Annotated in this window: 58 protein-coding genes and 1 pseudogene (2 of these 59 cut by a window edge); 24 read left to right on the top strand and 35 right to left on the bottom strand. The window is 71.5% G+C overall.

Features of this window, described 5'->3' with window-relative positions:
- The 5 genes from ACWGDB_RS32365 to ACWGDB_RS32345 form a co-directional block, all read right to left on the bottom strand.
- Positions 1–2,776, bottom strand: partial view of an AAA family ATPase gene (locus tag ACWGDB_RS32365; RefSeq protein ID WP_453825697.1) — the 5' portion only. 221 nt of this gene lie to the left of the window's left edge; the window shows 2,776 of its 2,997 coding nt (coding positions 1–2,776); it begins with the start codon at positions 2,774–2,776; the stop codon falls past the left edge of the window.
- A complete protein-coding gene (locus tag ACWGDB_RS32360; protein WP_453825696.1) occupies positions 2,773–3,936 on the bottom strand; it encodes an exonuclease SbcCD subunit D in 1,164 nt (387 codons plus the stop codon). Before ACWGDB_RS32360 ends, ACWGDB_RS32365 begins: the two co-directional genes overlap by 4 nt.
- Positions 3,937–4,073: 137 nt before the next feature.
- On the bottom strand, positions 4,074–4,700 hold the full coding sequence (locus ACWGDB_RS32355) for a YigZ family protein (protein WP_453825695.1): 627 nt from the start codon (positions 4,698–4,700) through the stop codon (positions 4,074–4,076).
- An 81-nt stretch (positions 4,701–4,781) separates the two neighbouring features.
- Positions 4,782–5,324 (bottom strand): SixA phosphatase family protein, encoded by a 543-nt coding sequence (locus ACWGDB_RS32350; RefSeq protein ID WP_453825694.1) that lies wholly within the window; start codon positions 5,322–5,324, stop codon positions 4,782–4,784.
- The gene (locus tag ACWGDB_RS32345; protein WP_453825693.1) at positions 5,321–6,046 is read right to left on the bottom strand and encodes a hypothetical protein; all 726 of its coding nucleotides are present in this window, start codon (positions 6,044–6,046) and stop codon (positions 5,321–5,323) included. The genes ACWGDB_RS32350 and ACWGDB_RS32345 overlap by 4 nt, the downstream gene beginning before the upstream one ends.
- Positions 6,047–6,392: 346 nt before the next feature.
- On the opposite strand from ACWGDB_RS32345, the gene ACWGDB_RS32340 reads away from it, so the two are divergent.
- Both ACWGDB_RS32340 and ACWGDB_RS32335 read left to right on the top strand, forming a co-directional pair.
- The gene (locus ACWGDB_RS32340) at positions 6,393–6,812 is read left to right on the top strand and encodes a CoA-binding protein (RefSeq protein ID WP_453825692.1); all 420 of its coding nucleotides are present in this window, start codon (positions 6,393–6,395) and stop codon (positions 6,810–6,812) included.
- Between the two features lie 68 nt (positions 6,813–6,880).
- Positions 6,881–8,104 carry a 4-hydroxybenzoate 3-monooxygenase gene (locus tag ACWGDB_RS32335; protein WP_453825691.1) on the top strand — a complete coding sequence of 408 codons (1,224 nt, stop codon included), beginning with the start codon at positions 6,881–6,883 and terminating at the stop codon, positions 8,102–8,104.
- 1 nt (position 8,105) lies between these two features.
- Here the strand turns inward: ACWGDB_RS32335 and ACWGDB_RS32330 are convergent, their stop codons facing one another.
- Both ACWGDB_RS32330 and ACWGDB_RS32325 read right to left on the bottom strand, forming a co-directional pair.
- Positions 8,106–9,476 carry an SMI1/KNR4 family protein gene (locus ACWGDB_RS32330; protein WP_453825690.1) on the bottom strand — a complete coding sequence of 457 codons (1,371 nt, stop codon included), beginning with the start codon at positions 9,474–9,476 and terminating at the stop codon, positions 8,106–8,108.
- A gap of 85 nt (positions 9,477–9,561) precedes the next feature.
- Complete coding sequence (locus ACWGDB_RS32325; RefSeq protein WP_328429162.1) at positions 9,562–9,921, bottom strand: ArsR/SmtB family transcription factor; 360 nt, start codon at positions 9,919–9,921, stop codon at positions 9,562–9,564.
- 82 nt (positions 9,922–10,003) lie between these two features.
- Between ACWGDB_RS32325 and ACWGDB_RS32320 the strand changes: the two genes are divergently transcribed.
- Positions 10,004–11,101, top strand: coding sequence for a cation diffusion facilitator family transporter (locus ACWGDB_RS32320; protein WP_453825705.1), 1,098 nt, complete (start codon positions 10,004–10,006; stop codon positions 11,099–11,101).
- A gap of 10 nt (positions 11,102–11,111) precedes the next feature.
- Here the strand turns inward: ACWGDB_RS32320 and ACWGDB_RS32315 are convergent.
- Both ACWGDB_RS32315 and ACWGDB_RS32310 read right to left on the bottom strand, forming a co-directional pair.
- Positions 11,112–11,668 (bottom strand): annotated as a pseudogene (locus ACWGDB_RS32315) (YbaK/EbsC family protein).
- A gap of 64 nt (positions 11,669–11,732) precedes the next feature.
- Positions 11,733–12,305, bottom strand: a complete 573-nt coding sequence (locus tag ACWGDB_RS32310; RefSeq protein ID WP_453825689.1) for a helix-turn-helix domain-containing protein — start codon at positions 12,303–12,305, stop codon at positions 11,733–11,735.
- A gap of 107 nt (positions 12,306–12,412) precedes the next feature.
- Here ACWGDB_RS32310 and ACWGDB_RS32305 point away from each other — a divergent pair, with 107 nt between their 5' ends.
- Positions 12,413–13,270: an EamA family transporter gene (locus ACWGDB_RS32305; RefSeq protein WP_453825688.1), complete on the top strand. Its 858-nt coding sequence runs from the start codon at positions 12,413–12,415 to the stop codon at positions 13,268–13,270.
- A gap of 1 nt (position 13,271) precedes the next feature.
- Here the strand turns inward: ACWGDB_RS32305 and ACWGDB_RS32300 are convergent, their stop codons facing one another.
- A complete protein-coding gene (locus ACWGDB_RS32300) occupies positions 13,272–14,126 on the bottom strand; it encodes a DapH/DapD/GlmU-related protein (protein ID WP_453825687.1) in 855 nt (284 codons plus the stop codon).
- A gap of 115 nt (positions 14,127–14,241) precedes the next feature.
- Between ACWGDB_RS32300 and ACWGDB_RS32295 the strand changes: the two genes are divergently transcribed.
- Positions 14,242–14,772, top strand: coding sequence for a gamma carbonic anhydrase family protein (locus tag ACWGDB_RS32295; RefSeq protein ID WP_453825686.1), 531 nt, complete (start codon positions 14,242–14,244; stop codon positions 14,770–14,772).
- A 69-nt stretch (positions 14,773–14,841) separates the two neighbouring features.
- Here ACWGDB_RS32295 and ACWGDB_RS32290 read toward each other — a convergent pair whose 3' ends face one another.
- The 4 genes from ACWGDB_RS32290 to ACWGDB_RS32275 form a co-directional block, all read right to left on the bottom strand.
- Positions 14,842–15,486 (bottom strand): DedA family protein, encoded by a 645-nt coding sequence (locus ACWGDB_RS32290; RefSeq protein WP_453825685.1) that lies wholly within the window; start codon positions 15,484–15,486, stop codon positions 14,842–14,844.
- 72 nt (positions 15,487–15,558) lie between these two features.
- Positions 15,559–17,106 carry a carboxylesterase/lipase family protein gene (locus ACWGDB_RS32285; protein ID WP_453825684.1) on the bottom strand — a complete coding sequence of 516 codons (1,548 nt, stop codon included), beginning with the start codon at positions 17,104–17,106 and terminating at the stop codon, positions 15,559–15,561.
- Between the two features lie 186 nt (positions 17,107–17,292).
- Positions 17,293–19,161, bottom strand: a complete 1,869-nt coding sequence (locus tag ACWGDB_RS32280; RefSeq protein ID WP_453825683.1) for a ricin-type beta-trefoil lectin domain protein — start codon at positions 19,159–19,161, stop codon at positions 17,293–17,295.
- 389 nt (positions 19,162–19,550) lie between these two features.
- Positions 19,551–19,988: a DUF4442 domain-containing protein gene (locus ACWGDB_RS32275; protein WP_453825704.1), complete on the bottom strand. Its 438-nt coding sequence runs from the start codon at positions 19,986–19,988 to the stop codon at positions 19,551–19,553.
- A gap of 199 nt (positions 19,989–20,187) precedes the next feature.
- On the opposite strand from ACWGDB_RS32275, the gene ACWGDB_RS32270 reads away from it, so the two are divergent.
- Positions 20,188–21,486, top strand: a complete 1,299-nt coding sequence (locus ACWGDB_RS32270) for an MFS transporter (RefSeq protein ID WP_453825682.1) — start codon at positions 20,188–20,190, stop codon at positions 21,484–21,486.
- On the opposite strand, the gene ACWGDB_RS32265 is transcribed toward ACWGDB_RS32270, so the two are convergent.
- From ACWGDB_RS32265 to ACWGDB_RS32255, 3 genes are all read right to left on the bottom strand, one after another.
- Positions 21,448–22,293, bottom strand: coding sequence for a spermidine synthase (locus ACWGDB_RS32265; RefSeq protein ID WP_383599515.1), 846 nt, complete (start codon positions 22,291–22,293; stop codon positions 21,448–21,450). The two genes, ACWGDB_RS32270 and ACWGDB_RS32265, sit on opposite strands and share 39 nt — an antisense overlap.
- Positions 22,294–22,409: 116 nt before the next feature.
- Positions 22,410–23,579 carry an elongation factor Tu gene (tuf, locus tag ACWGDB_RS32260; RefSeq protein ID WP_427842097.1) on the bottom strand — a complete coding sequence of 390 codons (1,170 nt, stop codon included), beginning with the start codon at positions 23,577–23,579 and terminating at the stop codon, positions 22,410–22,412.
- A gap of 287 nt (positions 23,580–23,866) precedes the next feature.
- The gene (locus ACWGDB_RS32255; RefSeq protein WP_453825681.1) at positions 23,867–24,589 is read right to left on the bottom strand and encodes a DNA alkylation repair protein; all 723 of its coding nucleotides are present in this window, start codon (positions 24,587–24,589) and stop codon (positions 23,867–23,869) included.
- Between the two features lie 49 nt (positions 24,590–24,638).
- Between ACWGDB_RS32255 and ACWGDB_RS32250 the strand changes: the two genes are divergently transcribed.
- Positions 24,639–25,433, top strand: coding sequence for a TVP38/TMEM64 family protein (locus tag ACWGDB_RS32250; RefSeq protein ID WP_453825680.1), 795 nt, complete (start codon positions 24,639–24,641; stop codon positions 25,431–25,433).
- Positions 25,434–25,458: 25 nt separating this feature from the next.
- Here the strand turns inward: ACWGDB_RS32250 and ACWGDB_RS32245 are convergent, their stop codons facing one another.
- A complete protein-coding gene (locus ACWGDB_RS32245) occupies positions 25,459–26,628 on the bottom strand; it encodes a thiolase family protein (protein ID WP_453825679.1) in 1,170 nt (389 codons plus the stop codon).
- Between the two features lie 140 nt (positions 26,629–26,768).
- Between ACWGDB_RS32245 and ACWGDB_RS32240 the strand changes: the two genes are divergently transcribed.
- The 4 genes from ACWGDB_RS32240 to ACWGDB_RS32225 all read left to right on the top strand — a co-directional run bounded on the left by ACWGDB_RS32240 (position 26,769) and on the right by ACWGDB_RS32225 (position 29,113).
- On the top strand, positions 26,769–27,239 hold the full coding sequence (locus ACWGDB_RS32240) for a winged helix-turn-helix transcriptional regulator (RefSeq protein WP_453825678.1): 471 nt from the start codon (positions 26,769–26,771) through the stop codon (positions 27,237–27,239).
- A 150-nt stretch (positions 27,240–27,389) separates the two neighbouring features.
- Positions 27,390–28,265, top strand: coding sequence for an undecaprenyl-diphosphate phosphatase (locus tag ACWGDB_RS32235; RefSeq protein ID WP_453825677.1), 876 nt, complete (start codon positions 27,390–27,392; stop codon positions 28,263–28,265).
- Positions 28,266–28,279: 14 nt separating this feature from the next.
- A complete protein-coding gene (locus ACWGDB_RS32230) occupies positions 28,280–28,798 on the top strand; it encodes a DUF1877 family protein (RefSeq protein WP_453825676.1) in 519 nt (172 codons plus the stop codon).
- Between the two features lie 135 nt (positions 28,799–28,933).
- Entirely contained in the window at positions 28,934–29,113 is a 180-nt protein-coding gene (locus tag ACWGDB_RS32225; protein WP_453825675.1) for a hypothetical protein, read from the top strand.
- A 46-nt stretch (positions 29,114–29,159) separates the two neighbouring features.
- Here the strand turns inward: ACWGDB_RS32225 and ACWGDB_RS32220 are convergent, their stop codons facing one another.
- Positions 29,160–29,780: a DUF4291 domain-containing protein gene (locus ACWGDB_RS32220; RefSeq protein ID WP_453825674.1), complete on the bottom strand. Its 621-nt coding sequence runs from the start codon at positions 29,778–29,780 to the stop codon at positions 29,160–29,162.
- A 92-nt stretch (positions 29,781–29,872) separates the two neighbouring features.
- Between ACWGDB_RS32220 and ACWGDB_RS32215 the strand changes: the two genes are divergently transcribed.
- Together ACWGDB_RS32215 and lnt are read left to right on the top strand one after the other, a co-directional pair.
- Positions 29,873–30,358, top strand: coding sequence for a nuclear transport factor 2 family protein (locus ACWGDB_RS32215; RefSeq protein WP_453825673.1), 486 nt, complete (start codon positions 29,873–29,875; stop codon positions 30,356–30,358).
- Between the two features lie 172 nt (positions 30,359–30,530).
- A complete protein-coding gene (gene lnt, locus ACWGDB_RS32210; protein WP_453825672.1) occupies positions 30,531–32,111 on the top strand; it encodes an apolipoprotein N-acyltransferase in 1,581 nt (526 codons plus the stop codon).
- Here lnt and ACWGDB_RS32205 read toward each other — a convergent pair.
- A complete protein-coding gene (locus ACWGDB_RS32205; protein WP_453825671.1) occupies positions 32,035–32,940 on the bottom strand; it encodes a Gfo/Idh/MocA family protein in 906 nt (301 codons plus the stop codon). The two genes, lnt and ACWGDB_RS32205, sit on opposite strands and share 77 nt — an antisense overlap.
- Positions 32,912–34,138 carry an FAD-dependent monooxygenase gene (locus ACWGDB_RS32200; protein WP_453825670.1) on the bottom strand — a complete coding sequence of 409 codons (1,227 nt, stop codon included), beginning with the start codon at positions 34,136–34,138 and terminating at the stop codon, positions 32,912–32,914. The genes ACWGDB_RS32205 and ACWGDB_RS32200 overlap by 29 nt, the downstream gene beginning before the upstream one ends.
- A 103-nt stretch (positions 34,139–34,241) precedes the next feature.
- On the opposite strand from ACWGDB_RS32200, the gene ACWGDB_RS32195 reads away from it, so the two are divergent.
- The 3 genes from ACWGDB_RS32195 to ACWGDB_RS32185 all read left to right on the top strand — a co-directional run bounded on the left by ACWGDB_RS32195 (position 34,242) and on the right by ACWGDB_RS32185 (position 36,012).
- Positions 34,242–34,832, top strand: a complete 591-nt coding sequence (locus tag ACWGDB_RS32195; RefSeq protein ID WP_453825669.1) for a TetR/AcrR family transcriptional regulator — start codon at positions 34,242–34,244, stop codon at positions 34,830–34,832.
- A gap of 57 nt (positions 34,833–34,889) precedes the next feature.
- A complete protein-coding gene (locus ACWGDB_RS32190; protein WP_453825668.1) occupies positions 34,890–35,399 on the top strand; it encodes a DinB family protein in 510 nt (169 codons plus the stop codon).
- A gap of 112 nt (positions 35,400–35,511) precedes the next feature.
- The gene (locus ACWGDB_RS32185) at positions 35,512–36,012 is read left to right on the top strand and encodes a hypothetical protein (protein WP_453825667.1); all 501 of its coding nucleotides are present in this window, start codon (positions 35,512–35,514) and stop codon (positions 36,010–36,012) included.
- A 115-nt stretch (positions 36,013–36,127) separates the two neighbouring features.
- On the opposite strand, the gene ACWGDB_RS32180 is transcribed toward ACWGDB_RS32185, so the two are convergent.
- The 5 genes from ACWGDB_RS32180 to fabG form a co-directional block, all read right to left on the bottom strand.
- The gene (locus tag ACWGDB_RS32180; protein WP_453825666.1) at positions 36,128–36,598 is read right to left on the bottom strand and encodes a hypothetical protein; all 471 of its coding nucleotides are present in this window, start codon (positions 36,596–36,598) and stop codon (positions 36,128–36,130) included.
- Between the two features lie 120 nt (positions 36,599–36,718).
- On the bottom strand, positions 36,719–37,402 hold the full coding sequence (ung, locus tag ACWGDB_RS32175) for a uracil-DNA glycosylase (RefSeq protein ID WP_453825665.1): 684 nt from the start codon (positions 37,400–37,402) through the stop codon (positions 36,719–36,721).
- A 120-nt stretch (positions 37,403–37,522) separates the two neighbouring features.
- A complete protein-coding gene (locus ACWGDB_RS32170; RefSeq protein WP_453825664.1) occupies positions 37,523–39,103 on the bottom strand; it encodes an ABC transporter substrate-binding protein in 1,581 nt (526 codons plus the stop codon).
- Between the two features lie 202 nt (positions 39,104–39,305).
- Positions 39,306–40,067 carry an SDR family oxidoreductase gene (locus ACWGDB_RS32165; RefSeq protein ID WP_453825663.1) on the bottom strand — a complete coding sequence of 254 codons (762 nt, stop codon included), beginning with the start codon at positions 40,065–40,067 and terminating at the stop codon, positions 39,306–39,308.
- Positions 40,068–40,086: 19 nt separating this feature from the next.
- The gene (gene fabG / locus ACWGDB_RS32160) at positions 40,087–40,848 is read right to left on the bottom strand and encodes a 3-oxoacyl-ACP reductase FabG (RefSeq protein WP_453825662.1); all 762 of its coding nucleotides are present in this window, start codon (positions 40,846–40,848) and stop codon (positions 40,087–40,089) included.
- Between the two features lie 297 nt (positions 40,849–41,145).
- Here fabG and ACWGDB_RS32155 point away from each other — a divergent pair, with 297 nt between their 5' ends.
- Positions 41,146–41,736, top strand: a complete 591-nt coding sequence (locus tag ACWGDB_RS32155; protein WP_453825661.1) for an excalibur calcium-binding protein — start codon at positions 41,146–41,148, stop codon at positions 41,734–41,736.
- A gap of 35 nt (positions 41,737–41,771) precedes the next feature.
- On the opposite strand, the gene ACWGDB_RS32150 is transcribed toward ACWGDB_RS32155, so the two are convergent.
- Complete coding sequence (locus tag ACWGDB_RS32150; protein ID WP_453825660.1) at positions 41,772–42,188, bottom strand: DUF3037 domain-containing protein; 417 nt, start codon at positions 42,186–42,188, stop codon at positions 41,772–41,774.
- Positions 42,185–42,949, bottom strand: a complete 765-nt coding sequence (locus ACWGDB_RS32145) for a HipA family kinase (RefSeq protein WP_453825659.1) — start codon at positions 42,947–42,949, stop codon at positions 42,185–42,187. Before ACWGDB_RS32145 ends, ACWGDB_RS32150 begins: the two co-directional genes overlap by 4 nt.
- A gap of 220 nt (positions 42,950–43,169) precedes the next feature.
- Here ACWGDB_RS32145 and ACWGDB_RS32140 point away from each other — a divergent pair, with 220 nt between their 5' ends.
- Positions 43,170–43,655: a Rieske (2Fe-2S) protein gene (locus tag ACWGDB_RS32140; protein ID WP_453825658.1), complete on the top strand. Its 486-nt coding sequence runs from the start codon at positions 43,170–43,172 to the stop codon at positions 43,653–43,655.
- On the opposite strand, the gene ACWGDB_RS32135 is transcribed toward ACWGDB_RS32140, so the two are convergent.
- On the bottom strand, positions 43,642–44,292 hold the full coding sequence (locus tag ACWGDB_RS32135; protein ID WP_453825657.1) for a cysteine hydrolase: 651 nt from the start codon (positions 44,290–44,292) through the stop codon (positions 43,642–43,644). The genes ACWGDB_RS32140 and ACWGDB_RS32135 overlap by 14 nt on opposite strands.
- Before the next feature lie 140 nt (positions 44,293–44,432).
- Between ACWGDB_RS32135 and ACWGDB_RS32130 the strand changes: the two genes are divergently transcribed.
- Positions 44,433–44,894: a pyridoxamine 5'-phosphate oxidase family protein gene (locus tag ACWGDB_RS32130; protein ID WP_453825656.1), complete on the top strand. Its 462-nt coding sequence runs from the start codon at positions 44,433–44,435 to the stop codon at positions 44,892–44,894.
- Between the two features lie 11 nt (positions 44,895–44,905).
- Here ACWGDB_RS32130 and ACWGDB_RS32125 read toward each other — a convergent pair whose 3' ends face one another.
- Positions 44,906–45,814 carry a LysR family transcriptional regulator gene (locus ACWGDB_RS32125; RefSeq protein ID WP_453825655.1) on the bottom strand — a complete coding sequence of 303 codons (909 nt, stop codon included), beginning with the start codon at positions 45,812–45,814 and terminating at the stop codon, positions 44,906–44,908.
- 38 nt (positions 45,815–45,852) lie between these two features.
- Between ACWGDB_RS32125 and ACWGDB_RS32120 the strand changes: the two genes are divergently transcribed.
- Positions 45,853–46,893: a DMT family transporter gene (locus ACWGDB_RS32120; RefSeq protein ID WP_453825654.1), complete on the top strand. Its 1,041-nt coding sequence runs from the start codon at positions 45,853–45,855 to the stop codon at positions 46,891–46,893.
- 25 nt (positions 46,894–46,918) lie between these two features.
- Here ACWGDB_RS32120 and ACWGDB_RS32115 read toward each other — a convergent pair whose 3' ends face one another.
- On the bottom strand, positions 46,919–48,250 hold the full coding sequence (locus ACWGDB_RS32115; RefSeq protein ID WP_453825653.1) for an aminotransferase class I/II-fold pyridoxal phosphate-dependent enzyme: 1,332 nt from the start codon (positions 48,248–48,250) through the stop codon (positions 46,919–46,921).
- Positions 48,251–48,309: 59 nt separating this feature from the next.
- Here ACWGDB_RS32115 and ACWGDB_RS32110 point away from each other — a divergent pair, with 59 nt between their 5' ends.
- Together ACWGDB_RS32110 and ACWGDB_RS32105 are read left to right on the top strand one after the other, a co-directional pair.
- A complete protein-coding gene (locus ACWGDB_RS32110) occupies positions 48,310–48,993 on the top strand; it encodes a pyridoxamine 5'-phosphate oxidase family protein (protein WP_453825652.1) in 684 nt (227 codons plus the stop codon).
- The gene (locus ACWGDB_RS32105; protein ID WP_453825651.1) at positions 48,993–49,625 is read left to right on the top strand and encodes an FMN-binding negative transcriptional regulator; all 633 of its coding nucleotides are present in this window, start codon (positions 48,993–48,995) and stop codon (positions 49,623–49,625) included. The genes ACWGDB_RS32110 and ACWGDB_RS32105 overlap by 1 nt, the downstream gene beginning before the upstream one ends.
- Positions 49,626–49,696: 71 nt before the next feature.
- Here ACWGDB_RS32105 and ACWGDB_RS32100 read toward each other — a convergent pair whose 3' ends face one another.
- The 3 genes from ACWGDB_RS32100 to ACWGDB_RS32090 form a co-directional block, all read right to left on the bottom strand.
- Positions 49,697–50,653: a DMT family transporter gene (locus ACWGDB_RS32100; RefSeq protein ID WP_453825650.1), complete on the bottom strand. Its 957-nt coding sequence runs from the start codon at positions 50,651–50,653 to the stop codon at positions 49,697–49,699.
- 176 nt (positions 50,654–50,829) lie between these two features.
- Positions 50,830–51,822 (bottom strand): EamA family transporter, encoded by a 993-nt coding sequence (locus ACWGDB_RS32095; RefSeq protein ID WP_453825649.1) that lies wholly within the window; start codon positions 51,820–51,822, stop codon positions 50,830–50,832.
- Between the two features lie 111 nt (positions 51,823–51,933).
- Positions 51,934–52,494: a Clp protease N-terminal domain-containing protein gene (locus ACWGDB_RS32090; protein ID WP_453825648.1), complete on the bottom strand. Its 561-nt coding sequence runs from the start codon at positions 52,492–52,494 to the stop codon at positions 51,934–51,936.
- Between the two features lie 269 nt (positions 52,495–52,763).
- On the opposite strand from ACWGDB_RS32090, the gene ACWGDB_RS32085 reads away from it, so the two are divergent.
- A complete protein-coding gene (locus ACWGDB_RS32085; RefSeq protein ID WP_453825647.1) occupies positions 52,764–53,195 on the top strand; it encodes a type II toxin-antitoxin system Rv0910 family toxin in 432 nt (143 codons plus the stop codon).
- Between the two features lie 106 nt (positions 53,196–53,301).
- Here the strand turns inward: ACWGDB_RS32085 and ACWGDB_RS32080 are convergent, their stop codons facing one another.
- Positions 53,302–53,928: a PadR family transcriptional regulator gene (locus ACWGDB_RS32080; protein WP_453825646.1), complete on the bottom strand. Its 627-nt coding sequence runs from the start codon at positions 53,926–53,928 to the stop codon at positions 53,302–53,304.
- Between the two features lie 209 nt (positions 53,929–54,137).
- Here ACWGDB_RS32080 and ACWGDB_RS32075 point away from each other — a divergent pair, with 209 nt between their 5' ends.
- Positions 54,138–54,281, top strand: partial view of a PhzF family phenazine biosynthesis protein gene (locus tag ACWGDB_RS32075; protein WP_453825645.1) — the beginning only. It continues 666 nt past the right edge of the window; only the first 144 of its 810 coding nucleotides appear in the window; it begins with the start codon at positions 54,138–54,140; its stop codon lies off the right edge, out of view.

The following is a 54,281-nucleotide window of genomic DNA, read 5'->3' as shown; positions in this document are numbered from 1 at the left end:
CGGCCTCGTCGGTCACGACGTCCGCGAGGCCGAGAGCGAGGGCCAGAGAGGCGAAGAACGTCTCGCCGCCCGACAGCGTCGCCGTGTCCCGCTCCCGCCCGGTCCAGGCGTCGACGACATGCAGCCCGAGCCCGCTGCGGCCACGACCGGCCCGGTCGTCGGAGTGGACGAGGGTGTAGCGGCCGGACGACATGCGTTGCAGCCGTACGGTCGCCGCGGCGGCGACCTGTTCGAGACGGGCCGCCAGGACGTAGGACTCCAGGCGCATCTTGCGCTCGTTGTCCGACGAGGTTCCGGCGGTGAGCGTGGCGAGGCGGGCCACGCGGTCGTACTCCCGGCGCAGCGGGGCCAGTTGGCGCACGGCGGCGGTCGCGCGCGTGGACAGCCGGTCGAGCTCGGTACAGCGCCGGGCGGCGGCGTCACGCGCGGACGCGGCGTCGCGGGCCCGCTGGGCCGCCGCTGAAGCTGCCCGCTCCGTGGATGCCACCTCGGCCGGCGCCTGCTGGGCGGCGGCTGAGGTGTCGGCCTCGGCGAGGACGGCGCGTACTGCGGACTCTTCGGACTGCCAGGCGTCCAGCCGTCGTTGCAGGTCGCGGTGGGCGGCGTCGTCGAGGAGCGAGTCGGCAGCGGCCTGCGGGGTGTCGAAGCCCGCGCGGAAGGCGGCGTCGGCCAGGCGGGCGTCGGCGTCCTTGAGCCGTTGGGCGATGTCCTCCTCGGCGCGCGCGGTGTCGGCGGCGTCGGTGAGCAGCTCGGCCTGCCGCGCCAGTTGGGCGGCTCGCGCGGACACGCTGGCGGCGGTGCCGCGGGCCTGGGTCAACTCCCCCTCCAAAGTGGCCCGTTCCCGGTCCAGCCGCTCGCGGTGGCCCACCCGGGACGCGACTCTGACCGCCGCCCGCTGCCGGTCGGCGGTCCGCTGTTCGTACTCCGCCTCGGCCCGGCGCAGCTCCTCGTGCGCCGGGTGCAGCGCGGACGCATCCCGGCGGGCCTGCGCCCACAGACGCTCCAGCTCCTCGCAGTGCGAGGCGAGTTGGTCGGTCGGCGAGTCGCCGGCCTCGGCCGTGGCGGCGGCCAGCGCCTCGCGTACGACGCCCAGGTGCCGCTCCTTTTCGCTGTGCCGTTCCTCCGCCTGCTGGTAGGCGGCCAGCGCGCGCTCCTCCGCCTCCCGGTCCACGTGCCCGGCGTCCTTGCGGGCGGGAGCGGGGTGGTCGATGGCCCCGCAGACCGCGCAGGGTTCACCATCCTGCAACTGGGCGGCCAGCTCGGCGGCGATGCCCTCCAGCCGCTGTTCCTTGACGTCGAGCCAGTGCGCCTTGGCCTCGAGCACCTGTTCCTGGGCGAGTCGGGCCTGTTCGGCGGCAGCGTCCGTGTCACCGGCGAGCTGGTCACGCATCCGCGCGGCACCGAGCCGCTGCTGCGCGGGCTCACGCTGTACGGCGAGCTGCTCGGCCCGGGTCGCGGCGTCCTGGGCGGTGTCGATACGGGCCTGGAGTGCGGCGCGGTTCTCCTCCCACCCGGCGAGCCAGTCCTCGGCGTCCTGCAGCAGGCCCTCGTCGGCCCGTTCCTGACGGTCGAGTTCGTCACGCTCGTCGACGAGGTCGGCCAGTCGCTGTTCACCGCGACGCGCGGACTCCAGTCCGCCCAGTTCCTCGGCGGCCCGGCGCGCGGCGACCGCGAGCCCGGCGGCGCCTGCCCCCGCGAAGGTCTCCGGCAACAGTCCACGCGCGTGTGCCTCGGCCGCCGCCGCGCGCCGGTGCTCCGCCTCGGCGGCGTCACGCAGCTCCAGCGCGGGCGCCACGGCCTCCGCCTTGCGGGAGCGCTCCATCCTGGCCTGCGCCTGCCGGTAGCCGTCGGCGCGTGCGTCCAGCAGCGCGGCCCGCTCCCGGGCCTCGGTGAACCGCCGCTGCAGCCGGGCCACTTCGCGTAGGTCGGCCAGGGCGCGCTCGGCGGCCGCCTGGGCGGACTCGGCGGCCAGGAGGCGGCAGTGGGCGACGGTCAGCTGCTCGCGGGCGGTGCTGCGGGCGATGGCGGCAGCACCGAGGATGGCCTCGGCGAGGCCCGGCTCGCCCGGTGCGAGGTCGGGCGGCAACTGCATGGCGTTACCCGCCGCCTGCTGCATCCGGTGGGCGTCGGCCAGCAACGCGGCGTCGCCGTCCCGCACCTGGGCCTCGGCCGCCCGCCGGCGCTCGGCGAGGCGCTTCTCGACCTCGGCGAAGCGGTGCGTGTCGAAGAGGCGGCCCAGCAGCTTGCCGCGAGCCTCGGCGTCGGCGCGCAGGAAGCGTGCGAAGTCGCCCTGGGGCAACAGCACCACCTGGCAGAACTGCTCACGGCTCATGCCGAGCAGCTGGGTGATCTCCTCGCCGATCTCCTGGTGCGAACGGCTGAGGTCCTTCCAGGTCCCGGCCTGCGCGTCGTACGCACGCAGCCAGGTCTGGGCCTTGTCGAGCGTCGTGCCCGAGCCGCGCTTCTTGGGGCGCTCCCAGGGCGGCTGCCGGGTGACCTCCAACCGGCGTCCGGCGACGGTGAGTTCGAGCCGGACCTCCGTGCGCGTGCCGGCCGCGGCGTGATCGCTGCGCAGGGCCATGCCCTGGCCGCTCTGGCGGGCACCCGGCACGGAGCCGTAGAGCGCATAGCAGACGGCGTCCAGGACGGAGGTCTTGCCGGCGCCGGTCGGTCCGTGCAGCAGGAACAGGCCGGCCAGGGAGAGCGCGTCGAAGTCCACGGTCTGCGAACCGCCGAAGGGCCCGAAGGCCGTCACGTCGAGGCGATGGAGCCTCACCGCGCCACCTCCCGCACAATCTCGTCGGCCCGCACCGCGTCGAACGCGTCCCTCAGCACACCCTGTTCGTGCTCGTCCGGCCCGGCCCCGCGCACATGCGCCACGAAGTCCTCCGCGATCTCCTGGTCGCTCCTGCCCGCGAGCCGCTGCGCATAGGACACCTCGGGATCGTCGGGCGCCCGCTCGGGGTCGAAGACGAGACTGAGCGTGTGCGGGAAGCGCTCGACGAGGCGGGCCATGGGGTCGGCCGGGCGCACCGCGTCCGTGAGCGTCGCCTCGGTCCAGGCCTCCTCGCACCGCGTGAGCGCGGGGTCGGCGAGCAGGTCCTCCAGCGTCCCCCTGATCCTGGCCAGCGCACGCGGCACCGGGCAGTCGACCCGCTCGGCGGTGACCCCTCCGTCGGCGTCCAGGTCGACGAGCCACATGCTCTTGCGGTGATCGGCCTCGGAGAAGGAGTACGGCAGTGGCGAGCCCGAGTAGCGGACGCGCTCGGTGATGGTCTGGCAGCCGTGGAGGTGACCCAGCGCCACGTAGTCGACGCCGTCGAAGACTCCCGCGGGGACCGCGGCCACCCCACCGACGGTGATGTCCCGCTCGCTGTCGCTGGCCTCGCCCCCGGTGACGAAGGCATGCGCGAGAACGACCGACCGCGTGCCATGCGCGCGTGCGGCGAGGTCCGCGCGCACCCGGTCCATGGCGGCGGCCAGCACGGCCTCGTGTCCGGGCTTGTCGACGGCGAACTCGTCCTTCACCAGGGCGGGTTCGAGATACGGCAGCCCGTAGAAGGCCACGTCGCCGAAGTCGTCCCGCAGCACGACCGGCGTCCCGCATGCCGACGGCTCGGTCCGTAGATGGACACCCGCGCGGCCGATCAGCCCCGCTCCCACACCGAGCCGACGGGCCGAGTCATGATTCCCCGAGATCATCACTGTCGGGACGCCGAGGTCGGCTAGCCGGTGCAGCGCGTCGTCGAACAGCTCGACCGCGGCGAGCGGCGGCACCGCCCGGTCGTACACGTCTCCCGACACGACCACCGCGCCCACACCGCGCTCACGCACGGTCGTGACGAGGTGACCGATGAACTCGGCCTGGGCCCCGAGCATGTTCACCCGGTGGAACGCCCTGCCGAGATGCCAGTCGGAAGTGTGCAGCAGTCTCATGATCCCCGAGACTAACGGCCGGGTCTGACAGCACGGGCGGTTACTCCCGTATCGCCCCGTCATGACAGGGACTCCATACGCGCGTTACGGACATTTCACCCAGCATGTCCATCCCGGGCTGCCGCCCGGCCAGCCCCTCACGCGTCCCCGTACGCCTCTCCCCCGAGCTCGAACCCCGCCGCCCCTGCCGTCGCGTCCGCCAGCCACGCCCGGAACGCCTCCACGTCGGCGTCCGGCAGACCGATCTCGATCGTGACCGCCTCGCCGTACCGCACGTCCCGGACCTCCCGCCCGGTCGACCTGAGGTCGTTCTCCACCTTGCCCGCGCGCTGGTGGTCGACGGTCACCGTGGCCAGCCGGAAGCGGCGGCGGGTGAGCGTGCCGAGCTCGTCCATCGCCTCCCCCACGGCACCGCCGTAGGCCCGGATGAGCCCGCCCGCGCCGAGCTTCACGCCGCCGTAGTAGCGGGTGACGACGGCAACTACGTACCGCATGTCGCGGCGCAGCAGCATCTGGAGCATGGGGACGCCGGCCGTGCCGCCCGGTTCGCCGTCGTCGCTGGCCTTCTGGATCGCGGCGTCGGCGCCGATGACGTAGGCCCAGCAGTTGTGGGTGGCGTCCGCGTGCTCCTTGCGGATGCCGGCGATGAAGTCCTGGGCCTCCTGTTCGGTGGCCGCCGGGGCGAGCGCACAGATGAAGCGTGAGCGGTTGACCTCGGTCTCGTGCACGCCCGCGCGGGCGACTGTGCGGTACTCGTCCTGCATCCGGCCAGCCTATGCCGACCTTCCGCGGACCCTCGTCCCGAGGCCCGAGCTCCAGGCCCGGCGCCACAGCCGTTCATCGGTTCACGTCTTCTTGCCCCGCGCCACCATCACCCCCGTCAGCAGCGCCGTGCCCGGCGTGAGAGCCCGCCATGTGGTGCCGTGCCAGGCCAGTACGGCGATCGCCGACGTCGGGAACTTCACGCGGACCTCGTCGAGCGCATCGTCGAGGTCGTCGCCCGCGAGGTCGAGGACGAGGTCCTCCAGGCCCGGGTTGTGCCCGACCAGCAGCAGCGTCTCGACCTCGGCGGGCACCTCCTGCACGACCGCCAGCAGGTCGGGCACGTCGGCCGCGTAGAGCCGCGGGTCGTGACGCACCGGTGGCGGCGTGCCCCACTGGGAGGCCGCCAGTTCCCAGGTCCCACGCGCGCGTGCGGCGGTCGAGCACAGGGCGAGGTCCGGCAGGCAGTCGGCCTCGGCGAGCATCCGGCCCGCGACCGAGGCGTCGCGGAGACCGCGTGGGGCGAGCGGGCGTTCGTGGTCGGCGACGCCGTCCGGCCAGGCGGACTTGGCGTGCCGCAGGACGACCAGGCGGCGCAGCGGACCCGCGCCCATCCGCGCGGTCATGCCGGGCTTCCCAGGTCGCGCGCGAGGTCGAGGCCGAGGAGCCGGTCGGCATAGGCGTACGTCTCGAAGCGGGCGCCGTCCGACAGGTCCGGGGCGGTCTCCACCCAGCGCAGGACCCCGAGCACGCCGGGTACGTCGAGGTCGTCCTCCCAGGCGGTACGCAGTTCGGTGCGCACCTCGTCGGGGATGGGCCGTGACGGCCGCTGCGCCCAGCCCCCGACGGCCCGGCGCCAGCGGACGAGCGTGTCGTGGGCCTCGGCCAGCGCGGCCACGTCGAGGCGTACGGGCACGCTTCTGCGCCGGGAGAGCAGTGCGAGACGCAGGGCGGCGGGGTCGCCCTCCTCGGGGGGTGCCTCCGAGTGCACGGGCGCGACGGCGACCCGTACCCCGTCGGGTTCCGCGTCACCGCCTTCGCGCACGACGTGGATCACCTGCGCCTCGCCCAGGCCGCCCGAGGCCGCGTCCCGGCCGTCCTCGAAGGGCCGGATGCCGAGCGCCGCGGCGCCCGCCCGCAGCTCCGCCTGCTGCCGCTCCTCGTCGAGCAGTGACCAGACCGGCGTACCGCCGAGCTCCAGGGCGCGGACGAGGAGGTCGGCGACGAGCAGCACCCGCAGGGCGGTGACGTCGAAGCCCTCCGTATGCGCCTCGATGCGGGTCAGGCCGCGGCGGGCGGGCGCGGCGTCGACGGGCTTGCCGGTTCGGGCGTCGATGATGCGCAGCACGGAGCGAGCGTAGGCGCCCGCACGGCCGTCCGCAGCCATCCGGCCCGCTTTCCGGTCAGCGTGGCGGGCCTCGGGTCTGCCGGGACTTGGCTGGTCATCCATGGTCGTACGGCCCATTCACGCGCGCGAGGCGTCTGTCGTACCCGGGCATCGCCACCCCCTGCCGTGCGGACTGCCCGAACGGTACTGCGCACGGGCTCGCCCGGACAGGAGTTCGGACCAGGGTTCCGAGGTTCCTCGGCGTGTCGGGGAATCCTCGCGAGTCGTCGGCCGTTGTGGGTCATGAGAGCAGCTGGACGGCAGTTGTACGAGACACGGGTACGGACGAGGCACAGGGAGGCCGACGGTGTACGGCGACGAGGCAGCGGTCCGCAGGATCCTCACCGAACTGGGCGACACCTGGGCCGTCGTGGGCCTGTCGTCGAACGAGCGGCGGGCTGCCTACGGGGTCGCCGAGGTACTGCAGCACTACGGCAAGCGCATCGTTCCGGTCCACCCCAAGGCGGAGACCGTCCATGGCGAGCGTGGCTATGCCTCCTTGGCGGACATCCCCTTCGACGTGGACGTGGTCGACGTCTTCGTGAACAGCGACCTCGCCGGCCCTATCGCCGACGACGCGGTCGCCAAGGGCGCCAAGGCGGTCTGGTTCCAGCTGGGCGTCATCGACGAGGCGGCGTACGAGCGCACACGCGCGGCGGGACTGGAGATGGTCATGGACCGCTGCCCTGCAATCGAGATACCGCGCCTCGGCCGGTCCCACCACTGAGTCGCGGCTGCCCCGAGCCGCCCCCCGGAACCCTCCCCTCCCTACGACGGCCACCCCATAATGCTCGGGTGACTTCCACCTCCCCCCACCCCAACTCCAGAGCCTCGCAACGCTTTCCGGTCGTCATCGTCGGCGCCGGCCCGGCCGGTCTCACCCTCGGGAACATCCTGCGGGCGGCGTCCGTCGACTGTCTGGTCCTGGAGATCGAGACACGCCAGTTCATCGAGCAGCGGCCGCGGGCCGGCGTCATCGAGGAGTGGGCCGTACGCGGACTCGAGCAACGAGGCCTCGCGGACACCCTGCTGGAGCGGGCACAGCGGCACACCGAGTGTGAGTTCCGGTTCGCCGGGGAGCGCTACCGGTTCGAGTACGCACAGCTGACGGGTGCTCATCACTGGGTCTATCCCCAGCAGTTCCTGGTGACGGACCTGGTGCGTGAGTACGCGGACGTGCGCGGCGGCGCCATACGCTTCGGCGTGCGGGACGTGCAGCTGCACGACCTCGACACCGACCGCCCCTCGGTCTCGTACACCTGCCCGGAGACGGGGCAACGGGAGGTCGTGCACTGCGACTTCGTGGCCGGCTGCGACGGTGCGCGCGGGGTGACGCGAGCCGCGCTGCCGGCCGACCGCGCCCACATCTCCCGCAGCGACTACGGCATCGGGTGGCTGGCGCTGCTCGCCGAGGCGCCGCCGTCCTCCGACTGCGTCCTGTTCGGCATGCATCCCAGCGGGTTCGCCGGGCACATGCCGCGCAGCGCCGAGGTGACCCGCTACTACCTCGAGTGCCCGCCCGGCGACGACCCGGAGAACTGGTCGCACGACCGGGTCTGGACGGAGCTGCAGCAACGACTCGGGGCGAACGGCGTGCCGCCGCTGACGGAGGGGCGTCTCATCGAGAAGCGCGTCCTCGACATGCACAACTACGTGGTCGAGCCCATGGTGTTCGGCCGCCTCTTCCTGGCCGGCGATGCCGCCCACCTGACCGCACCCATCGCCGCCAAGGGCATGAATCTCGCCCTGCACGACGCCTTCCTGCTCGGCGACGGGCTCGTCTCCCACCTGACGAAGGGCGACAGCACCGGCCTGGACGGCTACTCGCAGGCCTGCCTGAACCGGGTGTGGGACTACCAGGAGTTCTCCCACTGGCTCTCCGAGGTCTATCACGGCACGTCCTCGGGCGACCCGTACCGCGCGGGCACCACCCTCGCCCGCCTCCGCCGCATCTTCGGCTCCCCGACCGCGGCCATGGCGTTCGCGGAGCAGTACCTGGGCAGGCACGCGGACGTCTGACCTACGCCACGCCGGGACCGAGGTCGCCTTCGAGGACGGTCCGGGTGATCGGAGGGCGGTCCCACAGGGCGAGGTCCACGATCGGGAGCGGGTGCGGGGCCCCGTCCACCTTGATGGCGGCGGCCGACAGACTGCGCGGGACGGCCCCGGCGGCGAGCAGGACGCGCCATTCCTGCGGGCCGAGCGCCAGGAACTCCAGCCCGGTCAGCTTGGCGATCTCCTGCGGATGGGCGAGCGTGCCGGGGTATGCGGTGAGGGTGCGCAGGCGGGGCAGGCCGATGAGGGGCGCGAGGCTGAACGGCTCACCGTCCCACACGCCGATGCTCAGCGCTTCAAGCTCGGGGTGGGCGGCGGCCCGGATGCTGGTCGGGCTGCTGCTGTTGACCCGCACCACGGCCGACGGCCGGTCCCCGCGTGAGTCGCCGCCCGCTTCCCCGCTCTCCCCGTTCAGCACCAGATCGGTGAGCGAGTCGGCGAGCAGTTCGGCGCCGATGTTCCACTCGTGGCTGAGCATGACGATCTGCCCGAGGTGCCCGCGCGGACCGGGTGTCAGGTCGACCGCGATGCGGTCGCCGCCGCCGTTGCCGCCGAAGACGATCCAGCCGGGTGAGCCGACCAGGTGCTGCACCGCGGCGTCGGGCGGGGCGACGACCGCCTCCATCGCCGCGAACTCCCAGCGGCACGGGCGGGAGGAGGCATCGGCGACGAACAGGTCCTCCAGCGCGAGGAGTTCACAGCCGACGGCGTCGTGGACGGCTTCCGCCGTCTCGTAGTCGCCCCAGTCCGACCACCGCGCCCGCGTCACCCGGTAGAGCGCCTTGAGTTCGTCGGGCAGCGTGACGCCGAGGCGTGCTTCAGCGGCGGCGATCTCCGCCTCGGTGGCGCCGATGGCGTCGGGGAGCCGCTCGCGCAGGGTCCGTCCCAGCTGCGCCGGGTCCGCCGACGCCGCCGGTACCGCGCCGGGCATCGCATCGGGCAGGCGGCGCCACGGCTCGGCCACGGCGTCCTCCACCAGGAGGAGCGAGCCCGGGTACGGACCGGCGATACCGGGATCCGCGGCGGGACCACAACTGATCAGCTGGAGCACGGTCCGACCCGCCGGCGAGATCTCTGCCACGAAGGCGATGTCGTCGGTGCCGGCCTCCAGGAGAGCGTTGCGCACCACCTCGACCGCGACCCACTCGTCCTGCATGTCCTCGACCTGGGCGGCCCGTCCCGGCTCCGGTGACCGGCGCCGCACGGGCACGCTCCACCCGTACAAGCCGATCTGGCCGGTCACATAGCCGCCCGGAGCGGCCAAGCGCTCCTCGTTGCTCGCCCGAAGGACCCTCAGGATGGGTTCCCAGGTCGCGAAGTCATGTATCGACGGCAAGGGTGGCCTCCGGTCGTTCCGTCGTCGTGACGGAGCCGATTATCGCCGGGATCGGACGGTCAACCGCCGGGCGGGGCGACCGGGTTCAGTCGTGCAGCGGCCGGTCGCTGAGCCGATGGTCCGCGACGTTCAACGCCTCGTCGACGAGGCGGCGCAGATGGCCGTCGCGCAGCGAGTAGATCACCCGCCTGCCCTCCTTGCGCGTGTTCACCAGACCGGCGAGACGCAGCCGAGCCAGATGCTGGCTGACGGCGGGCCGGGCCGCGCCGCAGGCCTCGGTGAGGGTCGTGACATCGGCCTCGCCGGCCGTCAGGGCGTGCAGCAGCGTGAGGCGGGTGCGGTCGCCCAGCAGGGCGAGGAGTTCGGCGGCGAGCGCGAACTGTTCCTCGCCCGGGGTGCGCGGGTGCGCATCGTGCGCAGTTGATAGGTGCATGCGTGCGCTCATACGCACATAATGGCCGCGTGGACGGCCCGCGTCCACACCCGCGCAAGGGACCTCCATACTCATGCGACGGAAGGGGAACTCCGTGGGCGACCGGCACGAGCACGAGCACCACCATGGGCACGGTCACGGCCGGGGCTCAGCGAGCGAGCACGACCACGCGCACGACCATCCCCACCCGCACGACCACTCCCCCACCGGCCTCCGCCAACGCCTCGCCCACCTCCTCACCCCGCACTCCCACGAGACGGCCGACAAGCTCGACTCCGCCCTGGAGTCCTCGGCCCGTGGCATGCGCGCCCTGTGGGTCTCGTTGGCGGTCCTCGGTCTGACGGCACTCGCCCAGGCGGTCGTGGTGGTCGCGTCCGGGTCGGTGGCGCTGCTCGGCGACACGGTGCACAACACCGCGGACGCGCTGACCGCCGTACCGCTCGGCATCGCGTTCGTCCTGGGCCGGCGCGCGGCCACTCGCCGCTTCACCTACGGCTACGGACGGGCCGAGGATCTCGCCGGTATCGCCATCGTGCTGACGATCGCCGCGTCCGCGGCCTTCGCGGCATGGACGGCCGTCGACCGCCTCCTCGACCCGCGCCCCATGCAGCAGATCCCGGCCGTGGCCGTGGCGGCGCTCGTCGGATTCGCGGGCAACGAGTGGGTGGCCCGCTACCGGATCCGGGTCGGCCGGGCGATCGGCTCGGCCGCGCTGGTGGCGGACGGACTGCACGCGCGTACGGACGGATTCACCTCACTGGCCGTCCTGTTGAGCGCGGGCGGCGCGGCGTTCGGGTGGCAACTCGCCGACCCGATCGTGGGATTGGCGATCACGGCCGCGATCACGCTGGTGCTGCGGGACGCGGCGCGCGAGGTGTTCCGGCGGGTCATGGACGCCGTGGACCCGGCTCTGGTGGACCGGGCCGAGCGGGCGCTGCGGGAGGTCGAGGGCGTGCGCGGGGTAGGCGAGTTGCGGTTGCGCTGGATCGGGCACCGGCTGCGCGCCGAGGTGGCAGTCGTGGTGGACGGGGAGGCGACCGTACGGCAGGCGCACTCCATCGCCGTCGACGCCGAACACGCGCTGCTGCACGCCGTACCCCGGCTCACGGCGGCCCTGGTGCACGCCGACCCGGCACCGGTGCCGGGCGAGGCGGATCCGCACCACGCCCTCGCCCACCACACCGCGGCCTGAACCCGCGTACTCAGGCGACGCCGAGCCCCTCCAGTACGACCGCCCCCGGCAGTTCGGCGAACGCTTTCCCCGGCACCAGCAGCTTGCCGCGCCGCCGGCCGCTGCCGACCAGGACGTACGGCAGGTCGAGCACGGCCGAGTCCACCAGCACCGGCCAGCCGTCGGGCAGCCCGATCGGGGTGATGCCGCCGTACTCCATGCCGGTCTCGCCGGTCGCCGTGTCCATCGAGGCGAACGACGCCTTGCGGGCGCCCAGTTGACGGCGCACCACGCCGTTGACGTCGACCCGGGTGGTGGACAGCACGAGGCACGCGGCCAGTGTCGTCCCGCCGCCGCGCTTGCCCGCGACGACGACGCAGTTCGCCGACTGTTCGAGGAGCTCCTGTCCGTAGTGCTCCACGAACACGGCGGTGTCGGCCCACTGCGGATCGGTCTCGACGTAGACGATCTGCTCGGCGGGGACGCTGCCGCGCCACTGGCGCACGGCATCGGCGACCGGTCGAATGAGCTCGTCGAGGCAGTCCGGGGCGGGGCGGCGGTGTCGAAGCGTCCGATGGGTGCGTCCATGAGCGCACGCTAACAGGACCGCGGAGGCTTCCGGCCGGGCGTCTCGGTGCACCAGCGGGTCCGATCAGTGCACCAGGGGGACCGAGACCGTCAGCGTCATCCGCATCGGGACGTCGCCCTGGTTGGCGTAGCCGTGCGGGGCGTTGGCGTCGAAGGTGACACTGGAGCCGGCCGTGACGAGGTACTCCACCCCCTCGACGGTCAGGGTCAGTTCGCCCGTCGTGACATGGGCGATCTCGACCGTGCCGGCGGGATGCGGGTCCGATCCGCTGTTCTCGCCCGGCATCAGCTTCCAGTCCCACATCTCCAGCGGACCGGGCGCCTCCGTGCCGGCGAGGAGCCTGCTGTAACTACCGGCTTCCGTGTGCCACAGCCGGACCACCTGCTCGGGCGGGACGACGCGCACCTTCGGGCCCTGCTCGTAGTCGAGGAGGGTCGTGATGCTGATCCCGAGCGCGTCGCCGATCTTGGCCACGGTGCCGAGGCTCGGGTTCGTGCGGGCCTGTTCGATCTGGATGAGCATGCCTCGGCTGACCCCCGCGCGCGTGGCGAGGGTGTCCAGGGTGAAGCCGCGCTCGGTACGCCAGCGCTTGACGTTGCGCGCCAGGGACTGGGTCAGCAGGTCGAGGTCCGACACATTCCGTCCAACGTTGCGGAGTCAAATATTCTGGATGACAGGGTTTATCCGACTGTACTACGGTGGGCTGCACCCCATCGTGCACCGAACTGTACTGCGAGGCACTCGTGACAGCACTCTTCGCCCTGGCCACCAGCCTGCTGTGGGGGCTGGCGGACTTCGGCGGCGGACTGCTGACGCGACGTACCCCGGCCCTGACGGTGGTCGTCGTCTCGCAGGGGATCGCGGCGGCCGTGCTCGGCGTGATCGTGGTCGCCACCGGCGCCTGGAGCGAGGCAGGTGACCAGCTCTGGTTCGCGGTCGCCGCCGGAGTGGTGGGCCCGGTCGCCCTGCTCTGCTTCTACAAGGCGCTCGCGCTGGGCCCCATGGGCGTGGTCTCCCCGCTCGGCACCATAGGCGTGGCCGTCCCGGTCGGGGTCGGCCTCTTCCTCGGCGAGCGGCCAGGACTGATGCAGATCGCGGGGATCGCCGTCGCCGTAATCGGTGTGGTGCTCGCGGGCGGACCGCAACTGCGGGGCGCACCCGTGCAGCGGCAGGCCATCCTGCTCACGCTGGTCGCGGCTTTCGGCTTCGGCACGGTGTTCGCGCTGATCGCGGAGGCGTCGACCACCATCACGGGCCTGTTCCTCGCCCTCTTCGTCCAGCGCGTGGTCAACGTGGCGGCGGGCGGCCTCGCCCTGTACGCCTCCGTGCGGCGGGGCGCCGCCGCGCTCCCGGACGGCACTTTCCCCTGGCGGGCCCTGCCGGCGCTCGCCTTCGTCGGCCTCGCCGATGTGGCGGCGAACGGCACCTATGTCGTCGCCGCCCACCACGGCCCGGTCACCGTGGCCGCCGTGCTCGCCTCGCTCTACCCGGTGGTGACGGCGGTGGCCGCGCGCGGCTTCCTCAGGGAGCGGTTGCGGGGAGTGCAGGCGGCGGGTGCCGGGCTCGCACTGGTGGGCACGCTGCTGCTGGCGACCGGCTGACTCAGGACTCCGCGTCCAGATCGGCGAGTTCGGCAACCGTCGGCTCGGCCGACTTCGCAGCCGCCCTCTCGTCCGGCCCGTCCCGCTGCGCCGCCGCCTTCTCGTCGAGTTCCGCCAGCTTCGCCACCGTCTCGTCGTCCAGCTCGGCCAGCGCCTGCAACTGATCCGGGGTGATCCCGTCGGGTATCGGCACGGGCGCCGGGGTCCGAAGCGGCGGCTGCCAGCCGTCGTCGGGTGTCCAGCGTCGTACGACACGGGCGGGCGCTCCCGCGACGACCGCGTGGTCGGGCACCACACCCCGGACCACCGCGCCGGCCGCGACCACGACGTTCCGCCCGATCCGCGCCCCCGGCAGGATCACGGCCCCGGTACCGATCCAGCACCCCGGGCCGATCTCGACCGGCTCCATCCGCGGCCACTGTCTGCCGATGGGCTCGTGCGGATCGTCGTACGAGTGGTTCGTGGACGTGACGTACACGTACGGCCCGAAGTAGCAGTCGCTGCCGATGGTGACCGTCGTGTCGGCGATGACATGGCTGCCGCGGCCGAGCACGACGCCGTCCCCGATCCGCAGGATCGGCTCCGGGCCGAGATCGAGGTCGGGCATCAGACCGGCCGTCAGCGTCACCTGCTCGCCGACGATGCAGTGGGAGCCGAGGTGGATCCAGGGTTCGCCGAAGACCGTGCCGAGCGGGAAGGCCAGCCGGGTGGCCTCGCCGATCGAGCCGAAGTGGAAGCGGCCGGGGTTCTCGGACGTCACCGAACCCGTGCGCTGCACCCAGGCCCAGCCCGCGTGGACGGCGCGCTGGGTGAGGCTGCGCCGCCAGGACGAGAACGTGTTCTTGCGCTTGGGCACCCGCTTACCGTACTGAGCGTGCCGGGCCCTTATGAGGTCGAGGGCCTGTGATCTTCGCCCTACCGGGTGGCGTACCGTGCGCAGTGTCTACGACGTTTGCGGTGAGGAGAGGGCGATGACGCGGAAGGCGCTGGTCATGGGCATCGGGGGCCGGGAACCGAAGATCGACGAGGCCGCGTTCGTGGCGCCGACCTCGTCGGTGATCGGGGACGTGACGCTGGAGGCCGGGGCCAGCGTCTGGTACGGCGCCGTCGTGCGGGGTGACGTGGAGCGGATCTCGGTCGGGGCCGAGTCCAACGTTCAGGACAACTGCACGTTGCATGCCGACCCCGGGTTCCCGGTGGCCATCGGGGAGAGGGTGTCGGTCGGGCACAACGCAGTGGTTCACGGCGCGACCGTTGAGGACGACTGTCTGATCGGGATGGGGGCGACCGTCCTGAACGGTGCGGTGATCGGGGCCGGGTCCTTGGTCGCCGCGCAGGCTCTGGTGCCGCAGGGGATGCAGGTGCCGCCCGGGTCCCTGGTCGCCGGGGTTCCGGCGAAGGTGAAGCGGGAGCTGACGGAGGAGGAGCGTCAGGGCGTCACGCTCAACGGAACCATGTATGCCGAGTTGGCGAAGGCTCACCGGGAAGAGCACGGGGCGTAAGGACGCACGCGGCACGCGGGTTCGTCGTGGCCCGCTCGCGCGGTTCACCCGCGCCCGCGCAGGGGCGCTTCAGTCGCCGGCGGCCACGGGTTCCGGCTCTCGGTGGGCCGTCTGGGCCTTCTTGGCCTTGCGCTTGATGATCAGCATCGACGTCACGCCGATCAGGACCGCCGCCACCAGGCCCAGCCACGAGAAGCGCTTCAGCCAGGACTCGGCGACCACTCCGACGTAGTAGATGACCGCGGTCGTGCCGCCCGCCCAGAGGATGCCGCCGAAGACGTTGGCGATCAGGAACTTCCAGTACGGCATCCGCAGGACGCCCGCGAGGGGGCCGGCGAAGATGCGCAGAAGGGCGACGAAGCGGCCGAAGAAGACGGCCCACATGCCCCACTTCTGGAAGGAGCGCTCGGCGGTGGCGATATGGCCCTCGCTGAAGTGCTTGGGGAATTTCGCCCCCAGCCACGCCAGCAGCGGGCGGCCGCCCTTGCGGCCGATCGCGTAGCCGATGGAGTCGCCGATGATCGCGCCCGCGGTCGCGCAGGCGCCCAGCACGAAGGGGTCGATCTCACCGTGCTGTGAGGCGAGCAGCGCCGAGGAGACCAGGATGATCTCGCCGGGCAGCGGGATGCCCAGGCTCTCCAGACCGATGACCACGCCGACCAGCAGATAGATGGCGAGCGGGGGCACCGTTTCGAGCCATTCCTGGACGTGCAACGCCGCTTCCTCCCATGTCGTGCACCCTGCGTTCCCGGCGCACGCTCGGTCGTGAGCGTGCGCCGGGGCAGCCTACCCGCTCCGGGTGACGCTCTCGGCGTCCCACAGGTTGCACTGGTGCTCACCGGGCACAGCGGTGCTCGGCGCGTTCCCGCCGGCGGACGAGGTGCGCAGGGACAGCACCGTCCCGGGCCGGGCCGGCATCGCGGGCTGTCCTGTGGCGCGCGGCACTCCGTCGCGGACGAAGGAGCCCCAGTACTGGATCATCTGCCGCGCCAGTGTCCGCTGCTCGGCGTTCAGCGGTGACCGCAGGCCGAAGTGTTTGAAGAGGTACTGCACCTCGTTGACGTGTGTGGCGCCGAAGTCGAAGTCCGCGCCGAGGTTGCGCAGGGAGGCGAAGGGCGGGGAAGTGCGGTCGGCGAACTCGTGCGCATAGACCTTGCCGCGTCCGGCGAGGGTGCCGTCGAGGCGGAGCGCCGGGCAGGCGAACAGCTGGTCGCCCTGGGCGGTGGCGTACGCGAGGGTCGGCGAGGGGTGGGCGGACAGCGGGTAGCGCGCGAGGGCCTCGTCGCCGTAGTCCTCCCGCATGACGGCCGGGTACTGCTCGGCGGTGAGCGGAGTTCCGCTCAGGTCGAACCGGGCGAAGGCGAACAGCCGCCCCTCGTCCTGGTTGGCCCCGTTCATGACCGGCAATCCTGCGGCGGCTCCGCGCGCGAACGCCTCCTCGGGCTGCCTCGGCAGGAAGTCGCCGCCGACCACCGGCGCCCAGTCGAACGCGCTCTGAGCGGCCAGGATCTCGGCAGCCGGCTTGGCGCGCAGACAGGCCAGGTCGGCACAGCCGAGCTTCTGCGCGAAGGCGGCACCCTGCGCCACGGCCGTACCGTGCGGACGGGCACCGCAGTCGCCGTACGCCCCGCTCTGGATGATCCCGGCCCGGAACAGCCCCTTCGCCGTCGGCGAGGCGAGCTGGGTGCAGACGGAGCGGCCGCCCGCCGACTCGCCCGCGATGGTCACGCGGGCCGGATCGCCGCCGAAGCGGCCTATGTTGGCGTGCACCCAACGCAGTGCGGCCTGCTGGTCGAGCATCCCGAAGTTGCCGGAGACGCCGTCGCGCGCCTCGCCGTCGAGCCCGGTCGTGGCGAGGAAGCCCATTGCCCCGAGGCGGTAGTTCACGGTCACGACGACGGTGCCGGTCCGGCGGGCGAAGGTGTCGGGGACGACGTCCCGGCCGGCCCCGGCGGTGAGCCCTCCGCCGTGGAACCAGACAAGGACGGCGCGACGGGCGGCGCCGTCGGGGACGTACACATTGAGGTCGAGACAGTCCTCGGTATGGCTGGGCTGCTCGTAACCGGGGTCCCAACTCGCGCTTTGCACGCACGTGTTGCCGAAGTCCCGTGCCGTACGCACTCCTTGCCAGGGCCGGACGGGACGCGGCTCCCGCCAGCGGAGCTTCCCGACGGGCGGCTCGGCGTAGGGGATGCCGAGGAACTGCCTTCCCTCGGCAGTGTTCTCACCCCGCACCCGGCCCGCGTCCGTGCGGACGACAGGCGGGTCGGCGGCGGCTTGCGCGGGCGCGGGCGTGACGAGCGCGGCCGCCAGGGCCATCAGCGCGACGGACATACGACGTAACACCGGTCCACCTCCACATTTGTCCACTGCCGAAGGTTCAAGTGGGGCTGCTGGGCGCGGCGGGAAAACTATGAGCGTCAGTTACTCGTGTCAACAAGGTGCACAGGAAACGGCCGAATGACGCAGGGAACGATGAAGGGGTCACCCCGGCGGGGTGACCCCTGACCTGACGGAGGCCTAGCGAAGGGCGGAGTCGAGCGTCGCGCCGGCCGCGCCCACGACCGTGGAGACCGTGGCCGGCACCTTGGCGGGGAGGGCCACGACGGCGTCGACCGGGGTGGCGGGCTCTTCACTGCCGGAGTCGTCCTGGACGTATCGCGTCTCGTAGTGCGACTGCGGGTCCCCCTCCGGCACGTCCTGGCCATCGCGCGGAGACTCCGCCTCGGGCGGCTGGGGGACGGTGTCGCCCGGCGACCCGTTCTCGGGTTCCGTGGGGGCGTCGGACCGCGCGGGTGCCCCGTTCTCCCCGTTCTCCTGACCCTTCTTCCCCTCCGGCTCCTCCCCTCTCTTCTCCTGTGTCTTCTCGGACCCGGATCTCTCTCCGCGTACGTCCGCGAGCCCGCCGTCGAGCATCCAGCGCTGCGCCTCGGACCCGTCCCGTTCGGCGACCACCACGCTCACGCCCGCACCCGACGCGACGGCCAGCCCCTCGGACCGGCGTGGCAGAAGCTCGCCGTGGACGGTGAGGTCGTAGCGCACCTCACCGGCGTGCGCGAGGCAGTCCGCCAGGACGACTGTGCCCTCGTCGGCGTCGGAGTCGAGGCAGAGGGTGGGGTCGGCGGCGCTGCCCAGCAGGCCGTTGTCCCGGTACGACCACTGCTGGGAAGCGGCGGAGGAGCACTCCGCCAGCTCGGCCCGGGTACCGGAGCGGACCTCGCCGTCGCGGAGGTCCAGGCACAGGCCCCGGTCGAGATTGCGGAGCCGGCCCTGAGCGATCTCGACCGGGGCCTCGGCCGAGGCGGCCGACGGTGAGCCGCCGGACGAGGGCGGGGACGCCGTGCCCGGGTGGACGGTCCTGCCGCTGGGCGCGCCCCAGGTGGCACCCGGGGCGGGGACGCCGCTCTCCTCGGTCCAGCCCTTGGCGGCGAGGACCGTCACGAGCAGCGCGAGAGCGGTGAGACCGACCCCCATGGCGACGGTCTTCGGACGGACACGCGGCGGAGCCAGGCGCTCCGGACGGTGCCGCCCGCCGTGGCGCGGGCCTTCCCACGGCGTCGGCGCCGAGCCGCCCCGCCTGGGCCGGGAGTCGAGATAGCGCCGGGCGCCCCAGCCGAGCACGGTCTCGGCGAGCAGCACTTCGAGGCCGCCCTCGAAGTGGCTGAACTGCTCTGCGGCGTGACGGCAGTAGCGGCATTCCGTCAGATGCTGCTGGACATCGGGCAGCAGGGCACCGCCCCGGCGAATGGGGACATCCAGGAGACGGTTGTAGTAACGGCATTCCCGGGTGGGCGCGAGTTCGCCGTGGGCGCGCACGCAGCCACTCCTGAATTGCTCGCGCACTCCTTCCAGTGCGGCCGATGCCGTGGCCGCGTCCACCCCCAGCAGACCAGCGGGTATGGTTATCGGTTCCGCCTCGACCTCGGTGTGCCAGAGAAGGCATTGCGAGGCCCCGGACAGAGCACGGAAAGCGCGTTCGGCGATGTGCCGTCTTTCGGGCGTCACGGACCGCGCCGCACGCAGCCCGCGGCCGCCCGTGGGTTTGCCGAGTTCCGGCAGCAGAGCGGAAATTTGACCGTCTGCCGCCCACTCCTTCACCAGATCCCTTACAGCGGTGAGGAGTTGGGGACGCAGGGCGCCGCCGCCCGGCCGGCCGAGCACGCGATGGAACGCGGCGGCGGCCACCATGGAGGCCGAACTCTCCGTGGACACCAGGCAGATGGCCGCGTAGTCGTACGTGGCGCGCCAGTGCCGGGCCATCAGCAGCGCGACGGCACGGGCGTCCGTGCCGGCCTTGCCGAGGTTCGCGACCAGATCGCGGTCGGACTCCGAGGGGCTCGCCCCGGGACGTGGCGGGTAGGGCGGTCGTGGGGGGTGTGGGGATTGCACTGAACCATTTCCTTCCCGGCCTCAGGACGACATGGGGAATGCGCGTCCGTCGGAAAGCAGGTTGCCTGATTGGTGCGTACCTAGGCCGCGTCACCTGTGGACCGGCTATCGGGCCGCTCACTTTCGCACAAGCGACGTACAGGAAACAAGAAGTTCGAGTGACCGACGTTCAAAAGGCGAGAAATTCAGAATAGTTACCGGCGGTATCCGCACCCGCATTCGATAGCGCCGCCGAGTTGTGTGCCAAGTTGTGTGCAGCCAAGGACACTTGGTCCACGGAATCTTCAACTCCGCATCGCCCGGCGACATGAGAGCTACCGATCGACCAGGACACAGAAGAGGGGCCCCGCACGTACGGCAGGGCCCCTCTTCGTGGTCTTACGGCCGACTCAGCCGTTAGGACGCAGCGTCCAGACGACGGTCATCTCCCCGGTGACGGCTCCGTCACCGCGCTGGATCTCGATGGCCACGGGGAACTCGGGCCGCTCCCCCGCGTCCAGCTCCGCGACGACCTCGGCGGCCGGACGGCCCAGCGTCGCGGTGGCGGTGACGGCGCCCATGGCGAGCTTCTTGTAGGCGATCTCGGCGCTGACGGCGAGCGGAACGGCGCGCGAGAGCTGGTCGCCGAACGCAGCCAGCACGATCGCCCCGCTGGCGGACTCCCCGAGCGTGAACATGGCGCCGGCGTGCGGCCCGCCCACGTGGTTGTGGTACTCACCCTGGTCCGGCAGAGCCACCACGGCCTTGTCCGGCGTGGTCTCCAGGAACTCGAGGTTCAGGGTCCGGGCCATGGGCACGGTGGCGGCGAGCATCTCGCCGATCGACATCTGGTCTGCGCTCATGACGGTCATGTTACCCACGAGTAGGCTCCGAGGGACAGGGCGTGTGACGCAACAGATAGGTGGTCGATGTAAGGGGACGGTGGAGGTGACGGGCCGCGGACGGCGTTCGGGGCGATGCGGTGCATCCGACCCGTGACCTGCACTTCGTTTGGCAAATCGAGGACCGGGCGGCGATAGTCGGCCGGTGACCTCCGCCGCCGATCCCCGCCGCCGTTCCCGTCGCCCCGCCTGGGCCGGCCGCAACTACAGCCTGCTGACCGCCTCGGCGTTCGTCACGAACCTCGGCAGTCATGGCGCGCTGATCGCCGCGGCGTTCGCGGTACTGGAGGCCGGCGGCGACGGCGGCGACGTGGGCCTGGTGGCCGCTTCCCGCACCCTGCCCCTGGTGCTCTTCTTGCTGATCGGCGGCGCCGTCGCGGACCGGGTTCCGCGGCACCGGGTGATGGTCGCGGCCAACGCCCTCAACTGTGTCTCCCAAGCCGCCTTCGCCGTGCTCGTCATCGCCGGCGAGGCCCAGCTGTGGCAGATGATGCTGCTGACCGCCCTCGGCGGCACCGGGCAGGCGTTCTTCAGCCCGGCCGCCGAGGGCATGCTGCTGTCGTCGGTCCAGGGCGAGCAGGCGAGCCGGGCGTTCGCCGTGTTCCGGATGGCCATGCAGGCGGCGGTGGTCGGCGGTGCCGCCCTCGGCGGTGCCATGGTGGCCGCGATCGGGCCCGGCTGGGTGCTGGCGGCGGACGCGGCGGCCTTCGCCGTCGCCGGATCCATGCGGGCGTTCCTCGACGTGAGTCACATTCCGCGCGCGCCGGGCGGCGGCATGCTCGCCGATCTGCGGGACGGCTGGCGGGAGTTCGCCGGGCGGCCTTGGCTGTGGGCCGTCGTCGTCCAGTTCTCCCTCGCGAACGCGGTCGTCGCCGCGGCCGACGCGGTCTACGGCCCGCTGGTCGCCCGGGACCACCTGGGCGGGGCGGGCCCGTGGGGCCTGGCGCTGGGCTTCTTCGGCGCGGGCACGGTCGCCGGCGCCCTGCTCATGACCCGCTGGAAGCCACGCCGCCTGCTCCTCGCCGGCACCCTGTGCGTCTTCCCGCTCGCCCTCCCCTCCGCCGCGCTCGCCATTCCCGCGCCGATCGGCGTGCTGTGCGCGGTGATGTTCCTCACCGGCGTGACGCTGGAGGTGTTCGGCGTCTCCTGGATGACGGCGCTCCATCAGGAGATACCGGAGGAGAAGCTGTCCCGGGTCGCCGCGTACGACTGGTTCGGCTCGGTCGCGCTGGTCCCGCTGGCGACGGCGCTGGCCGGCCCGGCGGAAACGGCGGTCGGGCGCACGTCCGCGCTGTGGGGCTGCGCCGCGCTGGTCGTGGTCGTCACGGCGGCGGTCCTGTGCGTACCGGACGTACGGAACCTACGGCGTCGTACCAAGCAGGTGACCGCGAGCGGACACCTCGGCTCAGCCGATGCTGAAAGCCCCGTCCGGGGGCTCGGGTGACGGTACGGCGTCCTCGTCCCGCACCGGCCGTGCCCCGCCGATGAACTCGCGCAGGCCGGGCCCGTGTTCGACCCTCGCCGCAAAGGCGTCGGAGGCGGAGAGGCGGGCCAGGGCGGCCGTGTCGAAGGGCCGGTGCGCGGCGACGAGCACGGCGTTGCCGAACCGTCTGCCGCGCAGCACACCCGGTTCGGCGATCAGCGCCAGCTCCTCGAACACCGTGCCGTAGGTGGCGAGCTGGGACCGCAGGAAGGCGAAGGGCGCGGCATCGGCGAGGTTCGCCACATAGACGCCGCCTTCCCGCAGAACCCGCTCGGCCTGACGGACGTACGCGACCGACGTCAGGTGCGCCGGCACCCGTGACCCACCGAAGACATCGGCGACCAGCACGTCGGCCGAGTCGTCCGCGGCGGCCTCGAGCCACTCCCGGGCGTCCCCGGCGTGCAGCCGGATGCCGACCCCGTCCGGAACCGGCAGATGCTCGGCGACCAGCTCCAACAGGCCCCGGTCGGCCTCGACCACGTCCTGCCGGGAGCCGGGCCGGGTCGCGGCCACGTACCGGGGCAGCATGAGCGCGCCGCCCCCGAGATGCAGCACGTCCAGCGGCCGCCCCGCCTCGGCGACGGTGTCGAGCACATGCCCCAGCCGCCGGGCGTACTCGAACTCCAGGTACGTCGGCTCGTCAAGATCGACGTACGACTGAGGAGCCCCGTCGACGGTGAGCAACCAGGCCCGCTTCCGATCGACGTCGGGCATCAGCTTGGCGGTGCCGTAGTCGACGGGCCGGGTCACGGGTATGGACTCGTTCACCTTCTCATTGTGGCGGCAGGACCCCGAAGAAGTGCACGGGAGCGCCCCTGCAGGGGCGCGGGGGACTACGCGATCAGCCACGACGATCCCGCAGTCCCCCCGGAACCGAACCCTCCTCACACGACGGCGGTCACGGTCCCCGCCCCGACCGTCCTGCCGCCCTCACGGATGGCGAACCCGAGCCCCGGCTCCAACGGCACCTCACGCCCCAGCTCGACGGTCATCGCAACCGTCTCGCCGGGCCGCGCGACACCCGCCTCACCGAGGTCGATGTCACCCACCACATCCGCCGTACGGATGTAGAACTGCGGCCGATACCCGGTGACGACGGGAGTCGTACGCCCGCCCTCACGGGCCGAGAGCACGTACACCTGCGCGGAGAAACGACGGCGCGGAACGACACTGCCCGGCGCGGCCACCACGTGCCCCCTGCGCACCGCGTCCCGGGGAACCCCGCGCAGCAACAGCGCCACGTTGTCCCCGGCCTGCGCCTCGTCCATCGGCTTGCCGAACGTCTCCAGGCCGGTGACCACGCTCTCCAGCCCGGCCCCGAGCACTTCGACCCGGTCGCCGACCCGCACGGTGCCCCGCTCCACGGCGCCGGTCACCACGGTCCCCCGGCCGGTGATCGTGAGCACGTTCTCGACGGGCAGCAGGAACGGCGCGTCCACATACCGCTCCGGCATCGGAACGTACGTGTCCACCGCGTCGAGCAGCGCCTCGACGGACGCCGTCCACTTGGGGTCCCCCTCCAGGGCCTTCAGCCCCGACACCCGCACGACGGGCGCGGCGTCGCCGCCGTAGCCGTGCTCGGTGAGCAGGTCGCGGACCTCCAGCTCGACGAGGTCGATGAGCTCCTCGTCACCCGCGTCGGCCTTGTTGAGCGCGACCACGATGTGGTCGACGCCCACCTGCCGGGCGAGCAGCACGTGTTCGGCGGTCTGCGGCATGATCCCGTCGAGCGCGGACACGACGAGGATCGCCCCGTCCAGCTGCGCGGCGCCGGTGACCATGTTCTTGACGTAGTCGGCGTGGCCCGGCATGTCCACGTGCGCGTAGTGGCGGGTGTCGGTCTCGTACTCGACGTGCGCGATGTTGATGGTGATGCCGCGCGCGGCCTCCTCCGGCGCCCGGTCGATGCGGTCGAACGGAACGAACGTGGAGGACCCGCGCTCGGCGAGAACCTTGGTGATGGCGGCGGTCAACGTGGTCTTGCCGTGGTCGACATGACCCATCGTGCCGATGTTCAGATGCGGTTTGGTGCGCACGTATGCCGTCTTGGACATGGCTGTACCTCGAAGTCTCTGCAAAGTGATCTCGCCTACGAGAGCTCTCGTGCGAGATGGGGACCCCAAGGACTTGCCGACCCTCCCCCTGCGGGGTCCGCCGGACTATCCGGAGAGGGTCAGCTTCGGGCGCCGTCGACGGCGGTCACGAGGACCAGAACGGCAGCCTTCGTGGCATCCGCGACTGCGGATGCTGCGAGGACGAAGGCGTGCCGGAACATGAGGCCGATCATCGTCGACGCCGTGCCCGGCGTCGAATGGTTTTTCGCTGATGGGGAGTTCGGGGCTTATGCCCCGATGTTCTTCAGCGCCTCCCGCACCGACAGCGGCGCGAACCTCCCCCGCTCCCGCGCCAGGAACTCCCGTACGGCCTCCGGGTCGGTCTTGGCGTACTCCCGCAGGCACCAGCCGATGGCCTTGCGGATGAAGAAGTCGGTGTGCCCGGACTGACGCAGGCAGTAGGCGAAAAGGCGTGAGGCGTCGGTGTGGTCCTTGTAGCGCAGCTGGTGGAGGAGCGCGGTGCGGGCGACCCACAGGTCGTCGTCGGCGATCCAGGCGTCCATGTCGGCGGTGAGCTTCGGGTCGGCCGCGACGAGGCCGCCGACGACGTGCGCGGCGAGTGCGTCGACGGTGTCCCACCAGGAGACGGTGGTGACGAGGTGCCGGGTCACCGGCAGGAAGCCGGAGGAGCAGCGCCCCACGTGCCGACGCAGATAGTCGACGGCGAAGTAGTGGTACTCGCGCTCGGGCAGCTCCCAGCAGCGCAGGGCGATCGCGGTGCAGTCGGCCTCGGCGGGGCGTGGTGTGCCCTCGAGTACGGCGCGGGAGAGCGCGCGGCGCTCGGGGGTGGGGATGCCGAGGAACGGAGCGGCGTCCTTCATGTACGCCCGGGCGGCGGCAGCGCGCTCAGGGTCCGCGGCGGCGGCGTATGTGGCGGTGAGCCGCTCCAGGACCGTGTCGGCCAGACCACTGCGGGGAACTTCCGTTGTTCTCCCTCCTGTGACGCTCATGAGACGAACCATACGGCGATCACACATCTTTGTCGGTTAGTGTCGCCGGATGCTCGACGATGCCACCACCCGCTCTGGGGGCACCGCCAAGGCCCCTTCGCGGGCCGCCGCCACGGAGCTCGCAGTACCCGCCCCCGCAGCCGTCCCTGTTCCCGTCCCCGTGCCCGCGGGCTTCTCCGCGCGCTGCACGAGAACGCTGCTGTCGCCGTGGTCCCGGCTGTCGCTGCTCCTGGTCCTGCTCGCGGCGGCGGCGTCGTCCGTGCTGCTCTTCGAGCCGCAGAAGCTGCTGGCGGACGGCTGGCCGCCCCAGGTGGCGGGCCCGGCCGCGGTGGTGTTGTTCGCCGTGGCGTACGGACTGATCACGGTGGCGTTCGTGCCGCGGCCGCTGCTGAACCTCGCGGCGGGCGCGCTCTTCGGCTCCGAGTGGGGAATCGGCTCGGCCCTGGCGGGCACGGTGCTGGGGGCCGGGCTCGCCTTCGGGCTGGGCCGGTTGCTCGGCCAGGAGGCGCTGCGCCCGCTGCTGCGCGGCCGGTTGCTGAAGGCGGCGGACGGCCAGTTCAGCCGGCACGGGTTCCGCTCGATGCTGGCGGTGCGGCTGTTCCCCGGTGTGCCGTTCTGGGCCGCGAACTACGCCGCCGCCGTCTCCCGCATGGGCTACGTCCCGTTCCTGCTCGCGACGGCCATCGGGTCGATCCCGAACGTAGCCGCGTACGTCGTCGCCGGCGCCCGTGCCTCCACGCCGACGTCGCCCGCCTTCCTGATCGCGCTCGCCTGTATCGCGCTGCCGGCGCTGGCCGGCGCGGTGGTGGCGTGGCGCAAGCGCCACCACCTGCGGGGCCGCTGAACCGTTTCGCCTGATGCGGGCGCGGCTACACCGACTCCAGGATCATCGCGTTGGCGAGACCGCCCGCCTCGCACATCGTCTGCAGTGCGTAGCGGGCGCCGCGCTCGCGCATCGCGTGCACCAGGGTGGTCGTCAGACGGGTTCCGCTGGCACCGAGCGGATGGCCGATCGCGATCGCGCCGCCGTGCACGTTGACCTTCGCGAGGTCGGCGCCGGTCTCCTGCCGCCAGGCGAGGACCACGCTGGAGAAGGCCTCGTTGACCTCGAACAGGTCGATGTCGTCGAGGGACAGGTTCGCCCGGCGCAGCACCTTCTCCGTCGCCGGTATCACCCCGGTGAGCATGAGGACCGGGTCGGAGCCGGTGACGGAGAAGCTGTGCAGCCGGGCCAGGGGACGCAGGCCGAGCCGGGCCGCCGTCTCGCCGGACGTGATGAGCACGGCGGACGCGCCGTCGTTGATGGGGCTCGCGTTGCCCGCGGTGACGTTCCACTCGATCTGCGGGAAACGCTCGGCGAAGACCGGGTCGTGGTAGGCGGGCTTGAGGCCGGCGAGGATCTCGGGGGTGCTGCCGGGGCGTACGCATTCGTCGCGCGAGACGCCCTCCAGGGACGCGACCTCGGCGTCGAAGAGGCCGTTGTCCCAGGCCGCGGCGGCCTTGTGGTGCGAGGAGACGGCGAACGCGTCCATCTGCTCGCGCGTGATCGACCACTTGGCCGCGATGAGTTCGGCGCTGATGCCCTGCGGGACGAGCCCCTCGGGGTAGCGCTCGGCGATGCCGGGGCCGAAGGGGTCCTTGCCGGGCGGCACGTTCGACCACATCGGCACCCGGCTCATCGACTCGACCCCGCACGCGACGACCATGTCGTACGCGCCCGAGATGACGCCTTGCGCGGCGAAGTGCACGGCCTGCTGGGAGGAGCCGCACTGGCGGTCCACGGTGGTCGCCGGGACCGTCTCCGGGAAGCCTGCCGACAGGGCCGCGTAGCGGGTGGTGTTCATGGCCTGCTCGCCGACCTGGTCGACGGTGCCGCCGATGACGTCGTCGATCAGCGCCGGGTCGACGCCCGAACGCTGGACGAGGGTGCGCAGGGTGTGGGAGAGGAGTTCCACGGGGTGGACGTGCGCCAGGGCGCCGCTCGGCTTGCCCTTGCCTATCGGGGTGCGTACGGCTTCGACGATGACTGCGTCACGCATGGTGCGGGCCTCCTTGGCCGCCGGGGCGATCACCGGCGCGATTACCAGTGAGTAGGAAATTCGAACTCACCATAGCCCGGCAAGTTGGAAAATCAAACCCTCAAGTTGGAAAGTCGAACCCTCCCCCTAAACTGAGCCGCATGGCCGCCACCAAAGACCCGCGCCCCTGTTCGATCGCCGACGCCCTGGCGCTCGTCGGCGAGAAGTACTCGCTGCTCGTCCTGCGCGAGGTCTGCCTGGGCAACGGCCGCTTCGACCAGCTCGTGCGCAACATCGGCGCCCCGCGCGACATCCTGGCCACCCGGCTGCGCCGCCTCGTCGACGCCGGCATCCTCACCAAGCGGGCCTACAGCGAGCGCCCGCAGCGGTTCGAGTACCGGCCCACGCCGGCGGGGCTGGAGCTGGAGCCGGTCCTGATGACCCTCATGGCGTGGGGCGACCGCCACCTGCGCACGGCCGACGACCGCCCCATGGTGATCGAGCACACCTGCGGAAACGAGCTGGTCGCGGTGGTCACCTGCCGCGCCTGTGGCGGCGCGGTGCGCCACGAGGACCTCACGGCCCACCCGCAGGCGCCCGGATGGACGGTGACGGGACCGACGGCATCCTGAGGCCTCTCGCTCCCGCCGGAGCGAGGCCCCTGTGCCGGGGCCGACTTCGCGGGGCGCTACGCTGCCCCTCGACACCTGCGATCACTGCGCCGCCGACGCGGTGTCCCCCTTCATCCCTTGCCGCAACCAGCACTTGGACTCCGTAACTTCATGTCTTGGTTTGAATCGCTCATCCTCGGACTCGTCCAGGGGCTGACCGAGTTCCTCCCCGTGTCCTCCAGCGCGCACCTGCGTCTGACCGCGGCGTTCTCGGGATGGGAGGACCCCGGTGCGGCCTTCACGGCGATCACTCAGATCGGCACGGAGATCGCGGTACTGATCTACTTCCGCAAGGACATCGGGCGGATCATCTCGGCGTGGCTGCGGTCGCTGACCAACAAGGAGATGCGGCGCGACCACGACGCCCAGATGGGCTGGCTGGTGATCGTCGGCTCGATCCCGATCGGTGTGCTGGGTCTGACGCTCAAGGACCAGATCGAGGGCCCCTTCCGTGACCTGCGCATCACGGCGACCATGCTGATCGTCGTCGGCATCATCATCGGCATCGCGGACCGGCTGGCGGCACGCGACGAGTCGGGCGGCCGGCATCGCGCGGCCAAGCAGCGCAAGGGCCTCGAGGAACTGAACGTGAAGGACGGCCTGATCTTCGGCCTGTGCCAGTCCGCGGCACTCATCCCCGGAGTCTCCCGCTCCGGCGCCACCATCAGCGGCGGCCTCTTCATGGGCTACTCCCGCGAGTCCGCGGCCCGCTACTCCTTCCTCCTCGCCATCCCGGCCGTCCTCGCCTCCGGTCTGTTCGAGCTCAAGGACGCGATGGAGAACGACCACGTGTCCTGGGGCCCGACGATCTTCGCGACGGTGATCGCCTTTGTGACCGGCTACGCGGTCATCGCCTGGTTCATGAAGTTCATCTCGACCAAGAGCTTCATGCCGTTCGTCTGGTACCGCATCGCGCTCGGCATCGTCATCATCGTCCTGGTGACGGCGGGCGTACTGAGCCCGCACGCGGCGGAGTCGGCGGGCTGACGAGCACGCCGTCCATGGCGCTCACCCAGCAGTTCGCCCGCGTCACCCCGGCCTACCTCGAACGCTGCCGCACCTCGGCACTCGACTCGCCGGGGGCAGCGCCGGGTTGGGATCCACCGCCGGTTGATCTCCTCGACACGGACTGGGCGACCTGGGGCCTCATCCGGTACTGCCGCGCGACGGGAGCCGACGCGGACCTGATCGCAGTGCTCGACCGGGCCATCTCCGGGGACCCCGGCGAGGACATCGGCTTCCTCGACCACGACGAGGTACACGACGGCATCGAGGGGCCGCCCCGCCTCCTCGCCCCTGCCGCGGTCGCGGAGATCGCCCGCGCCCTCTACGCCGTCGACCTGGACGACCTCCTGGCCGACCTGCCGCCCCACCCCGAGGACGCGGCCGTCGCGTGCGGCTTCGGCCATGCATTCGCCGGTGACGTACGGGCCTGTCTTGTCGAGCACTTCATCGCGATGCGGGAGTTCTACGGCGGAGCAGCGCGGCGCGGGCACTGCCTGGTCGTGTGGATCGACTGACCGTCCGACCTGCTGACCTGTGAGTCGGCTCGGACGCTCATCGAAACCCCCACACCGAAATCCGTGACCAATCACATACGTTCTGCGTAGCCGTCCGGTAGCGCACTGTCAGCCCTTGCCCCTAGGCTTGCCTGCATGTCCCCCCATTTCTTAGGCCCTGGTTCCGCGCGGTCTGCTGCCGACGTGAACGAGGAGATCCGTGCCCTGTGGCTGCGCGCGGGCGGCTCGCTGTCGGCTCAGGAGCGCGCGGAGTACGAGCTGTTGGTGGTCGAGTGGGCGGCCGCGATCCGCGGTGCGGTCATCGAGGCGGCCTGAAGCAGGGAATCCCGGGCGAGCGGCGCCGATTGACGCTCGGCCGCGTCTAGGCGGCCAGGTGCGCCAGGACGTCCTCACCCAGCGGGTACGGCCGCTCGTTCGGCAACAGCTCGGCCGCACGCTCCAGTTCACCCACCCGCACACGCGCGTGCAGCTCCCTGGCGAGCGGTGTCACATCCTCGATGCCGAGGAGCCATTCGTCCGCGTACTGTGCCGTCGCCTCCCCTCCGAGCCCCAGCTGCAAGGACCGGAACGGCAAAGGGTTGAGGCGCAGATCGCGCTCCGGATCCCACTGCACGCGCGCGGGCGCCGCCCTCAACTGCCGCTTCCAGGCATCCCGGTCGCCGTGCAGGGCAGGCACGTAGTGCGAGAGGCACGCGTGACGCAGCGCCCACTCGAAGCCCTCACGGCTGATCTCGACGGCGAGAACGGTCTCCTGGTCCTCCTTCGCGGCCCAGCCGCAGCGGTACATCATCCAGAGGAACGACGGCTTGATCCACGTCATGCGGTCGCGGCTCCAGGAAGCCGGAAAGCGCCCACTGCCCGCCGCGGCCCGGCCGATCTCGGGTCGGTAGGCCTGATAGACGGTGACGGTGGACTCTGTGTGCCGGGCGCGCACGCGGAACTTGGGTTCGTGCGCGGCGGGCCGGTCGTTCTGATCCTTCACGGGGACAGCTTCGCCCCTGGCCGCATCCCCATCCAGCGAATATCGCTGCACGCCCCCTTGGCTCCGTGCACCTCATGCCCAACACTGAGCCGATGACGCAGCGTGTGGAGCTCGCCACCCTGAGGGACCGGCTGGCAGTCGACGGAATGGTCACCGAGTACGCGGTGGCCGTGGACGACGGGGACTGGGAGGCGTACAGGAAGCTGTTCACCCCGGATGGACGCGCGGACTACCGGTCGGCCGGCGGGATCGAGGGGGACGCCGGGAGCGTCGCCACGTGGCTCGCGGAGAGCCTGGGGCTGTTCTCGATGCGGCAGCACCTGATCGTCAACCGCAGGGTGCGCTTCGGAATCCTGGAACAGGACATCGGCGACGTGGCCAGGGTGCAGGCCGACTACATCAATCCGATGCGGTTCGCCGCGAACGGCGAAGGCTCCTCCGCCCCCGACTTCGTGTGCGGCGGCCGCTACGCCTTCGGGCTGCTGCGCACGGATGACGGCTGGCGGCTGCACGAGGTGGTCGTACAGGAGAAGTGGCGCCGGCTGCCCGACCGGACCGCACCGGCCGTCACCACCTGACGTGATCGGCGGGCGTGGTCACCAGGCCTGATCACCGGGCGTGGTCACCGGCCTGATCACCGGGCGTGGTCACCGGCCTGATCACCGGGCGTGATCACCTGAGCGGACGCCCACTGTCCCACTGTCAGTGCCTGGCCGCACACTGGAAGGACCACGGGGTAGGAGGCGATGCATGAAGACGATCAACCACTGGCTCACCTCCCCGTGGCGGCGTTCGATCACCGCCGTCCTGGCCGGCGCACTGCCCGTGCTGGCCTTCCCGGAGCCGGCATGGTGGTGGTTCGCGTATGTCGCCCTGGTGCCGTGGATCGCGCTGCTGCGCTCCGCCCCGACCGGACGGCGGGCGCTGCACGACGGCTGGTGGGGCGGCTTCGGCTTCATGCTGGCGATGCACCACTGGCTGCTGCCGAACCTGCATGTCTTCACGTTCGTCATCGCCGCCCTGCTGGGTGCGCTGTGGGCCCCCTGGGGCTGGCTGGTGCGCCGCTTCCTGTCCGCGCGGCCGTCCCCGGGGCGGGTCGCTGCGGCCCTCGTCGTGCTGCCGTCCGGCTGGCTGCTGATCGAGCTCGTCCGCTCCTGGCAGGGGCTCGGCGGGCCGTGGGGCGTGCTGGGCTCCAGCCAGTGGGAGGCGGAGCCCGCGCTGCGGGTCGCCTCGGTGGGTGGCGTGTGGCTGATCAGCTTCCTGATCGTGGCCGTCAATGTCGCGGTCGCCGTGCTGGTGGTGCTGCGCAGGTGCCGGATCCCCGCGCTGGCCGGGCTGCTCGCCACGGCCGTCGCCGCCTCGGCCGCCTGGGTGTGGTCCCCACGCCCGGACGTCGAGGACCGGGTCCGGATAGCCGTGGTGCAACCGGGCGTCATCCAGGGCGCGGACGGGCCCGACCGGCGTTTCGACCGGGAGGAGCAGCTCACCCGCGAACTCGCCGGCCAGGGCGTCGACCTGGTGGTCTGGGGCGAGAGCAGCGTCGGCTACGACCTCGACGACCGGCCCGACTTCGCGCGCCGGCTCGCGGCACTGTCCCGCGAGACAGGGGCGAACATCCTGGTCAACGTGGACGCGCGGCGCTCCGACCGGCCCGGCATCTACAAGAGCTCGATCCTCGTCGGCCCGGACGGCCCGACCGGCGCCCGCTACGACAAGATGCGGCTGGTGCCCTTCGGGGAGTACATACCGATGCGCTCGATGCTGGGCTGGGCCACCTCCGTCGGCAAGGCTGCCGCCGAGGACCGCAGGCGCGGCACCGAGCAGGTCGTGATGGACGCCGGGCAGGGACTGCGCATCGGCCCGATGGTCTGCTTCGAGTCCGCGTTCTCCGACATGAGCCGCAATCTCGTCGACCGTGGCGCCGAGGTGCTGATCGCCCAGTCGGCGACCTCGACGTTCCAGCAGAGCTGGGCCCCGGAGCAGCACGCCTCGCTCGCCGCACTGCGCGCCGCAGAGACCGGCCGGCCGATGGTGCACGCGACGCTGACCGGCGTCTCCGCCGTGTACGGCCCCAGCGGGCAGCGCGTGGGTTCCTGGCTGGGGACGAGCGAGAGCACCAGTACGGTCTATGAGGTTCCGCTGGCCGGCGGTGTCACGCCGTACGTCCGCTTCGGCGACTGGCCGCTGCAGGCGGCGCTGCTGATCATGGCCGCGTGGGCCGCGACCGAGGGCGTTCGGACCCTGCGGCCCCGGTTCAGGCGCCCTGCTCCTGAACCGCGCGTACGACCCGCTCGCACAGCTCATGGGTCGCCAGCGCGTCCCGGGCGCTGAGCACCTTGCCCGCACGCACGGCGTCGAGGAAGGCGAGCACCACCTGCTCGATGCCGCGCTGCCGGGCCACCGGCACCCAGTCGCCGCGCCGCCGCACGGTCGGCTGGCCCTTGTGGTCGACGACCTCGGCGAGGTTGAGGACCTGACGCTTGGTGTCCTGCCCGGACACCTCGAGGATCTCCTCGGCCGAGCCGCTGAGCCGGTTCATCACGCCGAGCGCGGTGAAGCCGTCCCCGGAGAGCTGCAGCACGACATGGTGCAGCAGCCCGCCCTCGACGCGAGCGCGCACGGTCACGTCGTCGACCGGGCCGGGGGCGAGGAAGCGGAGCGTGTCCACGACGTGGATGAAGTCGTCCAGGATCATCGAGCGCGGCTCTTCCGGCAGCCCGATCCGGTTCTTCTGCATCAGGATCAGCTCGCGCGGATGGTCGGCGCACTGCGCGTATCCGGGGGCGTAGCGTCGGTTGAAGCCGACGGCGAGGCTCACGTTCCGTCGCTCGGCGAGCGCCACCAGCCGTTCGGAGTCGGCGAGTTGATAGGCGAGCGGCTTGTCGACGTACGTCGGCACGCCCGCCTCCAGCAGCCGGGTCACGATCTCCGGGTGCACGACGGTGGGCGCGTGCACGAAGGCGGCGTCGAGGCCCTGGGCGAGGAGCGAATCGAGGTCCGTGTGCCGCCGTGCCGCCGGCAGGTGGAGGCCGTCCGCGACCCGGGCGAGCGTCGCGGGCGTGCGGGTCTGCAGGTGCAGTTCGACCCCGGGCTGCACACCCAGCACCGGCAGGTAGGCCTTCTGCGCGATGTCACCGAGTCCGATGCAGCCGACCTTCACGGGGTGTTCTCCTCCACTGCTTGCCTGCCGGGGTCTGCCTGGAAGCATACGGCCGCTGCGGCGGCCCCCAGTCGGCGATCGCCTCGAAGCTCCGCAGGAACAGCGCGGGCGCGACCTTGGACAGGCCCGCGAGCGTGGTGTTCCGTACGGCGATCGCGGCGCGGCCGGTCATCAGGTTGAGGCGGGCGACGTGGACGGCCTGGCGGGCGAGGGCGGTCGTACGCGGGAGGCGGGCCGCCGTGTAGGCGGCGAGGTCGCCGCAATGGTGGGCGAGGACCACGGCGTCCTCGATGGCCTGGTTGCCGCCCTGCCCGAGCATCGGCGGCATGGCATGCGCGGCGTCCCCGACCAGGGCGACCCGCCCGCGGTGGTAGGCGGGCAGTGCCTCGGCGATGTGGTGGACGTCGTGACGCAGGACGTCCTCGGGGCGGGCGGCGGCGAGGATCGCGGGGATCGGGTCGTGCCAGTCGCCGTAGCGGCGCAGCAGTTCGGCCTTCTCGTCGTCGGGAGCGCGCTCCGCGGAGGGCGTGATCGCGGCGGCGTAGGCGTAGACGCGGCCGTCCTTGAGCGGGTGCGAGCCCCAGATGCGGCCCCGGCCCCAGGACTCGTGCGAGGCGAACTGTGCGCCGGGCACCGGGACCACGACCCGCCATGTGGTGAAACCGGAGTAGACGGTGCCGGGATGGTCCGGGAAGAGCACGGGGCGGACGCCGGACCGGATGCCGTCGGCGGCCACCACGAGGTCGGCCTCCATCTCGTCGTCCGAGGTCACCACGCGCGCCGGACGGTCGACGTCGCCGGGGTCGGTGACGGTCGCCGCGACCCCGGGGCGGACGGCTCCGGACGGGAGCAGTGCGGCGAGGCTGTTGATGAGGGTGGCCCGGTGGAGGAGGACGAGGGGGCCGCCGAAGCGTGCGGCGACCGCGTCGGCGTCGGTGCGGGAGAGCCAGCGTCCCGAAGGTGTGCGCACTCCCCCGTCGCCCTGCCAGGCGGCCAGGTCGCGGATCTCGTCGCCGAGGCCGATGACGTCCAGCGCGCGCAGGGAGTTGGGCGCGAGGGAGATGGCCGCACCGACCGGCTCCAGGGACGGCGCCCGCTCCAGAACGGTGACGTCCCAGCCGCTTTGGTGCAGCGCGGCGGCCGCCGTCAGGCCTCCGATGCCGCCGCCGATCACGACGGCCCGCTTGGACTGTGCCATGACTCCTCCTGCGTGACTACAGATGTAGTGCCCGGTGCATCGACTGTACTACAGCTGTAGTGCGGCGTACTACAGACGTAGTGCGAGAGGTAGGTTGATCTCCATGTCCGAGCACACCCCGCGCGCCGCGCGCTCCGATCTCGTGGCCGACACCGCCCTCGCACTGCTCGCCGAGCGCGGGATGCGCGGGCTGACGCACCGGGCGGTCGACGAGACGGCCGGGCTTCCCCAGGGCTCCACGTCCAATCTGGCGCGTACCCGGCAGGCGCTGCTGGAACTGGCGGTGCGGAGGCTCGCCGACCGCGAGGCGCGGGTACTGGCGCTGGAGGAGCTGCCCGACCCGCGCGGCGGCCTCGACTCGCTGGTCGACGGCCTGGCCCTGGCGACGCACCGCGCCCTGACCCGCAACCGGGAACTGACGCTGGCCCGCTACGAACTGGCCCTGGAGGCCACGCGCCGCCCCGAGCTGCGCGCCTACTTCGACGCGACCGGCGCCCGCTTCCGCGACCAGCTCGCCACCCTGGTGAGCGCGATGGGGTCGACGGACCCGGCCCGGCACGTGCTGTCACTGGTCGCCTGGGCGGACGGGCTGATGTTCAGCTGCGTCGCCGGGTCCTTCGGCTCGCAGGCCCCGGGGCTGGCGGAGGTGCGGGCGAGCCTGCGCGAACTGCTCGACGGGATGTTCGGGCGCTGAGCCGCCTGACATCGATAACTCCTGGTCAAACGGTTCGAGTTGAGAAACGATGCGGGCATGACCATCGAACGCCATGAGCCCGACACCACCGCCGACGAGCGCACCATGCTGGAGGGCTGGCTGGACTACCACCGGCAGACCCTCGCCTGGAAGTGCGAAGGCCTGACCGACGCCCAGCTCAGGACCGCCTCCGTGGAGCCGTCCGAGCTGACCCTGATGGGGCTGGTGCGGCACATGGCGGAGGTGGAGCGGTTCTGGTTCCACGAGATCCTCCTGGACGAGGACCTCGGGGTGCTCTACTGCGGCGAGGACGACCCGGACGGCGACTTCCACTTCACCGAGGCCGACACCTGGGCCGAGGCGCACACGACTTGGCAGACGGAGATCGAAAACGCCCGCCGCAACGCGGCCGGCTTCGGCCTGAACGACATCTCCAAGGGCAGGAGCCGACGGGGCGAGCCCTTCAATCTGCGCTGGATCATCACCCACATGATCGAGGAGTACGCCCGCCACAACGGTCACGCCGACCTGCTCCGCGAGCGCGTCGACGGCGCCACCGGCGACTGACGTCAGCGGCGGCGGGATCGGGCCGCCCTTACGGGGTCAGAGATCACCCGTAGGAAGCAAGGTTCGCTCGTCCGCTGTCCCAACGGCCGCCGGACCCAGCAGAGTTGCGCGGGTGCATCGAACGACGACCACCGCAACGCTCCTGGTCACCATGGCCGTCTCGGCCCTCTCCGGCTGTACGACGGTCGAGCGCCCGCCGGCTTCCGACGCGCCGACGGCACCGGCCCAGCCGTCGGCGCCGCGCCCGAGCGGAGACAGGGACCCCGAGATCGTGCAGGCACCGGCCCGCGAGGCTCTGGCGTTCATCGGTCCGTCCCGCCGCCCGACCCCCACGTCGTCCGCCGCGCACTCCGCGTCCCCCGGCTCCCCGCCCGCGGCGCACACGCCACCGGCTCCTCGCTCGCACCCCCACCCCCGTCCCGAGCACCAGGAGCCCCGCCGCCCGGCCCCCGAGGTCCCGAAGGTGCCACCGGTCAAGATCCCCGACGTGCGGGATTCGACCCGCCAGGCGGTCCCGAAGAACACGAACGTCTGCGCGCTGGGCAAGCAGTACGGCGGCTGGCGGGCCGACAGCCCGGAGTCGAGGATCTGCGAGCAGACGTACGGCCATTGAGCGGAGGGTGAGCGGAGGCGGGTAAACGGACATCCGCCGCCCGCCCTGGTACTGCCGGGGCCCGGGCCGCCTCCCCTGCCCCCGTTACGGCCGTCCCCCGATCCCCCGTCCGCCGCTACGGCCCTTCCCCCAGCCGCACCTCCAGCCGCCTGATCTCCGCCCGCACCCCGTCCCCGTACCTGTCGTCCGCCAACGCCCCCGCCGCTCCCCGCGCCCGGCGCAGATGCACACGGGCGGCCTCGGCGCGGTCGAGCTTCACATAGTCGGCGGCCAGATTCAGGTGCAGCGAGGGATACAGCGCCCGGACGGCCGGCGCGTCACGGCCGTCGCCGGCACCGGCCCCCTCGGCCTCGGTCAACGCCCGCAGATCCCATGCCAGTTCGTCCGAGGGGTCGTCCTGTGTGTCGGCCAGGTAGTGCGCCAGGGTGCAGCGGTGCAGCGGGTCGCCGTCCTCGCCGAGCTCCGTCCACAGGTCCAGCAGCCGGCGCCGGGCCTCCTCGCGGTCCCCCGCGTGATGCAGCATGACGACCTGCCCGATCCGCGTCAGCACGGCATCGGGCGCCGTACGCTCCTGTCGCTCCGCCACCGCGTCCTCCGGACCCTCGTCGGCTGATCCCTCGACGCTAACGGCCCTCACCGGCAAACCCGGTCAAGCCGCTCCGTACGGGATCGGGCCGGTCCGGGGCAGGACCGGCCCGGCCGCGGCTCAGCCCAGGTCGGGGATGCGCCAGTCGATGGGGTCGTGCCCCTGCCGGGCCACCGCTTCGTCGATCTGCGTGAACGGGCGGGAGCCGAAGAACTTCTTCGCCGACAGCGGCGAGGGATGCGCGCCCTTGACGACCACGTGCCGCGTCTCGTCGATGAGCGGGAGCTTCTTCTGCGCGTAGTTGCCCCACAGCACGAACACCGCGGGGTCGGGCCGGTGGGCCACGGCCCGGATCACCGCGTCGGTGAACTTCTCCCAGCCCTTGCCCTTGTGCGAGTTGGCCTCGCCGCCGCGGACCGTCAGCACCGCGTTGAGCAGCAGGACGCCCTGCTGGGCCCAGGGCATCAGATAGCCGTTGTCGGGGACGGGGTGGCCGAGCTCCTCCTTCATCTCCTTGTAGATGTTGCGCAGCGACGGCGGCGTCTTCACGCCGGGGCGCACCGAGAAGCACAGACCGTGGCCCTGGCCCTCGCCGTGGTAGGGGTCCTGGCCGAGGATCAGGACCTTCACCTGCTCGTACGGGGTCGCGTCCAGCGCGGCGAAGACCTCGTCGCGCGGCGGGTGGACGGGACCCTTCGCCCGCTCCTCCTCGACGAACTCGGTCAGCTCCTTGAAGTAGGGCTGCTGAAGCTCGTCGCCCAGAACCCCGCGCCAGGACTCGGGCAGCATGGCGATGTCGGTCACGTCAACTTCCTCCGGTGTGCGCTCACTTCAGGGCCGCACCATGTGCGACCCGCGGACGGCCGCGCCGGAGCGCGGCCCCCTTCCGAGCACAGAACCTACAGGCGCCCACTGACAATCGCGCTACCAGCTGGTCTTCCGGGACAGCGTCCACATCGTCATCATCGTGGCGACGTCGATGGACTGCTCCGCGCCGGAGATCTCCTCGCTCGCGGCCACGAACTGCTTGCCCTGCCACAGCGGCAGAAGTCGCGAGTCCTCCACGACGATCTGCTGGACTTCCTCGAACTCCTTGGCCACGGCGCCGCGGTCGCTCTTGCGGCGCGACTGGGGCAGCAGCGTTTCGGTGATCTTGGGCGCCACGTAGGGGGTGCCGAGTGCGTTCTCCTGGCCGACGAAGGGCGCGACGAAGTTGTCGGCGTCGGCGAAGTCAGGGAACCAACCACGCCCGAACACCGGGTATTCGCCGTTCTGGTAGCCCTGCACGTACGTCTTCCAGGGGCGGCTCTTGAGTGTGACGGTGAACAGCCCGGACTCCTCCAGCTGCCGCTTCAGCTCCTCGAACGCGGGCTTGGTCTGCGAGCCGTAACGGTCGGTGGTGTACCAGAGCTGGAGCGGGACGGGATCGGTGATGCCCGCCTCGGTGAGGATCTTCTTGGCTCTGTCGGGGTTGGGGTTCCCGAAGCTGTCGAAGAAGCTCGTGGTGTGGCCGACCAGACCCCGGGGGATCATGGAGTACAGCGGTTCGACGGTGTCCTTGTAGACCTTGTGGGCGAGCGACGGGCGGTCGATGACCTGGGCGATCGCCTTGCGGACCTCGGGCCTCTTGGCCCACGGGTCCTTGGGGTTGAACACCAGGTAACTGATCTCGGTCGTGGAGTTCTCGATCAGCTGAAGCCCCTCGTCCTTGCCGTTCGCTTGGATGTCCACGGTGTCGGAGGCGGGCAGTCCGCGGTAGATGACGTCGATCCGCTTGCCCTTCAGGGCGTCGACCATCTCGGACGACTGCTTGAAGTAGCGAATGGTGACGCCGTTGTTCTTGCGGTCGGCGATTCCGTTGTAATTGTCGTTGCTGACGAGCTCGGCCTGCTCACCGTCCTCGTACGACGAGAGGCTGTACGGCCCCGAGCCACTGATCTTTCCGTCCTCGCGGAGCTTGTCCGCGGGGTACTCGTCGGGGTTCACGATGGACATCGCGGGTGTGGACAGCACGAACGGGAAGGTGGCGTCGGGCTCGTTGAGTTGGAAGACGACCTCGCGGTCTCCCTTCACCTGGACCCGGGACAGGCTCCCCAGCAGTCCCGCGGGGCCGCCGTTGACCTTGATCTTCTTGATCCGGTCAATGGAGTACTTGACGGCCTGAGCGTCCAGCTCCCGCCCGTCGGAGAACTTCAGCCCCTCGCGCAGCTTGCAGCTGTACACCATGGTCGAGGAGTCCGTGAAACTGCAGCTCTCGGCAGCGTCAGGCTCGGGCTCGGACGTGCCGGGGTTGTAGTTCAACAGGGTCTGGAAGACATTGCGGAACAGCTCCCAGGAACTGTCCCAGGCGGCCGCCGGGTCCAGCGTGCTCGGGGCACTGGTGGTCCCCACAACGATGGGACTCTCACTTTCGGACGAGTCCGAGGAGAAGACACCACACCCGGCGACCAAACCTATGGCCGTGACCGCCGCCAGCTGACGGAGGTATCTGTCCCGCTTGAACACGCGCACCATCCTCGATCGGGCATACCACAAGGGTGGCCAGACCATACCGCAGTGTTCGGCCGATTGGTCCTCCGCCCTGGCAAGCCCTTGATCAGCGCGTATGTCGGTGGCAGGAAACAACGGCGCTCTTCCTGTTCACGCCCCCGTGAGGTGGGCACCCGCGCGTGCGTCGACCTCGCAGCGCAGGCGCCCACCGCCGCCGTCAGCCGACGCCGGCGTTGAGGAAGATGCCGCCGTCGACGACCAGCGTCTGTCCGGTGACCCAGTCGGACTGGTCCGAGGTGAGGAACGCGGCGGCGCCACCGATGTCGGAGGGCACGCCGAGCCGGCCCAGCGGGTAGGCCGCGGCGGCCTCCGCCTCCCGGCCCTCGTACAGGGCCTGCGCGAACTTGGTCTTCACCACGGCCGGGGCGATCGCGTTGACCCGCACCTTGGGCGCGAACTCGTGCGCCAGCTGCTGGGTCAGGTTGATCAGCGCGGCCTTGCTGACGCCGTAGGCCGCGATGAACGGCGAGGGCGCGATGCCCGCCACGGAGGCGATGTTGACGATCGCGCCGCCGTTGTCCTTCTGCCAGGCGTGCCAGGTCTTCTGCGCGAAGCCGAGCGCCGAGATCACGTTGGTCTCGAAGACCTTGCGTGCGACCCCCAGGTCGAGGTCGGCGATCGGGCCGAACACCGGGTTCGTACCGGCGTTGTTGACCAGGTGGTCGACGCGTCCGAAGGCCTCCATGGTGCGCTCGACGGCGACGGCCTGGTGGGCCTCGTCGTGCGCCTTGCCGGCCACGTAGATGGCGCGGTCGGCGCCGAGCTGCTCGACGGCCTCCTTGAGGGCGTCCTCGTTGCGGCCGGTGATGCACACGCGGTCGCCGCGCGCGACGAGCGCCTCGGCGACGCCGTAGCCGATGCCTCGGCTGGCGCCCGTGACGAGGGCGACCTTGCCGGAGAGTTCAGGCAGTTCAGTCATGTCCGTTTCTTCCCAGTCCCTAGTCGAGCGGTCCGCCGGCGACGTACAGCACCTGGCCGGAGACGAATCCGGCCGCCTCGCCCGTGAAGAAGGCGATGGCGTTGGCGATGTCGTCCGGCTCGCCGACCCGCGCGACCGGGATCTGGGTGGCGGCGGCGGCCTTGAAGTCCTCGAAGCCCATGCCGACGCGGTCGGCGGTGGCCTTGGTCATCTCGGTGGCGATGAAGCCGGGGGCGACGGAGTTGGCGGTGACGCCGAACTTGCCGAGCTCCTTGGCCAGGGTCTTGGTGAAGCCCTGGAGACCGGCCTTGGCCGCCGAGTAGTTGACCTGGCCGCGGTTGCCGAGCGCGGAGGACGAAGAGAGGTTGACGATCCGGCCGAAGCCCGCGTCGACCATGTGCTTCTGGCAGGCCTTGGACATCAGGAAGGCGCCGCGCAGGTGCACGTTCATGACGGTGTCCCAGTCGGCGACGCTCATCTTGAACAGCAGGTTGTCGCGGAGCACACCCGCGTTGTTGACCAGGATCGTCGGAGCGCCGAGCTCCTCGGCGATCCGCGCGACGGCCGCCTCGACCTGTGCCTCGTCGGAGACGTCGCAGCCGACCGCGATGGCCTTGCCGCCGACCGCGGTGATCTTCTCCACGGTGTCCTTGCAGGCGGCCTCGTCGAGGTCGATCACGGCGACCGCGCGGCCCTCTGCGGCCAGTCGTACGGCGGTGGCGGCACCGATGCCACGCGCTCCGCCGGTAACCACGGCGACCCGCTGCTCAGTGGTGGACATTGCTGGTTCTCCTCGCCCTCGAGATGCGGCTCGTGCGGCGCGCCCGATGGTGAGCGACCGCTTAGTACCTTCAGCAGACGTGACGCTAGAAGCCCTGGCACCCGGTGTCAACGGCCGACCGGCTGCGTGTGATCGATTCCCCGTACGACCGGCGCGAACCGGGCGTACCCAGCCATGGTCCCCGCTCGGCCGTGTCCCGCCGTGCACACCCGAACGGCCTACGGCTGCGAGCCGCCGAGCGCAAGGGCACCTAGCGTCGAAGCGCGAAGTCATCGATGGCCGGAAAGGAGGCGCTCCATGCGCCGTCGCACCGGTGCCGTCGGCACGCTGTTCGTGATCGCCGCGATTGTGCCGTTCGCCGAACCCGCTCACGCTCGGGAACTGGACTGCCGCAGTTTCACCTACCAGGAGGACGCACAGGCTCTCTTCGACTCGGACCGCAACGATCCTCATCGGCTCGACGAGGATGAGGGACGGGACGACGGGATCGCCTGTGAGACGCTGCCCCGTCGCGGTGGCAACGGGGACCGCGGCGGCAACGGGGACGACGGGGGCCTCACCTCGTCCACGACGCGCCCCAGAACCCGTCCCTCGGCGCCCATGACGCCTGAGACTCCAGCCGCTGCCATCACTCCTGCCACACCGGCCACTCCGGCCGCCCCTGTCACGCCTGCGACTCCTCGTGCCACCGCCACACCTGCCGCTCCGCGGATCACCGCCACACCTGCCGCTCCTCGTGCCACCGCCACCCCGACCCGCGGCACGCGAGGCGGGGTCGGCGGCGCCACGACGTCCGGCCCCGGTGGCTGGGACATCGCCGTCGGCCTGGCCTTCGTCACGGGCTCCGCGCTCGCCGCCGGTTACGTGCTGAAGCGGCGCAGGGGCTGACGCCCGGCGCGCGTGCGGTGCCGACGCGGGGGCGGTCACCGCACCAGCAGGTCCAGCAGTCGCTCCGTCTCGGCCGCCGGATCGGCCGTCAGCCCCGTGTGCACGGGTCCGGGCTGCACGACCGTCGAGCGGGGCGCGATCAGCCAGCGAAAGCGTCGCCCCGGGTCGTCGCCCGAGGCCTGTCCCGCCGCGTCACCGCCCGCGCAGACGCCCTCGACGGCACGGAGTGCGGCCCGTACCCCGGCCACGTCGGCATCGGGGTCCAGCGCGCGCAGTCTGGTCTCGTCCAGGTGGGTCCGGGCAGCGACGTAGGACTTCGCCCGGCAGTACACGAGCACTCCGGCGTTGATGCACTCGCCGCGCTCGACGCGGGGTACGACGCGCAGGACGGCGTACTCGAAGACGTCGCGGTCGCCGCCCTGGCCCGGCTTGATAAAGTGGCGGTCGCTCACTGGGTCCCCTCGATTCCGTCGACGCGCTCGTGGACGCCGGCCGCCCGTGCCAGCAACGGCCGCGCGTAGGCCCGCCTGAGGTCGTCCGCGGTGTCGAAGCCGGGCTCGGCGGCCAGCCAGGCGTCCGGGATCTCGGCGGTCACCTCGGCCAGCAGGTCCTCGGTGACCAGCGGCGCCAACTCGGCGGCGGCTGCCCGCACGTCGGGGGCGAAGCGGGCGAGGGCGTGGTCCGAGGCGTCGTACGGGCGCTCCGCCGAGGCCTGTGCGCCGGGCCAGTTGTGCTGCCAGATCATGGTCGCGCCATGGTCGATGAGCCACAGTTCGCCCTGCCACATCAGCAGGTTGGGGTTGCGCCAGGACCGGTCGACGTTGTTGACGAGGGCGTCGAACCACACGACTCGGCCGGCGTCATCGGAGCTCACCTCGAAGGCGAGGGGGTCGAAGCCGAGCGCGCCGGAGAGGAAGTCCATGCCGAGATTGGTGCCGCCGCTGGACCTGAGCAACTCCTGTACCTGCTGGTCGGGTTCGCCGAGCCCCAGCACCGTGTCGAGCTCCACCGTCACCAGCCGGGGCACCCGGAAGCCCAGCCTGCGGGCGAGTTCACCGCAGACGACCTCCGCGATGAGCGTCTTGCGGCCCTGTCCGGCGCCGGTGAACTTCATGACGTACGTCCCGAAGTCGTCGGCCTCGACGAGTCCCGGCAGCGAGCCGCCCTCACGCAGCGGCGTGATGTAGCGGGTCGCGATGACTTCCTTGAGCATCGCCCCAGGTTACTGGCGCGAGGACGGCGTCCGGGGGCGGCCCGGGGGTGTGGTGCGCCGCGGCGTCGACAGCAAACCGACAGCCCCCGACAGGGAACCGACAGCTCCGCTTTACCCACGTTCAGTCGGGACCGGGTCAGGATTTCGACAGCGTCTGAACAGCCGGTCCGAATGGACCGTACCTCTCGGCAGATCACGAATGACCGGAAGGAACGTCAGCATGACCAGCGAATCAGTTCAGCCCGCGTCGGGTCCGAGCCGCCGTACCGTCGTGGCGGCGGTCGGCGCGGCAGGGCTCGCCGTTGCGCTGACCGCGTGCGGATCGGACGACGACGCGTCCGGCTCGTCCACCGAACAGGGCGCCGGCGCCGGCGCGACCACCGAGGCGGGCGGCACGTCCGGCGGGGCCGGCGCGGGCGGTGCGGCGCTCGCGAAGACCGCCGACATCCCGGAGGGCGGTGGCAAGGTCTTCGGCGACGAGAAGGTCGTGGTCTCGCAGCCCGCGGCGGGCGACTACAAGGCCTTCTCCACGATCTGCACCCACCAGAACTGCCCGATGACGGACCTCAAGGAGGACACCCTCTCCTGTGCCTGTCACGGCAGCCAGTTCTCCGTTCTCGACGGCAGCGTGAAGAAGGGCCCCGCGACCCAGCCGCTGGCCGCCAAACAGATCAGCGTGTCGGGAGACTCGATCACGCTCGCCTGACCCGGGACGGACGCTTGAGGCCGCCCAGCACCTCGTCCGTGGTCGCGACCGTGGCGACCAATGCGAGGGTGTGGCGGATCATCGCCGCGGTGTAGTCGGAGGGCACCCCGGCGACGGCGTCCCGGGGCACGATCACGACGTACCCCCGGTTCACCGCGTCGAAGACGGTGTTGGGGATCGCGACGTTGGCCGAGACACCGGTGACGACGAGCGTGCGGCAGCCGAGGTTGCGCAGCAGTGCGTCGACGTCGGTGCCCTGGATCGGAGACAGGCCGTGCAGGCGTCGTACGACGAGGTCCTCCTCGGTGACCTCGATCGGCGCCGCCACACGGACTGCCGTCGTTCCGGAGAGCTGCTGGACGGGGAGCCGCTCGGCGGCGCGGAAGAGGCGGGCGTTGTGGTTGGCACCGCGGCCGTCGGGGCGGCGTTCGGCGATCGCGTGGATCACCTGGACGCCGCTCTCGCGGGCGGCGGCGACGAGCCGGGCGACGTTGCCGAGGGCGCCCGAGGAGCGGGCCTCCTCGGCGAGTTCGGGCAGCGCACTGTCCGGTCCGACGACGCCCTGCTGGCATTCGACGGTGAGCAGGACGGTGGTCGCGGGGTCGAGGAGTTCACTGAGCTCTGCGGGCGACGGCATGGTTCCCCCTGTGACCGACGGCGTGGGCGGGCGAGCGTAGCCACCATTGCTTGTGGACGGAAGACGACTCATCCTTTTCTGACGTGATGTCAGAGGATCTCTCCTCTGGCACGACGTGAGAGAAGAGAAGAGGGGGCCGCATGACCGTCACTCAACGCCGGGGCCGGAAGATCATGATGACGCCCGGTGAGCTGGACGAGTTCCTCGCCACGCAGCGCACCTGCCGGGTCGCCACGGTGTCCGCCGACGGCTTCCCGCACGTCAGCGCGCTGTGGTTCGCCTGGGACGGCAACTCGCTGTGGCTGTACTCGGTGGTCCGCAGCAAGCGGTGGACCGAGCTGCGCCGCGATCCGCGGGTCGCCGTCGTGATCGACACGGGTGAGGAGTACGAGCAGCTGCGCGGGGTGGAGCTGTCCGGCACCGTCGAGTTCGTGGGCGAGATCCCGCGCGTCGGCGAGCTGCGCGCCGAACTCGACGTCCCCGAGACGCTGTTCGCGCGCAAGAACTTCGGTCTCGACGAGATGCCGCACGACGGCAGGCACGCCTGGATGCGGCTGACGCCTCAGAAGATCGTGTCCTGGGACTTCCGGAAACTGGGGTAGCGCCAGGGACCTCAGTCTCCGGCGATCTTCTCGGCCGCCGCTTGCAGGGCCTCCACCGCCGCCCGGATCGACGGGCGGCGGTCCGCGTCCGCGCGCCACACCGCGTACACGTACCGGTGGACCCGATGGCGCAAGGGCACGGCCCGCACCCCGGTCGGCATCGGGTCACGACCCAGCCGGGGCGCGACGCAGACGCCCAACCCGGCCGAGACCAGGGCGAGTTGGGTGTGATGCTCCTCCGCGCGATGGGCGATACGGGGCTCGATGCCCTTGGTGCGCAGCGTGTAGACCAACCACTCGTGACAGAACTCGCCCTCGGGCCAGGCGACCCACTCGTCGTCCGCGAAGTCCTCCAGGTCGACCTCTCGCCGGTCGGCGAGCGGATGCCCCTCGGGCATGGCGATCTCCACGCGGTCGTCGAGGATCGCGGCCTTGGCGAGCCCCTCCGGCATGGGCAGCGGCTTGTTGTACCAGTCGAGGACGACGGCCACGTCCGCGTCCCCCCGGATCACCGCGGCGACTCCGTCCTCGGGCTCCAGCTCCCTGGACCGCAGGCGCAGCGCCGGATGGCCGGCCCGCAGCGTGGTCAGCGCGGCGGGGAACAGGCCCCGCAGTGCGGTGGGGAACGCGACCAGCCGCAGCTCACCGACCACCTGGCCGCGCTGGGCCTCCAGATCGGACTGGGCGAGCTCGACCTGCGACAGAATGCGGGCCGCGTGCTCGGCGAGCAGCCGCCCCGCGTCCGTGAGTCGCACACCCCGGCCGTTCTTGGCGAGGAGCTGCTGGCCGATCTCCCGCTCCAGCTTGGACATCTGCTGCGATACGGCCGACGTCGTGATGTGCAGGCCCTCGGCGGCACCGCTGACCGAGCCGTGCCGGGCGAGGGCGTCGAGGGTGCGCAGGCGCTCCAGGTTCAACATGTAAGCAATGCTACGAGATACCCCACCGAAAAACTCGATTGTGCTACGAGATTGTGAGGCGGATCGTTGCTGCCATGAGCATCGCCTCCTCCACCGGCTCGGCCTCCACCGACCCCATCTCCACCAGCCCCGCTTCCACTGACTCCGTCTCGACAGGCCCCGCCTCCCCCGGCTCCCGCGAGCCGGGGGAGGCATCGCCGCGCCCCCGCCTCGACTGGCGGCTGCGCTTCGCCGCGCTGTCCCTGGTCTGGGGCTTCAGCTTCCTGCTCATCAAGGTGGGCACCGACGGCTATGCCCCCTTCCAGGTCACGCTGGGGCGACTGGTGTTCGGCACGGCGGTGCTCGCGGTCGCGATGGCGGTGAAGCGGGAGCGGTTGCCGCGGGGGGTACGGACCTGGGGGCATCTGGCGGTCGCCGCGTTCCTGCTCAACGCGTTGCCGTTCTCCCTGTTCGCGTACTCCGAGCTGACGATCCCGTCCACACTCGCGGGTATCTGCAACGCGACCTCGCCGCTGTGGGGGATGGCCCTGTCCCTGGTCGCCCTCTCGGAGGACCGGCCGACTCGGGTCAGGGTCGCCGGGCTCGGCGTCGGCTTCCTGGGCGTCCTGACCGTGCTCGGGGCGTGGCAGGGCTTTCACGGGCTGGATGCCACGGGGACGGCGATGGCCCTGCTGGCCTCCTTGAGCTACCCGATCGGCTGGATATACATCCGGCGTACGCTGGCCGGCTCGCGCGAGTCCCATCTGTCGCTCACCGGTGCGCAGTTGCTGCTGGCCGCAGTGCAACTTGCCGTTGTGACACCGGTGTTCACCTCAGTGCCGACCAGCTTTCCGATGCTGCCCCTGCTCGCGATCGTGGCGCTGGGGGCACTCGGGACGGGGCTCGCGGTTCTGATTCAGTACGGGCTCGTCGCGGAGGTCGGGCCGACCACGGCTCAGATGGTGACGTACTTCATTCCTGTCATCGCCACGGTGGCCGGTGTTGCCGTGCTCGGCGAGTCGTTGACCTGGACCACACCGGTCGGGGCGGTGATCGTTCTTGTGGGGGCGGCCCTCACTCAGGTGAAGCGGGGCACCTGAAGGAGATCGGCCGGGCCCGGCCCTGTCATGCGTAGCCCCTCGCCGGCGTCGACGCCACCGCCGTCGCCACCGCGTCCGCCAGCGGGGTGACCTCGTCCGGGGCGAGCGTCGCGACCGTGATGCGGATTCCGGGTGGAGCACTCATACGGAATCGTGCGCCCGGCGCCACCGCCCAGCCGGCGTGCAGCAGTCGGGCCACCGCACCCGTCTCGTCGGGAACCGGGACCCATACGTTCAGGCCGCTGCGGCCGTGCGCCGTGATCCCCCGCTCCGCCAGCGCGGCGATCAGTGCGTCGCGCCGGGCGGCGTACGCCGCTGCCACCCTCTTGGGGTCGACGGCGCCCTCGGCCCACAGCCGCACCAGGGCCCGCTGGCCGAGGCGGCTCACCCAGCCGGGTCCGAGGCGCTGGCGGCCGTGCACCCGGTCGACGGTGACGGGGTCGCCGGTGAAGACGGCGAGCCGCAGGTCGGGGCCGTAGGCCTTGGCGGCCGAGCGGACGAAGGCCCAGCTGCGGGTGGTGCCGGCGAGGGCGTGCAGGGGCAGGTCGACGATGCCGTGCCCGTGGTCGTCCTCGATGAGCAGGACGTCCGGGTGGTCCGTCAGCACGGAGCGCAGGGCACGCGCGCGTCCGGCGGTCACGACCGCGCCCGTCGGGTTCTGCGCCCGGTCGGTGACGATCAGGGCGCGCGCTCCCGCCTCCAAGGCCCGGCGCACGTCGTCAGGCAGCGGGCCCTCGTCGTCCACGCCGACCGGAGCCGTCCGCAGTCCGACGGCCGGGGCGAGGTCGAGCAGGCTGCCCCAACCGGGGTCCTCGACGGCGACGGTGTCGCCGGGCTTGAGATGGGCCGCGAGGACCCGTTCGATCACGTCGAGCGAGCCGGAGGCGACGGCGATCGGCCCGTCCGGGACGCAGTCTGCGTCGAATGCCGCCCGCGCACTGCGCGCCAGCTCCGGTTCCACGGCCGCGTCCCCGTACATGACGGGCTCCCGGTCGTTGTGTTCGGCGGCCGCGGCGAACGCCTCGGCCAGGAGCGGCAGCAGTGCGGGGTCCGGGTTGCCTCCGGCCACGTTCCGTACGCCCTCCGGCACGTCCACCCGGATGAACTCGCGTCCGGTTGTGACCGGCTTGGGCCGCACCCGGCTGCCCCGGCGCCCGGCCGTCTCGATGACCCCGCGCTCCCGCAGGATCCGGTAGGCGGCCGCGACGGTATTGGGATTGACGCCCAGCTCCACCGCCAACTCCCGCATGGGTGGCAGGACTTGCCCCGGCTCCAGGTCACCGGCACCCACCGCACGCTCGACGCTCGACGCAATGTCAGCTGCGCGACGTCCCTCGATCCGATATCCTCCTAGCACAAAGCAAATTATGCACTAGTGCAATAGAGATCGCAAGACGCATCGCAAGGGAGACCGACATGCAGGGGACCACACAGCCGACGCAGCAGCCCGCCGCCTATCCGGCGACCGACCGCACGGTCCCCACCCGCTCCCCGGACCGGGCCTCGTACGACAAGGAGCTCGTGCACGCGATACTCGACGAGGCCTACGTCTGCCACCTCGGCTTCGTCCGCGACGGCGCCCCGGTCGTGCTGCCCACGCTGTTCGCCCGGGTCGGCGAGACGCTCTACGTCCATGGCTCGACGGGTTCGCGCCCGCTGCGGATGACCGGCCGGGCCGACCCGGGCCTGCCGGTGTGCCTGACGGTCACGCATGTCGACGCGCTGATCCTGGCCCGCTCGGCCTTCCACCACTCGATCAACTACCGGTCCGTCGTGGTGCACGGCACCGCCTACGACGTGACGGACCCGCAGGAGAAGCGGACCGCCCTCGACGCGCTCGTCGACCACGTCGTGGCCGGCCGGTCCCAAGACTCCCGGCCCGCCAACAAGAAGGAACTGGCCGCCACCGCCGTCATCCGCCTCGACCTCGGCGAGGTCTCCGCCAAGCTCCGCACCGGCGGCGTGAACGACGAGCCCGAGGACCTCACCCTCCCCCACTGGGCCGGCGTCGTCCCCCTGCGCAAGGGCTACGACGCGCCCGTCGGCGACCCCGACCTGGCTCCCGGCACCGAACTCCCCGACTACCTCAGGGCGCCGTGATGCTGATACACCCTTGGGACGCGCCCCGCGACGACACCGAGTGGCAGCGGTGGCTGGCCGTCCACGACTTCGGGCACCTCGTCGTCAACGGCTCGGACGGCGAGCCGCCGTTCGCCCAGCCACTGCACTTCGCGTACGACGCCGGGCGCGGCGAGGTCGTCACCCATCTGGCCCGCCCCAACCCGATGTGGCCCGCGCTGCTGGCGCATCCCGAGGTCGTGCTGAGCGTGGTGGACGACTACGCGTACGTGCCCGGGCCGTGGCAGGCGGCACCGGACGCGCCGCCCGAGCACGGCGAACCGACCAGCTTCTACGCGGCGGTCCAGCTCCGCTGCCGGGCCCATGTCGTGGACGACCCGGCCGAGAAGGCCGAGCTGCTCAACCGCCAGGTCGGCCACTTCCAGCCGGAGGGAGGCTCGGCGGAGGTGGCGGTCGGTGAGGCGCCGTTCGGCAGGCTGTTGTCCGGCGTCCGCGGGCTGCGGCTCGAAGTCACCAGTGTCCGCGCGAAGTTCAAGTACGCGGGTCGGCGCACGGCGCAGGTGCAGGACCGGATCGCCGCGAAACTGACGGAACGGGCCGGTCCGGGTGACGCGGCGGCTCGCGAGCACATGCTGCGTCGCCGCCCGGCCTGAGAGAACGGACGCTCAACGACCCTCCGCTCGCCCGAGGGGCCCCGCACCGGGCGGTGCGGGGCCCCTTGCGCTCACGCCGGCAGCCGCCGCGCGCCCCGCGCCTCCGCCACCGCCAGCCCTGTGACGGAGCCGAGCATCAGCAGGGTGCCGGTGAGGGTCGGTGCCGTCAGGTGTTCGCCGAGCAGGAGGACGGCGAGCACCGCCGCGCTGACCGGCTCCAGCAGCATGATCACGGACACGGTGGCCGACCGGACGGCGGCGGCGCCCGCGAAGTAGAGGGCGTACGCGAGGGCGGTGGGGACGGCCGCGATGTACGCGAGCAGCCAGCCCAGCTGCACGGGTTCGGCCGTGTGCGGTACGAGTCCCTCGGCGAGGGCGAACGGCAGCAGGCACAGGCTGGTGACCGCGAAGGACCGCACGGACGTGCTGGCGGCGTCCGCTCCGCCGTCGCGGCCCCACTTCCGTGTCAGCAGGGTCATCACGGAGTAGCCGGCCGCGGACACGAGCGCGAGCAGCACGCCCCACGGCCGTACGGTCGCCCCCTCGCCGCCCAGGGCCAGCACCGCGAGCCCGATGAGCGCACCGGCCACGGCCGCCACGCCGCCACGGCCGAGCCGCTCCCCCAGCGTCAGCCGGGCGCCGAGCGCGATGAACACGGGGCCGGCGCCGAGGGTGACGACCGTACCCACCGCGAGTCCGGTGACGTCGACGGCGGCGAAGTACGCCGTCTGGAACACGGCGAGCCCGATGCCCGTGGCCCCGGCACGCAGCGCCTTGCGGCCGAGGGGCTCGGGTGCGACGGACTGCGCCTGCGCCTGCACACGCACGCGCGGCCGCAGGAGACGGACGGCCAGCAGCAGCACGAAACCGATCGCGCAGCGCCAGAAGGAGAGGGCGACCGGTCCCATGTCACTGGCGCGGTAGACCAGGGAGGCGGCGGCGCCCGCGGTGCCCCAGGCGGCACCGGCGACGATCAGACAGAGAAGGCCACGCCCGATGGGCAGGCCGGAGACAGCGGTGTTCGACACGAGTTTCTCCGCAGACATGCAGAAGGCTGGAAGGAGCCCGGCTCAGCGGGATCCGTGGACTTCGTCTGCGGGCAGCACCGTTCCGCCCGGCGTGATGCCGGGCAGGCGTTCCGGAGGGCCCGCCTCAGGCGGCCGGAGGCGGAAGAACGAGTGCCGTGGAGTGCATGATCGGCACCCTATGCGGCCGGCTCGCGGGCCGACAAATCCCTTTCCGGACCGCCGCTCGCCACCGGCTCCGGGGAACCCTTCGTGGGCGCCGACGACTGCGCGATGAACGCACCGGCCAGGACAACCGCTCCACCGATGATCTGCGGCGCGGAGAGGTGCTCGCCGAGCAGGAACCAGGCCAGGACGGTCGCGATGACCGCTTCGAGGCACGCGACGACGCCGGCGACCTGCGGTGAGAGCCGGCGTACGGAGACAACTCCGGTGACGTAAGCGACGACGGTGGCGACCAGGACGATCCAGGACAGCAGCAGGACGGCCGCGACCGGGGTGCCGTCCATGTGCGCGGTGCCGCCGAGCACGGACCAGTCCATCGTCCAGGGGCGGGCGACCACGGTGAGCACGCCGGCGCCGATGAGGAGGCCGTAGGCGATCACGCCGAGCGGGTCGGGGGCGTCGTCGCCGGAGTCGCTGCCCTGGTCGGACAGGACGAAGTAGCCGACCTGGCAGCAGGCTGCGCCGAGAGCGAGGAGCAGTCCGAGCGCGTCGAAGCTCAGCCCGGACCAGATCTCGACGACACAGGCGAGTCCGCCGACCGCGAGGACGACCCCGACGGCGGCGGCGGGCGTGACCGGCCGCCGCTGCACGAACCGCACCCAGCCGAGGACGAGCGCGGGGGCGAGGTACTCGACGAGCAGCGCGACCCCGACCGGGATACGGGAAATCGAGGCGAAGTAGAAGGCCTGCACACCGGCCACGCCGAGCAGTCCGAACCCTGCGAGCAGGGCGGGGCGGCGGCGCAACAGCGCGCGGTGGCGCACGGCGAGCGGCAGCATCACGAGGGCCGCGCCGGCGACCCGTAGCCACACGACGTGCAGCGGGTCGAGCCCCGCCTCGATCAGGGGCTTGGCTGCGACACCGGACCCTCCGAAGGCGACCGCGGAACCGAGCGCCAGCCCGAGCCCGACGCCCTTGCCGCGGCCGGCCTGACTGTTTTCAGACATACGCACCGGCACATGATGACAGGGGATGACATGAGCGTCACCCCCAATGACACCTGTCTCAGCGAGTGGACGGCGGCGCCGCCTCGCGAGGAAGCCAGGGGGCGCGTGGTTCTAGCGGGTGGTTTCGGAGCCGCCGACGTATTCGTCCCGGTGTTCGTCGATGCGGGCGCGCAGGGCGTTCGCGTCGATTCCGGCGCGGGCGAGCACCTCGACGGCGCGGGCCTGCGGGTCCACGACGATCGCCGCGAGGAGGTCGATGCCGCGGGCCTGTGTGTCGCCGCGCGAGGCAGCACGTCGGCAGGCGTACTCCATCGCGCTCGCGACCAGCGGGGAGAACCCCTCACCCTCCACGACGACGGGTACGCGTCCGGAGTCCTCGACGCTGCCCTGCCAGCGCAGGCCGTAGCCGATGGTGCGCTGGACGAGGTAGCCGAGGAGGCGGGCGATCTGGGGTCCTTCGCCGAATACGGCGTACACATCCCGGTCGTGCTCGAGGAGCGAGTGCAGCAGATGGGCCGTGTCGATCTGCCGGTCCCCGTCCCTGACCGCCCGGCGGCGGGCGCCGGAGATCACCGCTGCCAGCTGCTCGCTGAGCCTGGCATCGTCCGCCGCGGCGTCCGGGCGCCGGCAGTTCTGCTCCTGGGCCGACTGCCGGGGGATACGGGGTTGCACATCCCCTACCTCATCAACCACTTCGAGCCGGGTCATCCCCGAGGGGAAGCATTTGCGCGTCCCACAGAGAGTGGACTCGTGCGGCTGGAATCTCCTCCTTACGGATGAGATCAGGCCGAACCACCCTGATGGGCGCGCGCCGCCTTGCCGTGCGCCTCGGTCGGCCTGTCCGGCGTCTCCACATTTTCTGACGGTTCATCAGTATTGAATGTTCCACGCCCCACAGCTACGTTCCGCGACACCGTAGCCCGAGACGAAGGGGTGGTCGCATGGCCGAAGTCAGCGCGGAGGCACGCATCGAGGCACCGGCCGAGAAGGTCTGGGCGCAGCTGACGGACTGGTCGTCATGGAGCCGGTGGAACGCCACCCACACCAGCTTCCCGGGCGGCGGCCCCGCGGCCCTCGAAGTGGGCGGGACCTTCCAGGAGAACATGAAGCTGATGGGGTTCCCGGCCGAGGTCGAGTGGACCATCGAGGAACTGGAGCCGGCGCGAGTGCTCGCCATTCGCGGCAAGGGTCCGATGGCGGTGACCGTGGCCACGCGCTACACACTGACCCCGGACGGCGACAGCGCCACGGCCGTGCGCATCGACGGGGAGTTCACGGGCGCGGCGGTGTCGTTGATGGCGGGCAAGCTCAAGGATTCGGCGACGGCGGCCCTGAACGAGTCGCTGCGGAAGCTGGCGGGACTGGTGACCTGAAGACCCTCGCCGCGCACACGAAGGTGCCCCGCGGAGCACTCCACGGGGCACCTTCACCGACGACGGGGAGGCCGTACGTCCGTCGCCGCACGCCGGCCGCAGTACGTCAGTCCTCGTCGGCGAGGATCAGGTACAGCCGCTTGCGGGCGTCGTTGATGACGGTCAGTGCCTTCTCGCGCTGCTCCTTGCTGCCCGTCTTCCAGACCTGGCCGAAGGCCTCCATCAGGCCGAAACCGGCCTGGCGGATCTCGCCGAGGGCCTCCCAGTCGACACCGCGGGAGGCTTCCTCCCAGGGCGCCTCGGGCCCGGCCTCGGCCGCCTCGCGGCCCGCCTCCGTGAGCGCGAACAGCTTCTTGCCGCCCTCACTCTCGCTGACGATCAGGCCCTCGTCCTCCAGCAACTGGAGGGTGGGGTACACCGAGCCGGGACTGGGCTTCCACGCCCCGCCGCTGCGCTCGGCGATCTCCTGGATCATCTCGTAGCCGTGCATGGGGCGGTCCTTCAGCAGGGCGAGGATGGACGCGCGCACGTCGCCGCGCCGCGCCCTCCCTCGAGGTCCGCCTCGACCCCCCCTCGGCCCCCAGGGGCCGGGCCCGAATCCGGGCCCACCGAAACCGGGGCCGCCAGGACCACCGGGCCCGAACGGCCCGAAGGCGCCGCGAAGCCCCTCGAAGCCACCCCGGCCGTGATGACCGTGTCCACCGTGTCCACGCTCGAATCCATGGGAACGCATCGCAATCACTCCATTCCATCGTTGATCTGTCGCGATGCTTCAACGATATATCGGAAGAGTTCGTTGAGCAAGGGTGGAGGGAGATGCGCGGGCGACGCCGGCACTGAGGGCGCCGAGGTGCAGCACATGGGGCCACACGTCCCCAAATCGGTCCAGCACCCACGAATTGGCCTTGGCCGCCCTCTCCGCACGCCCTCTACCGTCGCGGCATGCGGATTCGAATCGTCGACGCCTTCACCGACCGCCCTTTCGGCGGCAACCCGGCCGGGGTCCTCCTCCTGGACGCCTTCCCGGAGGATGCCCGGCTTCAGAACGTGGCCATGGAGGTCAATCATGCCGAGACGGCGTTCGCG

The organism is Streptomyces sp. NPDC055013, from assembly GCF_053608645.1.
The sequence above is the reverse complement of the archived record's forward strand: the minus strand, read 5'-3'. Positions and strand labels throughout refer to the sequence as shown.

Bases quoted from the DNA above. Each gene is read 5' to 3' on its own strand.
- ACWGDB_RS32360 (WP_453825696.1), bottom strand. From the start codon at position 3,936: ATGAGACTGCTGCACACTTCCGACTGGCATCTCGGCAGGGCGTTCCAC.
- ACWGDB_RS32355 (WP_453825695.1), bottom strand. From the start codon at position 4,700: ATGCAGGACGAGTACCGCACAGTCGCCCGCGCGGGCGTGCACGAGACC.
- ACWGDB_RS32350 (WP_453825694.1), bottom strand. From the start codon at position 5,324: ATGACCGCGCGGATGGGCGCGGGTCCGCTGCGCCGCCTGGTCGTCCTG.
- ACWGDB_RS32325 (WP_328429162.1), bottom strand. From the start codon at position 9,921: ATGAGCGCACGCATGCACCTATCAACTGCGCACGATGCGCACCCGCGC.
- ACWGDB_RS32295 (WP_453825686.1), top strand. From the start codon at position 14,242: ATGACGCGGAAGGCGCTGGTCATGGGCATCGGGGGCCGGGAACCGAAG.
- ACWGDB_RS32285 (WP_453825684.1), bottom strand. From the start codon at position 17,106: ATGTCCGTCGCGCTGATGGCCCTGGCGGCCGCGCTCGTCACGCCCGCG.
- ACWGDB_RS32275 (WP_453825704.1), bottom strand. From the start codon at position 19,988: ATGTCGATCGGCGAGATGCTCGCCGCCACCGTGCCCATGGCCCGGACC.
- tuf (WP_427842097.1), bottom strand. From the start codon at position 23,579: ATGTCCAAGACGGCATACGTGCGCACCAAACCGCATCTGAACATCGGC.
- ACWGDB_RS32255 (WP_453825681.1), bottom strand. From the start codon at position 24,589: ATGAGCGTCACAGGAGGGAGAACAACGGAAGTTCCCCGCAGTGGTCTG.
- ACWGDB_RS32250 (WP_453825680.1), top strand. From the start codon at position 24,639: ATGCTCGACGATGCCACCACCCGCTCTGGGGGCACCGCCAAGGCCCCT.
- ACWGDB_RS32245 (WP_453825679.1), bottom strand. From the start codon at position 26,628: ATGCGTGACGCAGTCATCGTCGAAGCCGTACGCACCCCGATAGGCAAG.
- ACWGDB_RS32240 (WP_453825678.1), top strand. From the start codon at position 26,769: ATGGCCGCCACCAAAGACCCGCGCCCCTGTTCGATCGCCGACGCCCTG.
- ACWGDB_RS32235 (WP_453825677.1), top strand. From the start codon at position 27,390: ATGTCTTGGTTTGAATCGCTCATCCTCGGACTCGTCCAGGGGCTGACC.
- ACWGDB_RS32230 (WP_453825676.1), top strand. From the start codon at position 28,280: ATGGCGCTCACCCAGCAGTTCGCCCGCGTCACCCCGGCCTACCTCGAA.
- ACWGDB_RS32225 (WP_453825675.1), top strand. From the start codon at position 28,934: ATGTCCCCCCATTTCTTAGGCCCTGGTTCCGCGCGGTCTGCTGCCGAC.
- ACWGDB_RS32215 (WP_453825673.1), top strand. From the start codon at position 29,873: ATGACGCAGCGTGTGGAGCTCGCCACCCTGAGGGACCGGCTGGCAGTC.
- lnt (WP_453825672.1), top strand. From the start codon at position 30,531: ATGAAGACGATCAACCACTGGCTCACCTCCCCGTGGCGGCGTTCGATC.
- ACWGDB_RS32200 (WP_453825670.1), bottom strand. From the start codon at position 34,138: ATGGCACAGTCCAAGCGGGCCGTCGTGATCGGCGGCGGCATCGGAGGC.
- ACWGDB_RS32195 (WP_453825669.1), top strand. From the start codon at position 34,242: ATGTCCGAGCACACCCCGCGCGCCGCGCGCTCCGATCTCGTGGCCGAC.
- ACWGDB_RS32190 (WP_453825668.1), top strand. From the start codon at position 34,890: ATGACCATCGAACGCCATGAGCCCGACACCACCGCCGACGAGCGCACC.
- ACWGDB_RS32165 (WP_453825663.1), bottom strand. From the start codon at position 40,067: ATGACTGAACTGCCTGAACTCTCCGGCAAGGTCGCCCTCGTCACGGGC.
- fabG (WP_453825662.1), bottom strand. From the start codon at position 40,848: ATGTCCACCACTGAGCAGCGGGTCGCCGTGGTTACCGGCGGAGCGCGT.
- ACWGDB_RS32155 (WP_453825661.1), top strand. From the start codon at position 41,146: ATGCGCCGTCGCACCGGTGCCGTCGGCACGCTGTTCGTGATCGCCGCG.
- ACWGDB_RS32145 (WP_453825659.1), bottom strand. From the start codon at position 42,949: ATGCTCAAGGAAGTCATCGCGACCCGCTACATCACGCCGCTGCGTGAG.
- ACWGDB_RS32140 (WP_453825658.1), top strand. From the start codon at position 43,170: ATGACCAGCGAATCAGTTCAGCCCGCGTCGGGTCCGAGCCGCCGTACC.
- ACWGDB_RS32135 (WP_453825657.1), bottom strand. From the start codon at position 44,292: ATGCCGTCGCCCGCAGAGCTCAGTGAACTCCTCGACCCCGCGACCACC.
- ACWGDB_RS32130 (WP_453825656.1), top strand. From the start codon at position 44,433: ATGACCGTCACTCAACGCCGGGGCCGGAAGATCATGATGACGCCCGGT.
- ACWGDB_RS32125 (WP_453825655.1), bottom strand. From the start codon at position 45,814: ATGTTGAACCTGGAGCGCCTGCGCACCCTCGACGCCCTCGCCCGGCAC.
- ACWGDB_RS32110 (WP_453825652.1), top strand. From the start codon at position 48,310: ATGCAGGGGACCACACAGCCGACGCAGCAGCCCGCCGCCTATCCGGCG.
- ACWGDB_RS32105 (WP_453825651.1), top strand. From the start codon at position 48,993: ATGCTGATACACCCTTGGGACGCGCCCCGCGACGACACCGAGTGGCAG.
- ACWGDB_RS32095 (WP_453825649.1), bottom strand. From the start codon at position 51,822: ATGTCTGAAAACAGTCAGGCCGGCCGCGGCAAGGGCGTCGGGCTCGGG.
- ACWGDB_RS32085 (WP_453825647.1), top strand. From the start codon at position 52,764: ATGGCCGAAGTCAGCGCGGAGGCACGCATCGAGGCACCGGCCGAGAAG.
- ACWGDB_RS32080 (WP_453825646.1), bottom strand. From the start codon at position 53,928: ATGCGTTCCCATGGATTCGAGCGTGGACACGGTGGACACGGTCATCAC.